The organism is Flavobacterium sp. MMLR14_040 (assembly GCF_033657265.1).
In the GTDB taxonomy this organism is placed as follows: Bacteria; Bacteroidota; Bacteroidia; order Flavobacteriales; family Flavobacteriaceae; genus Flavobacterium.
Genome location: NZ_JAWVWO010000010.1, coordinates 115,343 through 173,013 on the forward strand (window position 1 = coordinate 115,343; position 57,671 = coordinate 173,013).

The window sequence follows — 57,671 nt, forward strand, 5'->3', positions numbered from 1 at the left end:
AATTTATTAAGCAGTTTAACCCGCAATGTTAGGCATGTTCGCGATTTTAATAAATTACCAACTCCGTTTTTATGTATCGGTACAAACATCGAAACCGGCGAAGAGGTTTTATTAAACAAAGGCAATCTGGTTCAGGCAATGATGGCCAGTGCGGCTTTTCCTTCCCTTTTTACTCCGGTAGAAATCGACGGAAAATTATTGGTTGATGGTGGCGTCGTTAATAATTATCCTATAAAAGAAGTTCGTAATCTTGGTGCAGACATTATAATTGGTGTTGATGTTCAGGATGATTTACTGAACAGAAAAAGCCTGAAAAATGCAACCAGAATTTTGGTACAAATCACCAATCTTCAATCGATTGACAAAATGAAAAAGAAAATCAAAGACACCGATGTTTACATAAAACCGGACATTCGTGATTATGGTGTAATTTCATTCGATAAAGGGGAAGAAATAATAAGAAAAGGTGAAGAAGCTGCTTTTGCTGTTTATGAAAAAATTAAAGACCTTACAAACGAAACTACTTTTTATAAAAAACCAAAGCTAAAAATAAGTTCTGATACTATTCAAATTAAAAAAATAAACAGCGATAAACTAGACAATTATACTAAAGAATATATTCGCGGAAAACTTCGTTTTAAACCCGGAAGTACTATTACGTATGATGATTTAAAAGCCGGAATGAACAATCTGGATGCCACACAAAACTTTAGTGCGATTTCTTATTGTTTACAGCCAGATGGAAATGAGGATGATTTAGATTTAGTATTAAGAGAAAATCCAACGCAAACGTATTTGAAATTGGGTTTGCATTATGATGGACTTTATAAAAGTGGAATTTTATTAAATCTTACACATAAAAAAACATTCTTAAAAAATGATGTAACTTCTCTAGATATTATTTTGGGAGATAACTTTAGGTATGATTTTAATTATTATGTTGAAAATGGTTTTAATATAAGTTTTGGATTTCGTTCGAGATTAAATCAATTTAATCGAAATGTGACCAATAGTTTCAGCAGTTTAATTACAGAAAGTCCGGGGAATTTAATTAACGTTGACTTTATGGATGTTACGAATCAGGCTTATTTTCAAACTATTTTTGTGCAAAAATTTTTAATGGGCGGCGGGCTTGAATACAAATATTTGAAAATAAATTCGCCAACACTTTCTAATGAGGAGAACATTATCGAAAAAAGCAGCTATTTTAGTGTTTTCGGATATTTAAAATACGATTCTTTAGATAATAAAAGTTTCCCTCACTCGGGAGTCTATTTTTCTACAGATGTGCAAACCTATTTGGCATCTTCAGATTATACACGAAAATTCAAACCTTTCTCTACAGCAAAGGCAGAAATTGCTTTTGTTGACAGGTTATTCAAAAAAGCTACTTTTAAAATCGAAGCCGACGCCGGATTCAATATTGGCAGTGACAGCGTTCCTTTTTTTGATTATATACTGGGTGGATACGGTTATAACAAGATCAATAATTTTAATTATTTCTACGGATATGATTTTTTAAGCATTGCGGGAAACAGTTATATAAAAACAGCTTTGACGCTTGATTATGAAATATTGAAAAAAAATCACGTTAATATTTCTGCCAATTATGCCAATCTTGGTGACGATATTTTTACGACTGTTGACTGGGTTTCTATGCCAAAATATTCTGGTTACGCTATTGGCTACGGTCTGGAAACAATTATAGGACCAATCGAAATTAAGCATTCATGGTCGCCGGAAATGTCAAAAAGTTTTACCTGGTTTAGTATTGGTTTTATGTTTTAATCCTGACTTTAATTTTTAACCGCAATGATTTACGCTAAGTTCGCAAAGTTATTTTAGATAAAGCTTTGCGAACTTTGTGTTTTATAAAAACCTACTAAAATAACTTTGCGCACCTTGCGGTTAAATTTTTAGTGCTCAAATTTTGCCTTAATGGAGAAAAAAATTGAATTATTTTGCAACTATATCGTTGTAATGTCAAAAATTTTAGATTAATTTGCGTCTATAAATGATATGATTTATAATTTAAATCAATAAAAATTACGACATTTGTTATAATGAAAACAAAATGGACAGGTTTATTAGAATATCTTCAATTCCTCATCAAGAGAAATCCTGAGTGAAACCAACGAATTGAGATGATTAGTCAATGATAGAATTGATCTGATTATCTGTTCACACAATTCACCTTTTTCGAATTATCTAATTTACAAATTATCTAATTGAAAAGCCATGCCATTATATCATAAACTTGGAGATTTCCCTCAAAAGAGACACACACAATTCGAAAAACCTAACGGAGGTTTTTATTATGAACAATTATTTGGAACCGAAGGTTTTCACGGACATTCGTCATTATCATATCATGTTCACAGACCAACTCAGGTTAAGGAAATTTTAAACTCTTATTCGGTTGAACCAAAAATTGCAATCGGAAAAAACATAAAATCATTACTATTTAAAGGTTTTGAATTAAAACCGGAGAACGATTTTCTCGACAGCCGCAAAGCCATGATGGTCAATAAAGACTGTATCATTGGACTGGCCGCTCCAAAAGAATCGCTTCGAAATTATTTCTACAAAAATGCCGATGCAGATGAAATGCTTTTCATCCATAAAGGAAAAGGAAAATTAAGAACCATGCTAGGAAATATTCCTTTTGAATATGGAGATTATCTTATTATTCCGAGAGGCATCATCTACCAAATAGAATTTGAAACAGAAGAAAACCGCCTTTTTTACGTCGAATCTTACTCTCCTTTTTATACTCCAAAACGTTATAAAAACCAATCAGGTCAGCATTTAGAGCATTCGCCATTTTGCGAGCGTGATTTTATTCTGCCAAACGAATTGGAAACACATGACGAAAAAGGTGATTTTTTAATTAAAATCAAAAAAGAAGGCATGATTCACGAAGTGGTTTACGCCACACATCCTTTTGACGTTGTGGGTTGGGACGGTTACAATTTCCCATACGGATTTTCAATTCATAATTTTGAACCTATAACGGGACGTGTTCACCAACCGCCTCCGGTGCACCAAACATTTGAAACGGCCACTTTTGTCGTTTGTTCTTTCTGCCCGAGACTTTACGATTATCACCCGAAAGCAATTCCGGCGCCATACAACCACAGCAATATAGATTCAGACGAAGTTTTATATTATGTTGATGGCGATTTTATGAGCCGTAATAACATCGAGCAAGGTCATATCACTTTACATCCAAAAGGAATTCCGCATGGTCCCGCTCCAGGCGCAATGGAACGCAGCATTGGTCACAAAGAAACCCAGGAATTGGCCGTTATGGTTGATACCTTCAGGCCATTAATGGTTACTGAAGAAGCAATGGGATTGGATGATGGTCAGTATTACAAGTCGTGGACGGAGTAACTTTTTAATGTGGCAATGTGTAAATTAGATAATTAGATAATGTTCTTGAAACCGCATAATAATTAGTCAATTAGAAAACTAGATAATTATAAAAAATGATTTAATTTGTAAATTTAAACTTACGATAAAATAATTATCTGATTATCAAATTTTCTAATTATCACATTAAAAACATGACTTTCAACGAAAAATACAAAGACAATGCTCTTTTAATAAAAACTTTCGATTTTGCCTTAAATATTATTCACTATACGACTGAATTACAAAATCAGAAGAAGTTTGTAATTGCAAATCAATTACTAAAAAGCGGAACATCTATAGGTGCAAATTCGAAATCACAAAATGCAGAAAGTAAAGCTGATTTTATACATAAATTAAAAATAGCAATTAAAGAAGCTGACGAAACAGAATATTGGTTGTTTTTATGTGATGCACACAGAGAATATCCAAATTGCAAACGTTTATTAAATGATCTATCAGAAATTTTAAAAATTTTAAATAAAATAATATCAACATCAAAAATGAAATGAATTAGATAATTTGTCAATGTGTTAATGAGATAATTTTTATCGGAACGCACATTACCTAATTTTCTAATTGACTCATTTTCTAATTAAAAAATTATGAGTAAAGAAGTAAAATCAGTAGAATACGGTTTAGAAAAAATATTTGAAGGAGCGCAGGACTTCCTTCCATTATTAGGAACCGATTATGTAGAATTCTACGTAGGAAACGCAAAACAATCTGCACATTATTATAAAACTGCTTTTGGATATCAGTCATTAGCGTATGCAGGATTAGAAACAGGAGTTAGAGACAGAGCATCTTATGTTTTGAAGCAAGACAAAATTAGAATTGTTTTAACAACGCCATTAGCGCAAGATTCTCCAATTCACGCACATCTTCAAAAACACGGCGACGGTGTAAAAGTTGCTGCTCTTTGGGTTGAAGATGCGAGAAGTGCTTATGAAGAAACCATCAAACGCGGCGCTCGCTCTTTTATGGAACCAACGGTTGAATCAGATGAGTTTGGAGAAGTCGTTCGTTCCGGAATTTATACATATGGAGAAACGGTTCACATTTTTGTAGAAAGAAAAAACTATAACGGAGTTTTCCTGCCAGGTTACAAAGAATGGAAATCTGACTATAACCCGGAACCAACAGGATTAAAATATATTGATCACATGGTTGGAAATGTGGGTTGGAATGAAATGAATACCTGGGTAAAATTCTATGAAGAAGTTATGGGATTTGTAAATTTCCTTTCTTTTGATGATAAACAGATTACTACAGAATATTCTGCATTGATGAGTAAAGTAATGTCGAATGGAAACGGAAGAATTAAATTTCCAATCAACGAACCTGCAGAAGGAAAGAAAAAATCTCAAATTGAAGAATATTTAGATTTTTATGGCGGTCCCGGAATTCAGCATATTGCGATTGCTACAGATGATATTATAAAAACAGTTTCACAGCTAAAAGCACGCGGTGTTGAATTTTTATCTGCGCCTCCTCACACTTATTATGAAGCAATTCCTGAAAGATTAGGTGTGCATATGGGAATGATGAAAGAAGATATTAACGAAATTGAGAAACTGGCCATTATGGTCGATGCCGATGAAGATGGGTATTTATTACAAATATTTACGAAGCCGGTTCAGGACAGACCAACGCTATTTTTTGAAATTATTCAAAGAATGGGGGCAAAAGGATTTGGCGCAGGGAACTTTAAAGCCCTTTTTGAGTCAATCGAAAGAGAACAAGAACTGAGAGGAACTTTGTAAAATCGCATTATTTTTACATTAAATCGAATAATTCTCTGTAAAGTGATGCTTTTTATGCAAATGTTATGTTAAACTTGCCTTTTGCTATTTGTTTTTTGAACTTTCTATCTATCTTTGCACTCGCAAATCAGGAAGGGGTGGTTTCCTTCCGAATTGATATAAATTTCATAATTTATAGTTTTTTGGTTAGTTAATAGCATAAAAACTCAGTCATTTTTGACTGAGTTTTTTTGTTTTGGTACATTTGGAATAGAATTTGCATTTAATTACCTTTATAATGAAATGTAAAAATTGTACTATGAAAAAGTTAGTTCTCATCATATTAGCCCTTACCGTTCTCAGTTTCGACGCCCAAAAAGAAGATGCTTTTGATACTGGTGAATATTTTAAATTCAGAATCCATTATGGAATTGTAAATGCCGGTTATGCCACACTCGAAGTTAAAGATGCAACTGTAAATAACAAAAAAGTTTTTCATGCCATAGGTAAAGGATACACTACCGGAATGTCAAAATTTTTCTTCAAAGTTGAAGATTTATACGAAAGCTATTTCGACAAACAAACAGGTGAACCCTATCGTTATGTTAGAAAAATTGACGAAGGTGGATATACCAAAAATCAGGAAGGTATTTTTAACCAAAGTGAAAATAGAGTTTTAGTAAAAGATTATAAACGAAAAACCGAAAAAACAATTCTTCTTACTGATAATGTGCAGGATATTGTTTCGTCTTTTTATTACTTGCGAAATCATCCCAACATTGATAAATTAAAATCTGGAGAGTCTATTACAATCGACATGTTTTTTGATGAAGAAATCACAAAATTTAAGTTAAAATATGTAGGTCGTCAGGATATTACAACTAAATTTGGAACCGTTTCTACAATGGTCTTTAAACCAATGGTACAAACAGGAAGAGTTTTTAAAGAAAAAGAAAGTTTAACTCTTTGGATATCCGACGATAACAATAAAGTTCCGGTTAGAATAAAAGCAGATCTTGCAGTAGGATCCCTCAAAGCAGATCTCGATGAATATAAAGGATTAAAAAATCCATTTAAAGTAAAAAAATAATGAACACCACAGATAATTCTGAATCACTTTTAAAAGAAATTGACCTTAAATTTCAAGCTATAAATCAGAAAACAGATGTACAACTTGAAGGTTTACTTTGGTCAAAGCCAATTACATATTGGGATTACATTCAGACTGATGCACTTTTAAATTTACAAATTCAGCGCACGACGCTTCCTGACGAAATGGTTTTTATCATGTACCATCAGGTAAACGAATTGATTTTTAAAATGATCTTGTGGGAAATTGATCAAATTGCTGATACAGAAAATATTCAGGTAGATTTTTTTAGTGAAAGATTATCCAGAATCACACGTTATTTTGACATGCTTACGAATTCGTTTAGCATTATGGAAAATGGAATGGAAGTGGATCAATACATGAAATTCAGAAATACTTTGACTCCCGCCAGTGGTTTTCAAAGCGCACAATACAGATTAATTGAATTTGCATCTACGGATGTTATCAATTTGACAGATCGCAGATACAAAGAAAGTTTTGATGAAAATACAGATCCGGAAACCAGTTTCGAACATTTGTATTGGCAGGCAGCAGGAAAAGATTATCAAACCGGAAAAAAATCGTATTTGCTTCAGGAATTCGAAAACAAATATAAAGATCAGTTTTTGCGTCAAATGTCATCATTCAAAACAAAAAACATCTGGCAAAAATTTACTCAATTACCCCAGGCAGATCAGCAAAATGAGGAATTAATTAAGGCAATGCGTCATTATGATCAAACGGTAAACATTACATGGGTAATGCAACATCTTAATACTGCAAGAAAATACATACTGGAAAGCGGAAAAGGCAATGGCGAGGCAACTGGCGGAAGCGATTGGCAAAAATATATGCATCCAAAATTTCAAAGACGCATCTTTTTTCCTAAATTGTGGACCGAAGAAGAATTGTCCAATTGGGGAAATGAAACTACTGTTTAATTTCTCAAAAATTTTAAAAGTTTGAAAAAAGCATTCGTAATTATAATAGTATTATTTTCCATATTTTCATGTAACAAAACTGCTGAAAAAGTAGAAACTAAAATTAGCAAACCAAAATCTAAAAAAATAGAATTTGGTTTTAATTACGGTGACTTTAATGTACTTCAAGATACTATAAAAAAAGGAGATTCTTTTGGATCTATTTTTCAGGGTCAAAATATTGGCGACAAAAAAGTGTATGATATTGTCGAGCAGGTGAAAGATTCTTTTGACGTAAGAACGATTCGATACAATAAGCCTTACACACTTCTTCGATCTAAAAACAAAACCAACAATTTAGAGGTATTTATTTATCAGCCAGATGCTTTAACTTATTATGTAATTGATGTTAGAGATAGTATTGCAAAAGCTTATAAAAAAATAAAACCTGTAACTTTTAAACGTAAAATAATTGGCGGGGTTTTAAAAACCTCTTTATCTGAAACTTTAGGAGACGAAAGCGTTGAAACAGCTCTTGCCAGCAGAATTACCAAAGTATTCTCATGGTCTATTGACTTTTTTAAATTAAAAAAAGGAGATCGTTACGGATTAATTTTTACTGAACGTTTTATAAACGGAAAAGTTTATGATGGCGTTGAAGAACTTGAAGCGGCATTTTTTGAATATAAAGGAAAAATTATTTATGCTTTCCCTTTTGAAAAAGATACACTTTCAGGAAAAGTAGAATATTATGATGATGAAGGAAAGACGCTGAAAAACTTCTTCTTAAAAACTCCAATTAAATTCAGCCGAATCACTTCACGATTTACAATGAATAGATTTCATCCGGTACAACACACCTGGAAAGCACACAAAGGAACTGATTATGCAGCTCCAACAGGAACACCAATTTCTACTACTGCATCCGGAGTTGTTGAAGCGACAGGTTATACCGCCGGAAACGGGAACTTTGTAAAAGTAAAACACAACGGCACCTACTCTACTCAATATCTGCACATGTCCAGAATTTTAGTAAAACGCGGACAAAGAGTTACACAGGGACAAAAAATAGGATTAGTGGGAAGCACAGGATTAGCTTCTGGCCCACACGTTTGTTATCGTTTCTGGAAAAACGGAATTCAGGTTGATGCACTTCGATTAAATCTTCCAACGGGAGAATCTTTAACAGGAAATGACAAAACCCGTTTTTTACATCAAATGGAACCTTTAAAAAGAGAATTGGATAGCATTGGGAATTTGTAATATTCTTTTTTTAATAACTAAGGAAAAGGTTTTACTTTACGACTTAATAGAAATTAACAAAAAACTTTGGTGTTAGATTTGATAAAATCAATAATTAATTAAAAATCAGTAAAACTCAAGATACAAAACTGAATTCATTTAAAACTTCGTATATTTGTAGCATAATTTTTACTTTTATTAAATACAGAAAATGGCGACTACGATTAAAATAACTCCAGTAGTAAAAGGTGACGAATCTAAAAGATTTAATACTGTCATATCCTCAAGTAAAACAAATAAAATTTCTGAAGAAAAAAAAGCTAAAATTTTTTCTCTGGTAAGCAAGGTTATGGCAAAAAAAGCATAACAAATGGATTTATCCGATTTTACTTTTTCATTATTAAACGATGATGATGTTTTAGAGTATTTTGATTGTGAGGATGACGAAATAAATGAATTTTTATTTGAAGATTCTAAAAAATTTCAGAACGAAAAAATCACAAATACTTATTTGTTTAAAGAAACTAATCAAATAGTTGCTTTTTTTTCGATATCAAATGATTGCTTGAATGACTTAGGTTATGAAAACTCCATTTGGAATAGACTTCACAGAAAAATTAAGCTACCAAACGAGAAAAGAATCAGACAATATCCAGCTGTTAAAATAGCACGATTGGGAATTGACAAAAACTATAAGGGCAATGGGCTTTCGCATCAAATTCTGGACTTTATTAAAGGATGGACTTTTATTGAACACAAACCCGCATGTCGATTATTAATATTGGATGCTTATAATAAACCTGTTCAGCTTTCTACTTATCAAAAAAACGATTTCATCTTTCTATTGGATTCTGATAAGAATGAGAGACATAGATTTATGTATTTTGACTTGATTAGATTAGAAAAATAAGCTTAAACAAACCTTGGTCAAAGATTTTATAATTGAAATGTAAAATATATCACCTAGAATACTTCTTCCTAAATTCAGAAGGATTTATCCCTTTATGTTTTCTAAAAACCTTATTGAAATGACTTTCATCTGAAAAATGAAGTTCGTCAGCAATTTCGTTTATCCTCATATCTGTATTTAAAAGTCTCGCTTCAATTAATCTCAATTTATAATTAGAAATATATTCCTGTAATGTTTCTCCGGTTTGTTTTTTAAAGTACTTTCCGAGATAATTCATAGAAATATTAAAATGTGCACTAATTACATTTGCTTTTAATTCCTTCGGATTATAAATGTTTTCCTGAATATAATGTAATATTTCGAGTACCTTTTCTCCGGTAGCTTCTTTAATATTCTTTGGTAATTTTAAAGCAATATTTCTCGCTACAATTGTGATTATTGCATTTACAATTTGCTCTGTTATCTTTTGATGATAAATTTGCTGATTTGTTTGTTCGTTCATAACACTTTCAATAAGCGAAGCAATCAAGGGTTTGTCGACTGTATTTTTTAAAATACATCCCGGACGATGACTTGCGTTTTGCAAAATATATTCCATACGCTGTACTGTTTCCTGCATTCCTTTTTGAGCATTTGTTTTGATGTAATATTCGTTAAATCGCAGAAAGAAGAATTTTGTTGGCGTCAAAATTTCAAACGAATGTACATCCTGAGGTGTAACAAGAAATAAATTTCCTGCACGATATTGAAATTGATTATTATTGATAATCTGAATTCCCGTTCCGCTCACAACATATATCAATTCAAAAAAATTATTCTTCCGCGTTGTTTTCGGGAACTGTTCAAGTTCTTTCACATCGACTTCAAAAGGGAGATATAAGTTTGTGTTTGTCATCATGCTAAAATACAATTTTAGTACCAATAAGTACAATTTTCATTGAAAGCTAACCCGCTAATTTTGTATCTGATAACAAACAAAATTCATAAAAAATGAAAATACTTTTAATTGGAGCAAATGGTGAAATCTGTAAAATACTAAAACCTGAATTTGCTAAAAATCACGAAATTATTTCTGCAGGAAGAACAAGTGGAGATTTTAACGTAAATATTAATGATATAAATTCGATTGAGAAATTATTTGAGCAAATCGGAAAAATTGATGCCTGTATTTGTGCTGCCGGCGATTGCTACACGGGAGAATTACTTTCGCTTGACGAAGAAAAATTAAACATTGGCATTCAGAATAAATTATTGGGTCAAATAAATCTTGTCTTAATCGGACAGAAATATCTAAATGATAATGGCTCTTTTACTTTGACTTCTGGAAAAATGGGAGATAAACCGGTAAAAAACAATGTGGCAAAAGCAATTGTAAATGGTGCAACAAACAGTTTCGTTCTCGCCGCTTCTTTAGAACTTGAAAGAGGAATTCGCATCAATGCTATAAGTCCGGCAAAAGTTACAGACATTCCGATTCATGAATTAACAAATGCTTATTTTAAAAGTGTAGAAAGTACTGTAAGCGGAGAAATTATTAAAGTAAACTATTAATCATTTTATCATGAAAAGACTAAAAACGGTTGCAATAGTATTATTTATCACCAATATTACTTTTGCACAAAAAATCGAAAAAACATTAATTGGCACGTGGAAATTGATTTCTGTCGAAAATACAAATGCTGACGGAAATAAAACATTCCCGTACGAAACAAATCCGGAAGGCTTATTATTTCTCGATGACAAAGGAAACTATGCCATTCAAATTTACAAAAATCAAAGGCTTAAAATAATATCGGGAGATAAAAACAAATGCACTCCTGAAGAAAATGCTGCGATCGTACAAGGAAGCAATTCGCATTTTGGTAAATATGAAATTGATGATTCTACGAAAACTATTACTTTTAAGATAGAAACTGCTTCTTTCCCAAATTGGGAAAAAACAGAACAAAAACGGTCTTACAAGTATAATAATGGCGAATTAGAATATGTAGTCGTTAATACAACCCAAGGCGGAAAATCGGTAACGGCAAAAGTCGTCTGGAAAAAACTTTAAATCAAAACAGCAATTCTTAAGAAAAACGTTTTCGTAACTAATTGTTATATAATTATGAAGCTTTAAGCTATTAAAAGTAATTTCAGTATTTTTGTGTTTCAATAAACAAACTTTCAATAAAAACAAAAATGGCTTTAAACACAACAAACCCAACCGGGACTGAAGCGTGGAAAAATCTGCAAAACCACTATAATGCGATTCAAGCAACTACGATACAAGAATTGTTTCAACAGGATAATGCCCGCGTTGAAAAATTCAATTTACAATGGAATGACTTTTTAGTTGATTATTCTAAAAACAATATCAATCAGGAAACCATTTCACTTTTGTTAGAATTGGCGAATTCAATTGGATTAAAGGATGCGATTGCTCAATATTTTGGCGGAGAAATTATCAATCAAACCGAAAACAGAGCGGTTTTACACACAGCATTGCGTGCTCCGGAGTCGGCAACGATTAAAGTTGATGGCGAAAATGTAATTCCTGAAGTTTACGAAGTAAAAAATAAAATCAAGAAATTTACAAACGAAGTTATTTCGGGAGAAAGAAAAGGTTTTACCGGAAAAGCTTTTACCGACATTGTTAATATTGGTATTGGAGGCTCTGATCTTGGTCCGGTTATGGCTGTTGAAGCTTTACAGTTTTACAAAAACCATTTAAATCTTCATTTTGTTTCGAATGTTGATGGTGATCACGTCAATGAAGTAATCAAAAAACTGAACCCGGAAACAACTCTTTTTCTGATTGTATCGAAAACTTTTACAACTCAAGAAACTTTATCAAATTCTGAAACGATAAAAGAGTGGTTTTTGAAATCGGCTTCGAAAGAAGATATTGCAAAACATTTTGTGGCTGTTTCTACAAACATTCAAAAAGTAACGGAATTCGGAATCAATCCTGACAATGTTTTCCCGATGTGGGACTGGGTTGGAGGAAGATTCTCTTTGTGGAGCGCTGTTGGTTTAAGCATCGCTTTGGCAATTGGTTTTGACAATTATAATGATTTGTTGAAAGGTGCCAATGAAATGGACGAACATTTCAGAACTGCAGAATTTGATCAGAACATTCCCGTAACTTTAGCTTTATTGAGCGTTTGGTATAATAATTTTTTTGGTGCCGAAAGCGAAGCTTTGATTCCGTACACACAATATTTACAAAAATTAGCTCCATACCTGCAACAGGCAACTATGGAAAGTAACGGAAAAAGTGTTGGCCGTGACGGAAAACCTGTAAACTACCAAACGGGAACAATTATTTGGGGAGAACCGGGAACTAATTCTCAACATGCTTTCTTCCAATTGATTCATCAGGGAACAAAATTAATCCCAACTGATTTTATTGGATTCGTAAAACCATTATATGGAAACGAAGATCATCACGACAAGTTAATGTCAAACTTTTTTGCTCAAACCGAAGCTTTGATGAATGGAAAAACAGCAGAGCAAGTTCAGGCAGAATTTGACAAACAAGGACTTGCTGCAGAAAAAGCCTCTTATTTATTGCCTTTTAAAGTGTTTACCGGAAACAAACCAACGAATACGATCTTAATTCAAAAACTAACTCCAAAATCTTTGGGTTCTTTGATTGCACTTTACGAACACAAAATTTTTGTTCAGGGGGTTATTTGGAATATCTTTAGTTTTGACCAATGGGGTGTAGAATTAGGAAAACAATTGGCAAATTCTATTTTAGAAGAAATAAATACAAAAACAGTAAAAAATCACGATAGCTCAACTACTTTTTTACTGAAACATTTTTTAAGCAATAAGTTAACTTAAAAATTACATACCAAATTTGAAACGTCTTAATTTAACAAAATTAAGGCGTTTTTTCGTATAAATCGCCTCATTTAACAAAGAAAAGAGATATTTTTGAAAGTTAAACACTACAATATTGGTTGTATTATTATCATTTTAACAAAAAACACGGCATTAAATTCAAAAAAAACCGATTTTAAGTAATACAAAAAGAAAAAATCATTTTAATGTGCAACAGATTAAACAAATCTATCCTTTCTTAACATTTTGATAACATTATCTGATTTTAATGTTATAATTTTGCCAAAAACAATAAACTAAATAAACAAATGAAGACAATGAAAAATTGGTTACTCACGGGACTATTGTTCATGATAGTTTCAACCGCATTTTCTCAAAACAAAATTACGGGTACTATTACCGATGGTGCTCTTTCTTTACCTGGTGCAAATGCGGCAGTTAAAGGATCTTCAGACGCTGGTTCAAGTGATTTTGATGGTAAATTTACTATTACAACTTCAGTTACATCTGGGCAAGTTGTTGTTTCTTATCTTGGATATGAATCAAAAACTATTTCTTTTACTGTTGCAGCTGGAGGAACAGTTAACTTAGGAACTATTACTTTAAACTCAAATTCAAATGAATTAAGCGAGATTGTTGTTAAAAGTAGTACAGTAGATATCGCAAAAGACAGAAAAACTCCTGTTGCGGTTTCAACTATTAAAGCAGCTGAAATTCAAGAGAAATTAGGTTCTCAGGAATTTCCGGAAATCCTTAAAAACACTCCTTCTGTATATACTACAAAATCAGGTGGTGGATTTGGAGATTCAAGAATAAGCATTCGTGGTTTTGACCAAAAAAATATTGCGGTTATGATTAACGGTATGCCAGTTAATGATATGGAAGGTGGAACTGTATACTGGAGTAACTGGGCTGGTTTATCTGATGTAACTTCTGCAATGCAGGTTCAAAGAGGTTTAGGATCTTCAAAATTAGCAATTGCTTCTGTTGGAGGAACGATCAACATTTTAACAAAAGCTTCTGATTTAAAAGAAGGAGGATCAGTTTCAACTTCATTTGGAAATGATAACTATATTAAATCACAAGTTTCTTATTCTACAGGAAAATTAAGCAGTGGTTTCTCTGCATCTGTTTTATACAGCCATACTCAAGGTGATGGTTACGTAGACGGAACAAAATTTAATGGAGATAATTACTACATTGGTCTTGGTTATGCTACTAAAGATAACAAACATGACTTTCAATTTACTTTTACTGGTGCGCCACAATGGCACAACCAAAGAACAAGTAATATTACTTTAGAAACGTACCAAAAATACGGAACTCCTTCTGATCCAAATATTAAATACAACTCTGACTGGGGTCTTTTAAACGGAAAAGAATTTAACATTAGAAGAAATTACTACCACAAACCGGTAGCTTCTCTTAACTGGGATTACAAAATTAACGAAACGACTAAATTATCAACTATCGCATACGCTTCTTTCGGACGTGGTGGTGGAACAAATGGTACTGGTGGAATTCAAGGAAGCAACTACGCTAACGCTAAATTAAGAACTGCAGACGGATTAGTTGATTATGACAAAATCGTAGCATATAACTCTGGTCAACCAGTAACTCTTGCTGGTGCTACAACACCAATTACACGTACACCAAATGCTGCTGGTCAGTATCAAAATACGTCAAGTTCAGCAGGAACTGGAGCTGGTATTTCTCAAATTTCATCAATCAACTCTCATAACTGGTATGGTGCAATTATCAATTTAGATAAAAAATTAGGTCAACATTTCACTTTAGATGCTGGTATTGATGTTAGAGGATACAAAGGTATTCACTACCAAAACATCAACAACCTTTTAGGAGCTGACAGTTATTTAGATAATTATGATGTTAACAATCCAAATAGAGTTTTAACTGAAACAAATTCAGTTTATCCTTCTTGGAATCCTTTCAAAAGTACAAGCGGAGAGGAAAAAATTAACTTCAATAATGATGGTGATGTAAACTGGTACGGTGCATTTACGCAATTAGAATATTCTAATGATAAATTGACTGCATTTATTCAGGGAGCTATTTCTCAACAAGGTTTCAAAAGAGTAGATTATTTTAAATATTTATCTTCAGATCCGTTATCTAGTACAGATTATGAAAACATTCTGGGAGGAAACGTAAAAGGAGGAGCTAACTACAACATTAACGAACACCATAATGTATTCGTAAATGCAGGTTACTATTCTAAACAGCCTTTCTTTAATGCGGTTTACCCAGGGAATGCATCAATTGTGAATCCACTTTTAACAAATGAAAAAATATTAGGTCTTGAGGCAGGATACGGATTCCGTTCAGGTATTTTCAATGCAAACGTGAACGTTTACCGTACATCATGGAAAGATAGAAACTTAAGAATTACTGATACAAGAACAACAAATACTGGAGGTTATTTTGACTATACCGGAATTACAGAAGTACATACAGGTTTTGAACTTGAAGGTACTGCAAGAGTTATGGACAAGTTAAAAATTAACGCAATGTTCTCTATGGGAGATTGGGAATATGAAGGACAAGCAAACGCTACCACTTATGACAACCAAAATAATGTAATTGAAAGCGCATTATTATATCTTGACAAAGTAAAAGTTGGTGATGCTGCACAATTAACAGCTTCTTTAGGCGCTACTTATGAAGTACTTACAAGATTAAATGTTGATGCAACTTACAACTATAATGAAAAATTATATGCTTTCTTAAATCCAAACAGCTTTACAGCTGCTGATAATAAAGGAGCTTTAGAATTGCCTTCTTATGGATTAGTAGATGCAGGTATTTCATACAAATGGTTAGTTGGAAGAACAAAAGCAAACTCTGTTAACTTTAGACTAAACGTAAACAACTTGTTTGACACAGTTTATATCGCTGAATCAAAAACAAACAATTTTGCTAGTGATAATCTTCCTGTTGCCGCTGGTCAACCAGCCGGATCAAATGGAACTTATGCTTCAAATGGTTTAGTTTACAGAGGAATTGCTACTAATAACGCAGTATTCTTCGGTTTCGGTAGAACTTGGAACTTTAGCTTACGTTACGATTTCTAATATTTAGAATCTAAATAAATATCAAAAACGGCATTGACTTTTAAGTTCAATGCCGTTTTTTTATACCCTTTTTTGTTATATTTGTTTCAATCAAAAAAATAATTTATGTACAATTTTCTACAAAAATTTCACTCTGGCTGGGCATATTTAGCTTTGCTTCTTTTATTAATTGCCGTTGTAAATGCTATCATCGGATTAACTTCAAAAAAAGATTTTACTGCTAAAGATCGTAAAATTGCCTTATTTGCTTTAATCGGAACTCATACTCAATTATTAATCGGTTTGATCCTTTATTTTGTTTCTCCTTTGGGAAAAGCTGCTTTCGGACAAATGTCTAATGCAGAACTTCGATTAACTTCATTAGAACATCCTCTAATCAATATTATAGCCATCATTCTAATTACTATTGGATGGTCTAAACATAAAAAACTAATTAATAGCGAAGCAAAATTTAAAACTTTTGCTATTTTTTACGGTTTAGGATTATTGCTTATTTTAAGTAGAATCCCATGGAATCTGTGGTTTTAAAAACCATCAACTAAAGCCCTAAAATTAGGGCTTTTTTTATCTCGGCATATTATTTGTACAAAGTCCCCAAGTCTGAAAAACAATAACCCATGAGAATTAAAAAAAACATTACCCTCTCTCTATTTGCAGTTACATTTTTAAGTTGTTTTACTACTATAACGAGTCAAAACAAAACAGCGGTAGAACCTCCTAAAATTATTCAGGACACAGTAAAAATTGGAAAATTATCAGTCCCGCCGTTGGAAAATGATTCTCTATTTACCGACAATGGTTTAAAATTAAAACCTTACAAAAAAAATGCACACGCTTCTTATTACGCTGATAAATTTACCGGAAGAAAAACAGCAAACGGAAGCAGATTTGACAATAACAAATACACCGCAGCCCATAAAAAGCTTCCATTTGGTACCCGAATAAAAGTAACCAATGAAGCAAACGGGAAATTTGTAATTGTAAAAATTACCGATCGTGGTCCGTTTGTAAAAACGCGTGAATTAGACCTTTCAAAAAGAGCTTTTATGGAAATAACCAAAAGCAAAGGCGCAGGTGCGATGAAAGTGACAATAGAAAGAATAATAGAATAACAAAAAAGTCCCTTAATTGGGACTTTTTTATTTAAACAAATTTTCGAATACTCATTATGATTCCGGTATGAATTCCTTCGTGGTAATTCACAAAATCTAATGCGTCCTGAACATTTGTGAGTTCAAAACCCATACTTGTCATGTAGGTTGTATAGTTTTGAAAAATTCCCGAATTAACATCTTTTTCAGTTGTATCTAAAGTTGAAAAAAGTAATGCTCTGATTTCATCAAGTTCTGATTGTGAAACATCGCCTTCGGGTTTTGTTCCTTTTTTATATTTATCAATAAATTCATCAGAAACCAGCATTGGCAAACCTGACAATTTATAGACTAAAACTTGCTGTGAGGAAATACAATGTGCCACATTCCAAATTAAATTATTACTATATCCTGCCGGAATTTTATTCAATTGTTCTAATGAATGATTATCCAAAATCTTTAGAAGAATTTCGCGAATGGTTTTCTGTACTTTAAAAACTGAACTCATATTTATATTTTTTTTATAAAATTAGTCATTTTTATATTTCAAATGGATTTTCTTTGTACTCTAATAAATCAGAAATCATGAACAAAATATATTACTTAGCTTCTTGCGATACGTGCCGAAAAATCATTAAAAGTTTACCAAAAGACAATAATCTGGTTTTTCACGATATTAAACAAAATCCGATTACGGAGGCTGAACTGGAAGAAATGTATCAGCTTGCAGGTAGCTATGAAGCTTTATTTAGTAAAAAAGCACAGTTGTACAAGTCAATGGATTTGAAAAACAAAAATCTAACCGAAGCCGATTTTAAAAAATATATTCTGGAACATTATACGTTTATCAGTCGTCCGGTTTTTATTATTGATGAGAAAATTTATATTGGCAATACACAACCTGTGACTTTACAGGTAATGAAGGCTTTAGAGAAATAAAACCCGAAAAGATCTAATGAATACGGGTTTGCGTTAGGGATAGAAGTGGAAATCCTTTTTTTGAGCTTTTTCTGCTCAAAAAAAGATTGGGAGCGGATAGCCTGTCCGCCGCGGCGGAAACGCCCAAAAAACTAAAATTCTGTCTTTAAAAAAGTTAACCACAACCTGAGCCATAACGAATAAGCGAAGCAAATTGCACAAATTTGCACGAATTAAAATTTTTAATTAATCGAAAAAATCAATAAATTCATTTTTGCTAATTCTAAAAGATTTAGACAAGATTAATTAGTAAAAATTAGCGAAATTCGTGGCAAACAAACTGTTTTAACAGATTCGAGATTTAAAACCCAAGACTGCAAAGTTTTATTTATCTTTGCGCCTTTATACTCAATTATATGATACAATCTATGACAGGGTTTGGCAAAGCTTCTTTGCAATTGCCTACAAAAAAAATTACCGTCGAAGTAAAATCCTTAAATAGTAAAGGTTTAGATTTAAACGTAAGAATGCCGTCGCTTTATCGCGAAATGGAACTAGGTTTAAGAACTCAGATTTCTACCAAACTTGAAAGAGGAAAAATTGATTTTGCGATTTACATCGAAAGTACTGCTGAACAAACTTCCACTAAAGTAAATGTTCCTGTTGTAAAAAATTATATCGCTCAGTTAAGAGAAGTATATCCTGCTGCAGATGAAACAGAATTGATGAAAATGGCGATTCGTATGCCGGATACCTTGAAAACAGAACGCGAGGAAATCGACGAAAATGACTGGGAACAAATTCAGGTTATTATCGAAGAAGCGCTTCAAAACATCTTAAATTTTAGAAAAGACGAAGGTGAATCTCTTGAAAAAGAATTTAACCTAAGAATTGGCAATATTCGTCAATACATGAACGATGCTTTGGCTCTTGATCCAGAACGTGTTCAGGCTATTAAAGACCGTTTGCAAACTGCAATTTCTGAATTGAAAGTGAATGTTGATGAAAATCGTTTTGAACAGGAATTGATTTATTATCTTGAGAAACTTGATATTACCGAAGAAAAAGTCCGTTTAACGAACCATTTAGATTATTTCTTAGAAACTATAAAAGGTAAAGAAGCAAATGGTAGAAAATTAGGCTTTATTACCCAGGAAATGGGTCGCGAGATTAATACAATGGGTTCAAAATCAAATCACGCTCAAATGCAGAAATTGGTTGTGATGATGAAGGATGAACTAGAGAAGATTAAAGAACAGGTTTTGAATGTTTTGTAAACGCATTAAGCTTTAAGCTTTAGGCTATAAGCAAAAAAAACATAAAGTAAGAGAGCTTAAAGCGTACCGCCTAAAGCCAAAAGCATAAATAATGAATAAAGGAAAATTAATTGTTTTCTCAGCACCGTCAGGATCAGGAAAAACAACTATAGTAAGACATTTACTTGGGAAAGAAGATTTAAATTTAGAATTTTCGATCTCAGCGGCCTCACGCGACCCACGCGGAGAAGAAGAACACGGAAAGGATTATTATTTTATTTCGTTGGAAGAATTCAAAAAACACATTAAAGCCGAAGATTTCCTGGAATGGGAAGAAGTATACCGTGATAACTTTTACGGTACTTTAAAAACGGAAATCGAAAGAATCTGGGCAATGGGAAAAAATGTGATTTTTGATATTGATGTTGCCGGCGGATTACGTATCAAACATAAATTTCCGGAACAAACTCTGGCCGTTTTTGTAAAACCTCCAAGCGTTGACGAATTAAAACGCCGATTAAAAGAACGTTCTACAGAAACTGACGACAAAATTAACATGCGTATTGCAAAAGCTTCGGTTGAACTGGCTACTGCTCCACAATTTGATACCATTATCAAAAATTATGATTTAGATACGGCTAAAGAAGAAGCTTATCAGTTAGTAAAAGCTTTTGTGAATGCTTAAATTATAACACAAAGATACACGAAGAAAAAAACACAAAGTCACACAAAGAAAATTAAAAAAACTTTGTGAATCTTTGTGAAAGCTCAGCGAATCTCTGCGAAACAATTCAAAAATGAAAATAGGTCTTTATTTCGGAACATATAATCCCATTCATGTTGGTCATATGATTATTGCCAATCACATGGCTGAGTTTGCCGATTTAGATCAGATTTGGATGGTTGTTACGCCTCATAATCCGCTAAAAAAGAAAGCGACTTTACTGGACGATCATCAGCGTTTGCAAATGGTTTTTCTCGCCACTGAAGATTATCCAAAAATTAAACCATCGGATATTGAGTTTAAATTACCTCAGCCTAATTATACCGTAAATACGTTGGTCCATTTGCAGGAGAAATATCCAACTCATGAATTTTCTTTAATTATGGGTGAAGACAATCTAAAAACGCTTCATAAATGGAAAAACTACGAAGTCATTCTGGATCATTATGATATTTATGTTTATCCGCGCATTTCTGAAGAAGTCGAAAATATCGAATTAAAATCACACCCGAAAGTGCATATTATCGATGCGCCAATTGTAGAGATTTCTTCTACTTTTATAAGAAACAGTATTAAAGAAGGAAAAAATATTCAGCCATTATTGCCTCCAAAAGTTTGGGAATATATTGATCATAATAATTTTTATAAGAAATAAAAAAGCCTGAATTACAAATTCAGGCTTTCGTTTTTAATATAAATCAAGTTAAATTATTTCATGAATAGCTCCAGCGGAGCTTAATATTTATAGCTAGCAATAAGCGTTTGGTCCAGAGCTCCATCGGAGCGACATTTTTGGTCACCAAATATATCACCCCGATGGGGTTTCCGTAAAGAAATCTTTAAAAAATGCTCTAAATATGTTGTCCCTTTGGGACTATCCTAAATCATAATTGAATTTCCTTTTATGCTTCAACATTAACAGCACTTTTTACTCGCGCTCTAATATCACTCAAAGACTGGTCAACTAAAAGCTTTCCATCTCTGAAAACTTCTTTCAATTCACCTTGTTTTTCTTCTTCCCAGGAAACATTATCGGCTAAATGATAAACTCCATCAACTAAATCAATTTTCATTAATCCTTTGGCCGATTTTTTAGTTCCGTCATCAGTGATTGGATCTTTAAAGATTGCTCTTCCTTCGCCGTCAACTTCACCGTAAGTTGCTTTCATAGCGAAACCGAAAGTATCTCTGGTATTGTATTGATACGTGAATGAACCAATTCCTAAAACAACGTTGGTAGAAGCAAAACCCTTTTCTTTTAATCTTTCACAAATTTGTGTTGCTCTTGCTACCGTAATACTATCGCCGTAAATAGCGCCAATTTGCGGAATAAGTTCTTTGTATCCTTTTGCATTGGTTGTTCCTCCAAAAACATCCCAAAGAAGCTCAATTACCCCTTTTTTCTCTTGTTCTGTTTTTCCGTTTGGATTTCCGCAGATAATATCAACCGGATCTCCACTATCAGGACGAATGACTACTTTTCCTTCTCTGGCAACAATGTCTTCTTTTAAACGTGGTAAATAATCGGTTAGCACTTTCCATAAATCCCAGGTATCAGAAACGATAGAAACAATTCCTTTTGGATATACTTTTGTAATTAATCTTTTGAAAGTTTCACACTCGCCTTCTGTAGTTCCCATACACATTACAGAATGCTCTGTGGCGGCAACTGAACCTGCGATTAATTCTGTATCTGAATTAGCATTATAATATTCTTCGAAAAAATCGATTGCCGGAATAGTATCAGATCCTGTAAAACTTAATAAATGTCCGGCTGCAGAAGTTACGGCAGCTTCAATTCCACCCATTCCTCTCATTGAGAAATCGTGTCCTTGCCAATTTACAAAATCAGGAACAGAAGAAGTTTCGTCGGCATATTTGTCTAATACTTTTCTATATTCTCTGGCAATTGTAGCCGAGTTACAAGGAAGCCAAATAACCGCAGAAAGCAAGGTTTCGAAATAATTTGTCAACCAGAAAAATTCCGGAATCGTATTATACATCGTAAACATTGGAACTCTTAAAGGAACACTTGCTCCTTCTGGCAAAGCTTTAAAAACCATCGGAATATATCCTAAATCGTGTAAATCTTCGATATGTTTTGTTCCAACTTGATTTTCACCCAAATAATTATTGATTCTGCGTGCATATTTTTTAACAACTTCTTCTTTTGGCTGTTTGAAGAAATAAGTATCAAAATCGTGAATAATATATTTTTTGATGAAATACTGCAATCCGAAAAACACAACTTCATCAAGGGTTTCAATTCTTGATTTTCTTGGTGTCCAGTTAGAATATACTAATGTTGTTTTGTCCGGGTATTGTCTTCTGTGGTCAACTTTGTAACCGTCTGTTAGTAAAAGTGGGTTCATATATTTTAGTTATTTAAATTCTTGTAAAATTTTTTGGGTTTCACAGAGACTCGCAAAGTTTATCACAGAGACTCGCAAAGTTTTAATTTTCTTTGTGCAACTTTGTGTTTTTTCTTTGCGTGTCTTTGTGTAATTATTCTTTGTCCTCAATTATATTTTAAAACTACTTATTTCTTCCTTTTTCATTTATATAAAATGATTGCACTACATCGCTTTGCCAAAATACTTTTGTTTCTATATCAATACAACTTAATTTTCCATAAAAACCTGCTCCAGTATCGATATTCCAGACATTACAGCCTTGCATTGGAATTTCAATATTATAATGAAGTGTTGGCGTATGGCCAATGTAAATTTCATTGTAAAGCAATAATCTTTTAGGATAGGAAAGCGAATCTTTTTGAATTCTCTTATCCATCGTTAAAGCCATTTCCCAAAGTGTTCTGTCCCAAGAAAAATTGCTTGCATAATGTTCTTTTTCCGGACCATGCATTGATGAAAAACCAGCGTGAATAAACAAATTATTATGCTCATCTACAAAATAATCTTTCATATTCGCAAAAAATCAAGATGTTTCTCTTTTTCCAAAGAATCAATGCTCTGATAACTTTCTATAGTTGATTTTCCGCCATGCAGATACCAAATATCATTTACAACATCTTTGTTCAACCATTCATGGCACCAAACATCATGATTTCCGCGTATAAAAATGCATTCTTGTTTTTGAGATAAATCAATCAAAAAACCAACAACTTGTGCTGATTCACTCCAGCCATCAACATAATCTCCAAGAAAAATAAGCCTGTCATTTTCTTTAACGGCAACTTTTTCCAGTAATTGAATTAAAGCTTTTAAACCACCGTGAATATCGCCAAAGACTAATGTTCGTTTCATGTATTCACTGAATTATTTAAATTTATTCAATAGATCCACATCCAATTTAGTCAAAAAGTCTTTCCCGAACTTATCGTTTTCTAACTCTTCATACAAAAACGAAGGCAAGACTTTATCACAATTTTGTTTGTGACTTAAAATTGCCATACATAAAGCTGCTACAGTATCTGTGTCACCGCCATAATCGATACTTGTTTTTAAACAATCCTTCATTGACGTTGCTTCAGATACAATCTTAATAACAGCTTGTGTTGTTGGATATCCGTGCATGTCAATTGGAGAATTAATTTTATAATTCTCATTTTCCTTTAAAGTTTCATTTAGAAACGCAATCAAAGTCGATCCATCACCCAAATTGTATTTAAAATAATGAACTGCCAAAGCAATACGTTTTGCACAACTTATACCTTCAACAGTAAAGTGAGAAGTTTTTGCCTGAATTTCGCAAAACTCCATTAATTGCTCTATATTTTTTAAGTAGCCAATAGAATAGGCTCTCATTGCAGAACCGTTTCCGTTACTTCCGTTATTGATTATTTTAATAAAATCAGATCCATTTGAACTGGCATCCAAGGCATTGTAAACCCGGTCTGAATATCCTCGTCTTTTATCTCTATGAAAAACTTCGACAAACTTATCTGCAACTTTAACCTCGTTCCAATTTTCTTCTTCTAATAACAATTCTGAAATTGCAATTGCCATTTGCGTATCGTCTGTATATCTTTTATAAATCTCAGTACAAAGTCCGTGTTTATGATATTGAGTAAGATTGTTGTTTTGAGAAATAAAATCTAAATCTCGAAATTCAAAACCTGCACCGTATGCGTCGCCTATTGCTGCTTCTAGTATCATAACTATTGTTTTTGGTTGTTAATTTGGGGGATTTCTGTTTATGATTTAAACTCTATATATTTTGCCGGAACTTCATCTGTTAACCAAACATTATTCTCAGATAAATAAAATTTAAATCCGTCCCGATTCATTTCACCGCTTCTAACGGTTAGAATTTGAGCAACTCCTCTTCTACTTCCTACCTTAATCGCCGTTTCACGATCTTTGGAAAGATGCACATGCTGACGGCTCATTTTTTGTAAACCTTCTTTTTTAATGTTTTCCATAAACTTGGCAACCGTTCCGTGATATAAATATTCCGAAGGTTCTGTTTCTGCTAAATCTAATTCAACGGAAATGGAATGTCCTTGACTTGCTCTGATTTTCGATTTATCTTCATTAAAAGCAAAACGTTTTTTATCATTATTTTCTACTACATAATCCAGAAGTTCAGCAGTCATTTGATTTTGACTTCCTTTTTTATTGCATTTTTCAATTAATTCTTCCACATCTGCCCAACCGTTTTCGTCTAGTTTTAATCCGATAGTTTCCGGCGAATGTCTAAGAACTAAACTCAGGAACTTGCTTACGCTTTTTGCAGTTTTTTCATTCATGATTTCCAGAGATTTTCAATTTTTTATTCAGTTCTTCATCCTTAAAAAGGAAAGGTTTTTCAGCAGGAACCATGAGCTTTTCTAATTGTTTATTCTGAACAAATTCATATTGAGCCATAATGTGATAGCCTGATTTCGGCCATGCTACAATTTGCTCATCGTATTTTTTTAATTCTATTTTCATTTTGTATTGTACACAATATCTTCATTGTGTTGTTTTTAATTATCTGAGTTAGATCGTAAAATGCAAATCCCAGAGGGATGAAATATTTATAGAAAGTTTAATTTATTTCAAACGAACCCCATCGGGGTGGCATATTTTGGAATTCAAAATATAAGGCGATATCGCTCCGCTGGAGCTTTTTCATAACACATGTATATTTAGCTATAAATATTATGCTCCGATGGAGCTATCTTATAATAGTCAAATCTATCTAGTCATTTTTAAATTCTAAACAATAATCTAACTCAATTTCTTATATCTTTTTTCTAATAAAATCATTATAGATTTTATAACTCTCGTCATCAAAACAAACAAATATTATTTTTTCCATTTCTGAAATTTTATCGAAATTCTGAACTGATTTTATAGCAATTTCTGCCGCTTTATCTTTTGGAAAATGATAAATTCCTGTGCTAATACCTGGAAAAGCAATTGTTTTAATATTATTCTCAACAGCCAGTTCTAAACTGTTTTGATAACAAGCTGCAAGCAGATTCTTTTTTTCTTCTTTATCACCATTCCAAACTGGGCCAACGGTATGAATTACATATTTTGAAGGCAAATTACCTGCCGTTGTAATGACTGCTTCTCCAACTTTACAACCGCCCTGTTTGTTTCGAATCTGAATGCATTCCTCTAAAATTGCTTTTCCTCCTTTTCTGTGAATAGCACCGTCAACTCCACCTCCGCCAAGCAAAGAAGTATTAGCTGCATTTACAATTGCATCAACTTGAATTTCTGTTATATCGGCTTTGAGAATTTGTATTTCCATAATCTAACTTATTCTAATTCATCTCTAACTTCCATCAAAGCAAAACCCAGCAAATTCAAGCCTTTCCATTTCTTCGGATTCATAACATCTTTATGATCACCCGCCATTCCTATTCCCCAAATGGCGTCGACGGGACTTGCTTCTACTATAACCCTGTCTTTTGTATTTAGCAAAAAAGTTTTTAACTCCGGATTCTGACTGAATTTATGATAATTCCCTTCCTTCACAATGTCAAATCTGGCGGCTAGCCAAAGCGTTTCATTATAATTCTTCACTTCTCGGCCTAACTTTTTGGCTTCGGCAGGAGAATTGGCTTTAATGATTTTTGCTAAAATTTCATTGTCCTTAAACAATTCGGCTTTTTTAGCCATCATCCAGTGTTCGGCAGTTTTGTAGATCACTTTATCGACTTCAAAAGAACTTAACCACCATTGACTAAAGCAGGTTTTCGAAATACTTCCGTCTTTATTGGGCTGATGTCCCCAGAAAAACAAAAACTTATTTTCTGGATCTATATTTTCTATATTATATTTCATTTTTTCTTTTATTGAAACAAAGAAGTTATCTGTTTGAAATCTTTAGAATCGGGTGAAAATGATCCATAAATTTCCTTAAACTCTGTTGTTAAATGTTCAAATTCATAATCCACTTCAATCTGATCCATACAGGTTACAACCAAATTTCTTTTTGCGTTTAAACTATAAGCTGCATCCAACTTCAAACTATAATTTAAAAGATCATAATCTAAATCGCCTGTTCGAAATTCTCTTTGAAAATCATTGTAAACACAGGTTTCTTCTTCGTTATTTTTTAATTTTAATTCTCTTTCATTTGCCATCCAGCCGCTTCCGTGTCGGGTTGAATAACTTCTGGTAACATAATAAACCTCAACATCATCTATTTTTAATTTCTGGCAGATTTCAAAAGCATTTTTTGAAGTTGTATTGGCATACGTCACATTCGGGAAAACACCGTGATCCATGTCGAGTAAAATTCCCTGGCTTCCTTCAAAAATCAGATTTTCATAGTTGCCTAAAAAACTGTAATCGCTGATGTTCCATTTTATTTTATCAATGATTTCTAAGTAATGATTTACTTCTGCATCGATTTCACTTTCATTTAAAAAACCGTAATAATAAGCGATTTTTTGCAGTTTCTCCAAAAGCATTTGCTTTGGCGCAATCAAATCAATCGCATACAATTTGTACTGACCTTCGTTACGTTTCATTGTGGCTCCAACGCCTTTCCCGCAAGTCCCGTGATCCAGATTTCTCACGTTATTTCGGTTTTGCCAAACATCAAACGGAGTTGTTATTTTCGCTAACGGATGAATATGAAGTTCAACATTTCCGCCTTTCTCTTCGAGTTCTTCTTTTTCATTGAATAAAAAAACCGGATGAATCGTGCAATGTTCGCTATAATAAGAAGGCAAACCGCGAAGTGCTCCGCTGGCAAAACTCGAATGAACATGCTTTTTTCCGTCAATCATTACCGTATGTGCCGCTTGCTGCCCGCCCGAAAACCGAATAACTATAGATTCAGGATTTTGCTTCGCCAGAAAATCTGTTGTAATTCCTTTTCCTTCATCACCAAATCCTAAACCTATAACTATTTGAGCTGTTTTCATTTTGTAAAATATTTTTTAAGTTCTTTCAACTTAAACTTAGAAAAAACTTTGCGTCTTCGCGACTTTGCGAGCAAATTTCACGCTAGTATTAAAAAACTTAAAATAATAATCTCGCAAAGACGCAGAGGCGCAAAGTTGTTTAAAGCATTTCTATATTATCTAATCCGTCAAGCGGAATTGTTCCTAAACCTGAGCCAGAATTTTTATGTGTATCGCAAATGATTTTCTTGATTACATTCGGGATTTCCTTGTGATCTTCTATAGATAAACAATTTTGTCCCAACAATTCTTTCCAAGCTACATTTGCTCTTACAGCCTGATCAGAATGTAATACGCTGATATGATACACTTCGTAACGTTTTTGTGCTTCTTTTAATAATTCCAGAGACGTATATGTTTGCTGTCCAGAACCCATAATTTCTTTTATGGCAGATGCCGGAAGCGTTGGCAAATTTGGTTCGTCACCAACAGTAAACAACAATCCTTTTTGACCTCTTTTTTCGAAAGCATCGGTTTTGGTATGAAAAGCCGCAAAATACCACGCCAAAAGATAACTTTCTCCGGCGTTTCCTCCACCTCCGCCTTCAATATAAGTTCTGGTTAACCACATATCCAGTTCTTCATCGCCAGATTCAAATTGTCCAACCTGAAGCGGAAATCTGTCGCATTCGTGATCTCCAATTCCTAAAAACAAAAGTGCCGGATCCGGAACGCCGCCCTGAATAATTCCTCCCATTAATTTCGGAAGTCCATCCTTAATCAATTCATGCGGAATATGCCCCATACTTCCTGTAACATCCAATCCCAAAATAATTGGAACTGTGTTTGGATGAACTTCTGAATCTCTGGCTTCTCTAAACGTGATGCCATTCGGATTCATAGATTCATGTGCCATATGCAATGAATTTTGCGTGAAAATTTCACTTGCTGATTTTTTTCCGTAACCTGCTGCTTCGGCTCTACTCAAACGAGCGCCTAAATCGTATCTTGTACCTCCCATGATTAAAAAGTTTTACCAAATAAATATTCGAATCTCTTTTTTGTCACTTCAAACTGAATATTTAAATTTCTGATTGTTAATGATAATTCCATATCTCTTTGCACAAATGCTTCCGGTTGAAAGTCGGCAAAAGTCAAACTATTCTTGTCAAGCGGACTAATATCGATAAGGCCTTCCTGCTCTCTTTCGAGTCTTTTTATTTTTAATTCGATGTCTTCAACTCGACGTCTGTAAATTAATTCAGAATCTTCACCAATTGTTTTGGCTCTGTCTTCTCTAATCTGATCATTGTTTCTTTTTAAAGATTCAATAAATCTTGGTTTTAAATCGCTCATCAGTTTTGGGTTTATTGTTAATAGTTTATTGTTTTGTTTCAGGTTTCAAGTTTCAGGTTGCCGTAGAGAACGTGAAACTTGAAACTCTTATTTAGACCAATTGATCTAATTTGATTACTTGAACGTTTTCACCTTCAAAATCTTTAAAAGAATTCGTTGTAAATATTTTGTCAAAACAATCTAAAACTTCAAAACCTTTATTGAAGATTCCGTGGCTTACGGCTAAGTATAATTTTCCGGCATTTTTGTTTTTTAATTCTTCGGCTAAGCCAACAAAAGTTCCACCGCCGTCGCAAATGTCATCTACAATTAAACAATCAATTCCGTTTAAGTCGTCTTCATAAACTTTAAAACCAGATAATTTTCCGGTTTTTACATCTCGGCTTTTACTGCATTCTACAACATCAACTCCGCCTAAAAACTCAGACACTTTATAGATTTTCTTCAAAGCGCCTCCGTCTGGAGAAATCAATTTTACGTTTTCTCCTATTACGTTTAGAACTTGTTTAATGAAAGTATAATTTGGAATAACTGTCCTGTTGTTCAATAAAGCCGGAGTCACTTCAGAATGTGCGTCAAAAACAAATACTTTGTTTAACTGCATTGCATTTATAATATCAGCATACACTTTTACAGATAATGGTTCGCCGGGAATCATAACACGATCTTGTCTCGCAGCCGGGAAATACGGAATAAAAAGATCAATGATCTTAACATCCATTCTGCGCAACGCATCAACTGTAACACACAACAATCCTAAATCGTTGAAAGAGTTTAGTCTATGTGTTATTGTTATTTTTCTGTTTGCATCAAAATCAGGACTGATTTTAATGTGTGGTTCTCCACCAGAAAATATAAAACTTTGAAATTTGATTTCTTCCTGATTTTGAAATGGAGCGAATTTTGGGTCTAGGTTAAGTATCATAATTTTATTAGTTTGCGTTAATTATACGCAAATATAGATTTAATTATTTAATAAACAATTTTATTTTGTGTAAAATTTACGCAAATATGCTTTTTATTTTTTAAGCCACAGATTATCAACGATAAACGTTATTTTTTTTTACCATTAAGATATTAAGTTTCATTAAGCAGCATGACTTAATTTTCTTAATATCTTAATGGTGAAAAATTTTACACTTTTATGTTAGTTATCGTCTGCAGATTCTTTAAAATATTCTTTGGCTACTTTTTGGGCGATTAGTTTTCGTTTTTCTTTTAGTGCTTTATCCTCGCTGTCAAAAGCTTTTACCATTTTTTGACCTTTGGTTCCTACCCTTCCGTATTGAACAATTATCGTATTACCTTCGGTACAAATTTCCCAAAACTTATTACTTCCGTTTGAAGTATTCAGGTATCTTTCAAAATTAGCATTTGCGTTAGATCCTGTTTCGGGATTATTTTCTGAGAGATTATTTTCAATTTCAATGGTCGTTTCTTCCATTTCAACATCATCAAAAAACGACTGATTGTGCAACGCCGCCCCAATCATTTTTAAAACTCTTGGTTTGTTTTCAATCCAGTCTTTCGAATAAATCTGGCAAACTGTCCAGCCGTTGGCTTTTAGGATTTCTGGTCTTAAAAGATATTGCTCGAGAATATCGTCATTCGCATAATGAAGATCATCATCAATCATAATTCCCAAAACAAACTCTTCGTCTTCTGCGGCTTTTTTGATTCCCAAATGACATTTAAATTTACTTTGCCCAATATTTTGGGTAGCGAAATAGCCCATTTTCTCGATTTCTGCCTGAATTTGGTTGGCGATTAAACTCGAAGTTTCAATTTTGTTTTTGCTGTTTATCGAATTCAAAACATTATTTGCCGCTTCCAATTGTCCCAAACTAATTAGTTCCGCATATTGAAGGTATTTTCTAAAGTAATTTGCACCTTCGTTGTATTCGTTTTTAATGTCTGTGTATTTTATAGAACTCACGACGCACATACTTTTCTTGGCTCTGGAGAAAATTACATTCAGTCGTTTTTCTCCGCCGCGTTTGTTGATTGGCCCAAAATTCATCAGCATTTTTCCCGTCGGATTATACCCGTAACACGTACTCATAATAATAATGTCGCGTTCGTCTCCCTGTACATTTTCGAGGTTTTTTACAAAAAGTCCAACAAACTGGTTGTTTTCAATACGTTTGTATTCTTCTTCAATCAGGTTTTCAAAAACTTTATCTTCTATACAAATGTTTTCAATTGCCGTTTCGATTTCGTTTTGCTGTTCCATCGAAAAAGCAACAATACCAATACTTTGTTCTTTATTCTGAATTAAAAGTTCACGAACCATATTGGCGATATATTGCGCTTCCAAAATATTAGAACGGGCATTATAAACTCCTTTTTGGATATAATGATAGGATATTGGCTTAGAAAACAAATGATCCAGATTGTTTTTTGCCTCTTTTACATCATTCACAACAATCGCTTCGCCCACTTTGCTGTGATCTTTCAAATCCGGAATAGTCAACAATTTGCTGTCATAAAATGAAGCATTCGAAAACCCAATCAAAGCTTCGTGTTTGCTTCGATAATGCCAGCCCAACATAATCGACGGAAATTTGCGTGCGCCTTGCGTCAGGAAACTATCGGCATCTAAAGAAAAATAATCATCATCTTCATCGGTTGCATCGGTCCATAAATCGTGCTGGTTTCCAGATGAACTTCCAAAGAAATTACTTGGCGGCATTTGCATTTCATCCCCAACAATAATGGTTTGTTTGGCTCGGTAAATGGGCACCAATCCTTCTTCGAGCGTAATCTGACTCGCTTCATCAAAAATGACAACATCAAAATAGTTATCATCCACCGGCAAAGTATCTGAAACGCTCAACGGACTCATTAACCAAACGGGTTTTATTTCTCGGATAATCTGACCGGAATCTGAAGACGCTAATTCACGAATAGATTTAAATCGGATGCTTTTACTGAATTCATTTTCCAGAATTTTTCTTCCTTCGGTAATCGATCTTTTGCTTTCTTTTTGTTCCGATGTCATTCCGGAAACCGACATTTCAGAAGTTAAAATCAACTCTTTCAGGTTGCTGACTTGTTTTGCAATGATGTATTTTCCGTTTAATTCTAATAAATCAGCATACATTCTTTTTACTTTTTCGATAGAAGTATGCAGCAAATCCATGTTGAATTTTTTATGCGTATAATTAATCGCATAATATTTCTCTAATGATCTTTCTGCCAAAGTAATTTTTAAATGATCGAGCGGAATTTTAGTTCCTTTTAATAATTGAATCACCGACGGGTTTACATCTTGTATTTCATCAAAAAAAGAAGCGTACAAATCAAAATAAGCTTTCTTGGTATTGATCGCTGTAATTTCGTTTTCAATGGCCGATAAACTTAAATTCTCGTAATTTTCGATACTGTCGCACAAAGACGAATTTACTTTTAAGAACAAATTCTTAATTTCCGAAACTTCTTTTCTTTCTTCTGCATTCAGGTTTTTGGCAAAATCCAGAATCGTGGCGTCTAATTCTTTTTTAAGCGTTTCAGTATGGTATTTTAATTCGAATAAATCACCCAAATTGTAATTATTTTCGAAATCACTTTTCAAAGAATTGAACTTTTCTTCAAGCTCAAACTGCGCAATATAATTTTCTAAAATAACAGATAAACTTGGTTTTACTGCATGTTTATTAAGATCATAAACGGCGAGAATTTCGTTTTTTGTCTTCTTAAAATCAGAACTTATAAAATTAAAAAAGCTGTTTTCATTTTTTCTGATGATTTCCAAAGCCGTTTTTGCTTCAGTTTCAGATATTGTGCTGGTCCAATACGGATATTGTTTTGCCAGTTTTTCAATATCAGATCGCAGTTTCAATAAAGTCTGAACATCTTTTTCAAGCGATCTAAAAAGCACACTGTTTGGTTCTAATAATTCGGCTACATTATTATCAAAATAAATAAAAGTGCCGATTGCTTTTCGCAGGAATTTATGAATCTCAAAAAACGTATCAATTTTTGGCGGAATAGAAACAAAATCCAGTCGTTCTGAAATGTTTTCTAATAATTCCTGACTGTTTTCCAGATCCTTTTTTAAATCAGAAATATGCTGGTATTTGCGAAAAGCATCCATTTTTAAAAAGCGGAACGGATGCACAGAGAAAAACTCAGATTGGTTTGTTTCCAGATTTATCGCAAATAATTTCTCGAATAATTCTTGGTTTTTATTCCAGTCTTCTAATCCTGCCCTGTCGTCGAGCGTGTTTAAATTATCCAATAACGCTTTATGCGAATTCGAAATCAAAACATCAAAAATCGATTTGATCGTAAGATTGGTTTCAGAATCGATTCTGGCATTCATAAATTCATGAAAAATTGCCACTTTATTAATTTCAGCATCAATTTTTTCAACGAGCTTATTTCGCGCTTTTGCTATTGCTTCAAAATTATTTTTGGATGCTGTAAAATCGTTAAAAGTTTGTTTCAGATCAAAAATAAATTCTTTTTTGTCTGCCTGCGAATCGTGAATTAAACAGCATAAATCGTCTAAGCCCTGATTTTTAAGTCGGTAAAAAACAACGTCTAATGCCGCACGTTTTTCGCAAACGAATAAAACCTTTTTATCATTTGCCACATAATTGGCAATTAAATTAGCAATGGTTTGCGATTTTCCTGTTCCCGGCGGACCTTGTATAATATAACTTTCTCCAGATTCTGAATATTTTACGGCATTGTTTTGCGTAGGATCGCTTGCCACAACATTAAAGGTTTTGGTAAAACTGTTTCCGGATTCCAGCTCGTTTTTAAAATCTTTTTGTGCCAATGAATTAAACAAACTCTTGAAAACATTATTCTCAACATCATTTTCTATCACCTGGTTGTAATCTCGAACCAGAGACATTTTTTTATAATTAAAATTGCCTAAGATTAAATTGCAGGTATCAAATTCCCAACGGAAAGGGTTGACGTCGCCTTCATCAAGCTGGTAAAATTCTCTTTCAATCGTTTTATTTTCATTGAAAAAATGAGGATTCTGTTTGATATCGCTGTTTATCAGATATTCCAGAGATGAAGCTTGTTTGAAAACATAATTTCGAAACAATTCTAAACCATAAGGCTGATAATTTTCGGGTTTATAAGAATAATTCAGGCTTCTTTGATCTTGGATCGCTTCCCGTTTTTTCGAGCGTTTATTAAACTGCGTCAGGATTTGTTTTGCCTGCGAATGAATCAGTTTTATTTTGGGTTTTTCAATATAATCCAAAACAATTCCCGAACTGTTTTTCTCAACTTGAATTCTTAATAATTCATAAATCTCCTCGATTTTAGTTTCCGAAAGCTGAATTGTTTCCGGCAATCGAATATCATATAAATCTTTTAGCATATTTGCCAAAACCGGATTTATTTCGACTTCAGAATCTAAAAATTCGAGCGTATAATCATCTTTTACACCTTTTTTCTTGGTGAGTGTGACCGATGCCAAAAGCAAAGGCGAAACTATTTTCTCTGAACTATTTTCTTTGGTATTGAACCAATTCAGGTTGCATAAAACTAATTTTAACTGACTAAATCCGTATTCGTTAATGTCTTTATTGGCTTCTAAACGAATTTTATCGAGCGTTGGAACTATATAAGTATTGTCTTGAAATTCTAAATATTTGTTGAGCGAAATCGTACTGGTATTGCTGATTTTTTTGGAGATTTCAGCATTCCAGTAAAAAATAGCATTCGGATCGATATTCTCATAATTCAACGCCTGCGGAACGGAGGAAACGGTAAGATTCAGAAATTTTAAATTCGGCTGAAAATATAATAATCGGTTTCGTTTGCTGTTATCAAATAATCGGTTTCGAAGTTTTTCATGAATAAACTGATTTCTGTTTTTAACTTTTGCGTCAATTAAATGCGATAAATCATATTCGGTTTCAGGATTATAATCTCTGTAATTTTGAAGTTTTTCGACTATTTCGTTTAAATCTTTCCAGCGATTTTCGCGATTTAATTCTGTCATTCCCAAAATAATATTGGCAATTGCAGGATTTATTTTGCTGTTCAAAAAGTACATTTTCTTGCGATATTCTACAAAACGTTTTACATCTTCGATATCTGTAAAATCAAATTGCAAAGCGATACTTGCCAGAATCATTCCCAAAACAAAAATGTCTGTCAACGGATCATGATGATCAAATTCAAATTCAAAAGAACTATAATCTTTTACATAAACCGGTTTTTTAGAATTTTCTAAATCATCATCAGAAACACTTTTATCGCCGTATTCTCTTTTTACTCCTTCTCCAATTTCGGTTGTATTAAAATGTTCTCCCGAAATTTCAAACGCTTTACTTTTACTTTTAAAAAATGCCGAAATTGCTTTTGTATTTTGTTTTATTTCGAATGCATTATCGGTAATATGCAAATGCTGGTTTTCGATATAAATCGTCGAAATATCCTGTAGCGATGCCACTTTTCCCTGATTATGAATCGAAGCAACTGTTTTCAACAAAGGCATTATTATGGCAATAATATCATCGTTGGCAAATACTCCTTTCTGAAAATTTTCGGTAATAAATTGATAAAAAGCGGATTCCTTTATGGGTGTAATCATCTTAATAAGTGTTTTCTAAGTCTGATTCTAAAATAGTATTTAAGGTAGAAGTGCAATTTTGGGCAAATGCTTTATAGGTTTTCTCGGTCAGATTCAGTTCTTTTTTCAGAATTGTTTTCATTTCATCTTCTAAACTTAATTGTTCCGAAATATCCAGAATATGCCCAATAAAGGCTTCTTTCAAATCCGGGTCGCACAAAGCAAAATCAAGCATTACGTAAGCATAATATTCTTTTAAGTTTTTCTTGCTGTTTTCTATTTTCAGTTTGAAAGCATCATCAATAAAGGCGTCGGTTTTTTTATCAGAATTGGAAAAATACTGTTTGTAAAGTGCTGTACAATATTCAGATTGCGTCCATTTTGGTTTCAGAATAATCGAGATTAATTCTTTTGTAATATCAAAAACCAGCTTTTTATTAAATAAGTTTAATTGATGCAAATCGGTTTTTCCGGAAATGATTTTTTCTGTTTTGGAATAATAATTGGCATTATCTTTTTCAAAAATTTCCAATGATTTTGCCCGGATAAAATTCTCCGGATGCGTTTCTCCGTCAGAACCTTTTTCTATTCTTTCCAGGATTTCATTGGCTTGTTTCAAATAGCTTTCTGCCGAAACTTTTTCTAAACCAGTATTTAATTTGACTAATGTCTGAATGGTAGTTTCCAAACTTCCGCTGACTTTTAAAGCACCCAAATCGCAATACAATTCGGTGTAAAGCTGATACAATCTGGCAGTTTCATAATAAAACAATTCGCTGTTGCCGTCGCTTGCAATGGTATTGATGATTCTGTTGGTGATTTCAAAATCGCCATTTTCCAGATTAAACAACAAAATATGCGACAATTCATGTCCGAATAAAACCAGTAATTCGTCTTCGTTTAACAATTTTAAAATCGTTCCTGATAAAATAATGTGGGCTTCGTTTTCAAAAAAAACAACTCCGGCATTATTGTCCATACTTTGCGACTGATAAATCGTGATGGGAACCAGAATTCCTAATTTATCTTTTGCTATATTTAAAATTTCATAAACCTTAGGTTCTGTATTGGGATCAATCCGATAAGAATTTTTTAATAAATCGGTTTTAAAGGCTTCTTGTTGTTCTGCTTTTACTTTTTCTTCAGAAAACCAAGACCAGGTTTTGTCTTGCTTTTTAAAATAATCTCTTAAATCAGAATGGAATGGAAATGGTTTAATCATGTTAAGTAGGTTAAGCAAATTTTATTTCAAAATGAAAGCCTCTTTCTATCAAGTCATTATATTTTAATTTATTAAACTTAAATAATTTTGCCGGACGACCACTTTTTATGGGTGAAAATTTGTCTGTTTCTTCTAAAAATCCATAACTAAGTATCTTTTTTCTGAAGTTTCGACGGTCAATTTCTTTTTCTAAAATCGTACAATACAAATTTTCAAGGTCAGAGAACAAAAATTCTTCGGGAAGTAAATCAAAACCAATGGGCTCGTAAGTAAGTTTGGCCTTTAATCTTGAAATCGCTTTTTTGATAATTAAATTATGGTCGAATGCCAAAGAAGGAATTTCGTCTATTTTGTACCATTGTACTTTATCGGCATCTGTATCTGCTTTAATTTCAAGATTTGAAGCATCGACCAAAGCATAATAGGCAACCGAAATAACACGGTTTCGGGAATCCCTGAAAATATCATCGCCAAAGGTATAAAGCTGTTCCATGAACTTTAATTGCACATTGGTTTCTTCATGTAACTCTCTAATCACAGAGTTGCTCAACGATTCATCATTTTTTACCAAACCGCCCGGAAGTGCCCAGTATTTTTCGGCAGAACCAAATTTTTGTTCTATTAAAAGCACGTATAAACTGTTGTTTTTATATCCAAAAACAATGGCATCAACAGCGATTCTAATATTTTGAAGATTTTCCATAACTCAAACACATTAACAACAAATATAACTATTGAAGTTTCCCGTTGTTATACTAAAACGAAAAAGTTTGCCACGAATTTTAATCTGCAGTGTTTTTTATGATTGTAGAGAAGTTTGCCTCGAATTTCACGAATTGGCACGAATTAGTATTTGATCTCACAGTGAACAAAAAATTCGTGCCAATTCGTGAAATTCGTGGCAAAAAAATAATTTGTAGCGAAAAAAAATTACAACCTATTTCCTAAAAACAATTTTAATTCTTTAGAAATAGCTTCAAAAAAAGAATTTAAATTATTGTTTTTGGCCGTCAATAAGTATACAAATTCCTCAGGAACGTGAAAACTATTCCATACTAATTGCAATTTGTTTTCTTTAATATATTTTCTCGCATTGCAATTCCAGGTTATCGCAAGTCCCGAATTTTTAGACAGCATTTCCAACATTTCAGATTCTGATGGAATAATATAATTAGGCACCATTGAAGGTCTTTTTTTACTAAAAGCATGCAGCCAGAATAATTTGATATGCGGAATTCTCGCATCATGACTATACCATTTTTGGTTGTTAAGCCATTTTTCAGTTTCGGTATAATTATCAGCTTTTAATTTCTGACGGAATTCTTCGATATTTAAATTCATTGGCGCCACCATGATTAATTTAATTTTACCTACGATTTCGTAAATAGTATCAAACGTATCATATCTTTTTGTTGTAATGGCAAAATCAAGTTTCTTGGCATCAACAAGTGCAAAAAGTGCATCATCTTCGGCAAACGTAAAATCGATAAAATCAAATTTAGAAATCAAAATACTCCCGCAGCTGTTGAATAAATCTTTTGAAACACCAACAGAAATCAAGCGGACAGAATCTTCTGCTTTTGCCCTGAATCCGTTTTCAACAGTTTCTAATCTGTCGAGCGCATCTATAATCAAATTATTCAGTAACTTAGCGTACTCTGTTGGTTCTACGCCTTTAGATTTTCGGTTAAATAATTTATAACCAACATGCGCTTCTAACATAGCTATTTGCTGACTAACCGCGGGTTGGCTCATAAACAACTCTTTTGAAGCGACAGAAAAATTTCCATTTTTATATACAGACTTAAAAGTTCTGTACCATTCCAAATTTACCATGATATAACTTTATTTATAACAAACATAGTTTATTTTATTTTTACTAATATCACATAAGGTGTAAATTTGATCAAAATTTAAACATTGATAATAAGAAATGAAAAAAATCGCATTAATCGCAATAATCGTATTAACAGCTGGCTTTTCGGCAACAGCTCAAAAAACAAAAAAGATGAAAAAAGTATTATTCGTTGTTACCAGTAACGACAAACTGGGCAATACAGGAGAAAAAACCGGATTTTGGTCAGAAGAATTTGCTGCTCCTTATTATGAATTATTAGATAAAGGTGTAGAAATTACCATCGCATCGCCGCTTGGAGGCCAGCCGCCAATTGATCCTAAAAGTGCCGATCCGTCATCAGCAACGGAAGACACAAAACGTTTTGATGCCGATAAAACATTACAGGAAAAATTAAAAAACACACATAAACTTTCGACTATTAATCAAAAAGATTATGATGCGGTTTTTTATCCTGGAGGTCACGGTCCGCTTTGGGATTTGGTGGAAGATAAAAGCTCAATCGCTTTAATCGAATCTTTTTACACTCATAATAAACCAGTTGCATTTGTTTGTCATGCGCCAGCCGTTTTAAAAAATGTAAAAGTAAAAGGTGATTATTTAGTAAAAGGCAAAAAAGTAACCGGTTTTACCAATACAGAAGAAGAAGCTGTAGGTTTAACCAAAGTAGTTCCGTTTCTATTAGAAGATGCTTTAACTCAAAACGGAGCTAAATTCTCAAAAGGAGAAAACTGGCAGCCGTACGCTGTTGAAGACGGACTTTTAATTACAGGACAAAATCCAGCTTCATCAAAATTAGTTGCAGGAAAATTATTGGAGAAATTAAACTAAGATTCTAAGTTGCTAAGGTTCTAAGTTACTAAGATTTTGGAAATCTTTAAAAAACTTAGACACTTAGTATATCAGAAATTATTAATAAAAGATCTACGTTGCTAAGATTAAAAAACTTAGAACCTTAGCAACTTAGCATCTCAGAAACTCAAAAAAAAAATGCTAAACTTTGAATTATACAATCCGACGAATTTAATTTTCGGAAAAGGACAAATTGAAAAACTTTCTGCTTTAGTGCCTAAAGATGCCAAAATATTATTGGCTTACGGCGGTGGAAGTATTTTTAAAAATGGTGTTCACGAACAAGTAATCAAAAACTTAAAAGGTTTTGATATTGTTGAATTTGGAGGAATTGAGCCAAATCCGCATTTTGAAACGTTGATGAAAGCGGTTGAAATTATCAAAGCAGAAAAAATCGATTTTATTCTGGCTGTTGGTGGTGGATCTGTAATTGATGGTGTGAAATTTATTTCGGCTGCTGTTAATTTTGACGGAAACCCAATTGATATTTTACAAAAACGTTTGCTGATTAAAGAAAATGCAGTGCCTTTTGGAACTATTTTGACTTTGCCTGCAACGGGAAGCGAAATGAATTCCGGATACGTCGTAACGATTAAAGCAACTCAGGAAAAATTAGCTTCTGGCGGAAGCGCTTTGTTTCCTAAATTCTCAATTTGCGATCCAACCGTAATTGAATCTTTGCCAAAAAGACAATTGCAAAATGGTGTTGTAGATGCTTATACCCACGTAATGGAACAATATTTAACGTATCCGCACGAAGGTTTTTTACAAGACAGAATTGCCGAAGGAATTTTGCAAACGTTAATTGAAGTGGGTCCAAAAGTGGTAGAAAACCCAACAGATTATGCTTTGGCTTCTAATTTCATGTGGAGCTGTACTATGGCTTTAAACGGATTGATTCAAAAAGGAGTTCCGTCTGACTGGGCAACACACATGATTGGTCACGAATTAACCGCATTATACGGAATCGACCATGCACGTACTTTGGCGATTATAGGTCCAAGTTTGTACAATGTAATGTTTGACACTAAAAAAGGGAAACTGGCACAATACGGAAGAAGAATTTTCAACCTAACAGGTTCTGATGACGAAGTTGCAAAAGAAGCGATCAACAAAACAGTCGAATTTTTCCACACCATGGGAATGGATACTAAACTGTCTCAATACACAGATGATTATACCAATACAGCAGATTTTATTGTAAAACGTTTTGATGAAAGAGGCTGGAAAGGTCTTGGTGAAAATCAATTGGTAACTTTAGATAAAGTAAAATCGATTGTTGAGCTTAGTTATTAAGTTCTAAACAATAGTATTTAGCTGCAATTTTAAACTTAGCCAACGGTTTCAACCGTTGGAGCACAATAAATTATCACCATACGTATCCCATGGTTGAAACCGCGGGCTATATTTGAAATAGAATAGTTTTCTAAACTTGTGACTAAAAAGCAACAAAAAAGGCGTTCTTAAAATTTTTAGGAACGCCTTTTTAAAATACTAAAACAAAACTAACTAACTCAATTTTTGCTAAATTCATTAAAATTCTAATTTATAAAGAGTTATAACGCAGCTATTGAATTATTATTGTATACAGCATAAAATATTTTTGATAATTATTTAAAACTGTCTGAAAACCATAGTTTACAGACCTTGTTTTTAAATTTCTTAAATCAGATTTTGTATTATTACTACATTATTAAGTACTTTTGCTTTAAATTATTAAAATAATGAGCGAAAAATTAAAGTTTGCAGTAATTGGAGGAGGGAGTTGGGCAACGGCAATTGCTAAGATGTTATGCGTAAATCTTTCAGAAATAGCTTGGTATATGCGTAATGATGCTGCAATAGAGCACATTCACAAGTACAAACACAATCCAAACTATTTAAGTTCAGTCGAATTTGACACTACTAAACTTAAATTAACCAACAATATAAATGAAGCAGTTGAATATGCAGATTATGTAATTTTTGCTATTCCGTCTGCTTTTTTAGATGCTGAATTAAAAAATCTGACTGTTTCTTTAGCAGATAAAATTATCTTCTCTGCTATTAAAGGAATCGTTCCAGAAACAAGTTTAATTGTTGGAGAACATTTCCATATTCAATACGACATTCCTTATTACAACATTGGGGTTATTACAGGTCCTTGTCACGCAGAAGAAGTAGCGTTGGAAAGACTATCGTACTTAACCATTGCGTGTGGAGATCCGGACAAAGCCTGCATTGTAGCAAAATCTTTATCAGGCAATTATATTAAAGCCAAAATCTCAGACGATATCATCGGAACTGAATATGCTGCAATGTTGAAAAACATTTACGCAATCGCAGCCGGAATTGCACACGGTTTAGGATATGGCGATAATTTTCAATCGGTAATGATGAGTAACGGAATTCGTGAAATGAAAAAATTCATCAGAAAAGTGCACAAAATGAAACGTAACATCAATGACTCAGCTTATTTGGGTGATTTATTAGTTACAGGATATTCTGTATTCTCCAGAAACAGAATGTTCGGAAACATGATTGGAAAAGGCTACACCGTAAAAAGTGCGATGATGGAAATGAGTATGGTTGCCGAAGGGTATTACGCCACCAAAAGTGCTTATAAACTAAATCAGGGTTACGGTGCCAAAACGCCAATTATCGACGCCGTTTACAGTATTTTATATGAAGGAAAAGATGCTAAATCTGTATTTAAGAAATTAACGGAGTCTTTGGATTAAAGAGTATAGAATTTAGAGAATAGAATATAGAGAATAAAAAATAGATTTTGTCGATCATAAAAAAGAGCCAAGATCTAATCTAATTATTAGTCTTGGCTCTTTCTTTTATATTTTGTAAAGTCTATTTTCTTTATTCTATATTCTATATTCTTTTATTTAACCATCACCCCTTCAACAAACAAAATCGGCACTTCTTCTGTATTATTTTCGCTGATTAGGTTAGATTTGAAGATGAATTTCTTGTCGTATAACGTATTCCCGATGAAGAAAGTCACCATAAATTCATTGTTTAAAACCAAAAGGCTTTTTTCAACCATTTCGATTTTAACTACCGAAACAGCAGGAACTTCAACAAAGGCGTGACGTAAAACAGATGTTTTTTTCATTTCTCCATCGATAGTTCCAAATGCTTTTGAAACTACCATTACGCTGTCCAGATTAAAATCGCTGTCGTTTACAAGATAAGCGTACCACACTTTCTCCATAAAATCGTCGCTCCATTCCTGCACGGCGGCTAAAAATACATTTTCTACTTCGGGGATTGTTATATCTTTTTTCATCTTTATTTAAAGCTTTAAAACCTTTGTCAAAGTCTAAACTTCAACAAAGGTTTATTGTATTAATGAGAATTATATCTTCAGAATTAATCTGAAATCTACAATCTAATATCTAAAATTAAATATTGGCTTTGAATTGCTCTAAGAAACGCACATCATTTTCGTAAAACATACGAATATCTCCAATTTGGTATAACAACATCGCAATACGCTCTACTCCCATTCCGAAAGCAAAACCGTTGAATTCATCTGGATTGATATCACAATTTTTAAGAACATTCGGATCCACCATTCCGCAGCCACCAATTTCTAACCAACCTGTTCCTTTTGTAATACGATAATCAGTTTCTGTTTTTAGTCCCCAATAAATATCAATTTCTGCACTTGGTTCTGTAAACGGAAAGTACGACGGACGCAAGCGAATTTTTGATTTTCCGAACATTTCTTTTGTAAAATAAAGTAATGTTTGTTTCAAATCTGCAAACGAAACATCTTTATCAATGTACAAACCTTCCACTTGATGGAAAATACAGTGCGAACGCGACGAAATTGCTTCGTTACGAAATACACGTCCCGGAGAAATAGTACGAATTGGCGGTTTGTGATTTTCCATATAGCGCACCTGAACAGATGATGTATGCGTACGCAACAGCACATCAGGATTTGTCTGAATGAAAAATGTATCCTGCATATCACGCGCCGGATGATATTCCGGTAAGTTCAACGCCGTAAAGTTATGCCAGTCGTCTTCGATTTCCGGACCTTCGGAAACGTTGAAGCCAATGTTGGCAAAAATATCTATAATTTGATTTTTTACGATAGAAATAGGATGACGTGAACCAATAATAACCGGCTCTGATGATCTTGACAAATCTCCAAAAACTCCTTTTACTTCTTGTTTACTTTCAAGTTCTTCCTGAATTACCCTTACTTTTTCTTCAGCTACGGATTTTAAAGTATTTATTACTTGTCCGAAATCTTTTTTCTGGTCGTTTGGAATATTTTTAAACTCTGTAAAAAGTTCTTTTAATAACCCTTTACTACCTAAATATTTAATTCGGAACTGCTCTAAAGATTCTTTATTTTTATCATTAAAGGCTTTTGCTTCCTCTATATGCTGTTTTATCTTGTCTATCATTTTCCTTCAATAATTGAGAATACAAATTTACATAATTTGTTTCAAGTTTAAAGTCTAAAATTTAAAGTTTCCCTTCACAGGTTACGATATTCATTTATAACTATTTTATTAAACTTATTTTACTTTCGATTTCCCTAACTCTGCCCAGCCAAAAATCTATTCCCTCTTGATTTTTAACAACCTCTTTTTTAAAATTTGATGAAATAGCATTTAACTTTCCCCCATTTTGTTGATTATCCTTATCGCGTTCCATTTTTGTAGTGGGTTCTATTCTGGATCTCCAAAAATCAATATTTTTAAGATAGTTTACTTTTAAATCTTCAAAATATTCTATTAATTTTTCTTTTGAATTAGGAATATAGCCCGGTCCGTTACAGCCACAAGAATGAAAAGCGATTCCAACAGAATATAGGCTTTTAATATGCTCCCATTTTTTCACATCATCCTTTTTTGGCGATTCAAAATCAAGCCCCATATTTGCCATAAACGATCCGCAATCCGGACACTTTACTTCCAGATCTGATTGTTTCCCTGTTTTTATGTCTTTAAAAAGTCTTCTTTTAAATGTTTTTCGGCAATCAAAACAAGCATAATGAGGCTTATAAGAGGTCATGGCATATCTACACATTTCTTTCTTTTTAAGTTTTCAGTCTCCGTTTACAGTTACATTATTCAGTCTCAGCTTTAAGTCTCAGTTTTCAGTCTGTAACTGTAAACTGAGACTGAAAACTGTAAACTAAAAACTATTCAATAAGTTCTCTTTCTAAAAAATAATTCACAATCGCTTCTTTCATTAAAACCGATTGTTCGCCTGCTTTTAGTGGCGGTAATTCTTCTTTTACTTTATAATGCGGCCATCCGTCTTCATCAAAATATTCGAATTCATAAAATCCGTAAGGCTCTAATAATCGACAAATAGCGATGTGCATTAAGTTTAATTTTTCATCTTTTTTGAATTCTCTATGAATCTTTCCAAATTCCTGAACTCCGATTAGGTAAATAATGGCATCTAAATCTAAATCTTCACCTTGCGAAAATTGATTTGAAAGTATATCGACGAGCTTTTCCCAACGCTCTTTTAATTGTGTATCTCTGGACATTTTATTTATGATTTTAGATATTAGATTTTAGATTGAGATGATTTAGAGATTTTTTAAATCTAAAATCAACAATCTAAAATCTAAAATTGTCGTTGCAAAGATACGGACTTCAAATCCAAAGACCTAAAATTAACAGTTTGCGTTATTGTAGAGAGGAATTTGTCCGCGGATTATACGGATTTAACTGGTTTACACAGGTTTTTTTATTCTTAAAGTATATTTTCAGCAACACCTTTTTTAATCTGTGTCAATCCGTTACATCCGTATAATCTGTAGGCTATTAAAAAAACCTTTGCCCCTCTGCATCTCTGAGCCTATGAACCTTAAAAACTAGATAATTCTTTTATATTTGCGCCTCAATAAAACGACAGAAAATATGAGTGTTTTAGATATGATTTTGGGTGCGCTTTTGGCTTACAGTTTATACAAAGGAATTAAAAACGGACTTTTTGTAGAAATTGCTTCTTTTATTTCTTTATTGCTTGGGATCTATTTAGCGATCAAGTTTTCTTCTTTTATGACAGAAATCATCTCAAAACATGTTTCCTGGAATCCAAATACGATTCAGGTAACGGCTTTTCTGCTCACATTTATTCTGGTTGTAATTGGTGTTTACTTATTGGCGAAAGCCTTAACAGGAATTGCAGATTTTGCGCAATTGGGCTGGCTGAATAAACTAGGCGGCGGATTTTTCAGAATCCTGAAAACGATCCTGATTGTAAGTATTGTAATTGCGCTTTTTGAGAAAATAAACTTCGACAATACTTTTGCCAAACAAGAAACTTTAGACAAATCTATTTTTTATAATCCCATTAAAAAAGTAGCGGGTTTTGTTTATCCTTCTATCGAAAAATGGTATGAGGAATTTAAAGAAAACCATACTAAAAAATCAGCCGAAGAAGAAAAATCGGAATCAGATAAAACGGAAACTGAAAAAGAATAGTTTATTCGTCTTCATTAAGATGTTTCGGAAATAAATTTTTCAGAATAATCAACATCATCCCTATTACATTTACAGACGAAGTTGTCAATAAAGTAATCAATACATTTTCTGAAAGATTGAGGTTTAATAAGTTATTATTAAAATATAAAATAGACACCACAGCAGCTAACCAAAGAAAGATAATGATAGCAAAAATATAGGTTAAGTGTCTTCTAAGTCTGGTGTCTTCTAAAAAACGCCCTACTTTTGCGCTTCCTAATCTGTCTTCAAGAATCTGATTTTGCAGGCGCGCTTTGCTAAGGTCTTCAGGGGTTAATGAAGAACTATTTGCAATTGATATTTGGTTAAGATTTAGGGAGGACATATAAGCTTAAATTGGTTTTAACTTAGTTTTATAATGTTCAAAAATATCATCATCAGAAATAACAGCATTAGAATCTTTACGGTAAACTTTTCGCCACGGCGTACCGTCATTATGCGTTAATGCGCTTAAATAAATGCCGTCAAATCTTCCGTAGACTTCCCATATTTTATCTAAAAATTTCCCGTCTTCGCTTGTTATTTTTTCGTCTTTTAAGGCATTTGGGATTTTCTCTGTTATTTTTTCTTTTTTGTATTGCTTGATACTGTAATACAAAGATGGAAAAACAGGCCCGAAATCCCAGGCAATAGGACTTTCGTCCAGCAATCTTTCTTTTTTATCTGTTAAAGCCAAATACCATCCATAAGCAATATAAGTTAGCTTAATTATTTTCATTGGTGTAAGATCTCCTGTTTTGGAATATTTATCTATGAAATAATTGGCGACTGTTGTTGGATTGTAAGTCATAATCATAATATTTTAATCAAAGTTAATGAAAATAACGTTGCGACAAAATTTTAAGAACTTATTGTAATGTAAATCAGTTGTTTTGATTATTATTTAAAAGCAAACCCGACAAATTTTAAACTTGTCGGGTTTGATATTTGTCTGACTGATCGAGGTTTTGTCAGGCTGAGCGGAGTCGAAGCCCACGTCTGCAAATCAAGCCTTCGACTTCGCTCAGAATGATATTAGTTTTCAAAAGCAGCTACCAGTTTATTTCTAAAATTTCACCTTTTTTCAAAGTGACATTTTGCTTTTTATCTCCGCTGATTAAGTTTGTTTTTCCGCCAATTTTAGAAGAAACAGTAACTTTCTTTAAAATTTTATTTTCCCATTCCATTGCAATTTCAAAACCTCCACGGGCACAGATTCCTTTTACAGATCCGGTTTCCCAGGCATCTGGCAAAGCGGGTAATAATCTAATTTCGTTTTCATCAGATTGAACCAGCATTTCAGCAACGGCTGCGGCTCCGCCAAAATTTCCATCAATTTGAAATGGCGGATGCGCGTCGAATAAATTCGGATATGTTCCTCCGCCTCTTCTTGGTTTTTCGGTTTTCTTTCCGTCGGGATCTACGTATCTCAATAATTCCCTAAACATTTTATAAGCACGGTTTCCATCCCAAAGTCTCGCCCAAAGATTAATTCTCCATCCTTTTGACCAGCCAGTGGTTTCATCGCCTTTTATCTCTAAAGTTTTTCGGGAAGCTTCGGCCAAATCCGGTGTTTTCTCCGGCGTAATATGATCACCCGGAAAAAGTCCGAATAACTGCGATTGATGACGGTGTTTGGGATCTTTATCTTCCCAGTCAAAATACCATTCCTGCAAGTTTCCTTTTTTACCAATTTGGTACGGATATAATTTTGAAAGTGCTGTTTCGAGTTTTGCTCTGAAATCAGCATCCGTATTTAGAACTTTCGAAGCTTTTATCGTTTTGCCAAAACATTCTTTAATCATGGCCAAATCTGCCGTTCCGCCATACATTGTTGCGCCAACAAAACCATCTGGTGCAATGTATTGGTTTTCGGGCGAAGTAGATGGTGATGTAATTAAATTTCCGTTTTTATCGGTTATCATCCATCCCAAAAGAAATTCTGCGGCACCTTTCATCAACGGATATCCTTCTGTTTTCAGGTAATTTTTATCTTGTGTAAAAACATAATGTTCCCAAATGTGTGTACTCAGCCACGCGCCCGCCATAGGCCAGCAAGCCCACATTGGATCTTCTTTTCCAAATTGTCCAACGGGATTTGTCATTGCCCAAATATCCGAATTGTGTGCTGCAGCCCAGCCTTTGTTTACGCCGTAAAAAGTTTTGGCCGTTACTTTTCCGGTTACCGAAAGGTTTTTTATAAAAGACAGAAGTGGCAAATGCATTTCTGAAAGATTGGTGTTTTCGGCAAGCCAATAATTTTCTTCCAGATTAATGTTCATCGTATAATTACTGCTCCACGGCGGGTTTAAATGCGGATTCCAAATTCCTTGTAAATTGGCCGGAACACCCAACGTTCTCGAGCTGCTTATCAATAAATAACGCCCGTAATTGAAATAGAGAATTTCGAGGTTTTTATCTTCTTTTCCATCGGCGTAACGCAATAAACGTTCGTCTGTTGGTAAATCCGGAGCGGTTGTTTTGCCTAAATTTAAATCAACACGATTGTAGAATTTTTGATAATCTGTGGTGTGCGATTCTTTTAATTTATCGAATGATTTTGCAAATGCCTTATTCATATTTTGCACTGCAATTGCTATATCGTCTAAACCTTCACTTGCAGGATTTTTGTCAAAACCATTAAAACTTGTTGCAACAGAAATATAAATAATGGCTTCCGTCGCCTCTTTTAGACTTAAAGATTCTCTTGAATTTGTAATTTTTCCGTCAGTTTTTTTGATTTGGACTAAAGTGGTGAATTTTGTTCCTCTTTCCTGTATGTCCAGATATTTTGGCAAAACAGTATATCCGGCATTTTCATGAATGGGTGCAGAACCCGTCATTACGAGAATATTATTTCGCACTTCGACATTTGATTTTAATAAACTCTTTAAATTAATATCAAAATTTAAAGTCCCTTTGTGATCACTCGTCAATTTGATGATCATAATTTGATCCGGAGCCGAAACAAAATATTCACGCGTATATTTTACGCCGGCCATTTCGTAACTCACTTTTGATATTGCGTTCGAAATATCCAGTTCACGATGGTAATTTACAGCTTTTCCTTTTTCAGAATTATTAATTTCTAATGTTCCCAAAGGCGCAAAAGATTCAGAGTTTTTGCCTTCGATTTTTTTATTTAATTCCTCGGCCAGTTTGTAGTTTTCGTTTTTTAAAGCTTCACGAATTGCCGGAATATTTTTATACGCTTCCGGATTCATATTGGCATTTACGGGTTCACCCGACCAAAGTGTAGCGTCGTTCAAATAAATTTTATCAGCATTTGCGCCGCCAAAAACGGTTGCGCCCATTTTTCCGTTTCCTAAAACCAGGCTTTCTTCAAAGAATTCTGCTGGTTGATTGTACCATAAAACGTGTTTGGATTGCGCCGACATGTTTATGCTGAAAGACGTGAATAGTAAAATGAAGAATATTTTTATGAGGTTTAATTTCATGTATTCTTTTTTTGATTTTGAATTCGGTTAAATATATGCCGTTCCTATGGAACTCTCATTACGTTCTAAAATTTTTAATCAACGGATTAACATCCGTTGCTATAAACATGTCGTTCCTCTGGAACTTTTTTTATTATTTACGTATCCTAACAGGTTTTTCAACCTGTTAGGTATTTGGATTTAACGTGTTGTACAAATTATACCTAACAGGTTTTCAAAACCTGTTAGAAAATCGAAACCAATATGCGCGCGTGAGGGATAGGAGGAATCCGCCGCGGCTGAGCGGATAGCCCGACCGTATTTGCGAAAGGCGCACATAAGCGGTTTGTTAAATAGCGCCTTTTGTAAATACGGTCACGCCCAAATGTCATATCAAAATATTATTTACTAATCTTATAAACTTCATTTGCTGTAATCATTTCCCAATTATCGGTTCTGAAAGGCGATGCCGGGAATTTTTCTTTATTGAAAAGATTGATTTCCGTATCGTCGTCTGCCCAACCGTAATGAACGGCAACGGGATTTTTTACTTCGTCGCTTGAAACTATTATTTTGTTGTCTTTAATTATCGCTTTCGCGGAATGAAAAACTTTGTCGGCTCCGGCGATTTCGAATCCTTTTACGTTTGCTGAATTGTCCGGAGTCGTTAATCCTGAACCGATATTATCGAAAGTCAGGATAATTTGATTGCCTTTTATTTGCTGGGATTTATAGGTTGGTCCGCTATAAATTTGCTTTTTACCGTAAACATTATTCAGCGCAATTGCAGCCAAACGCAAACCAACATCTTGTTTGTTTGTGGGATGAATGTCTTTTGCGTTGCCAATATCTGTGGTTACAACCATTCCGGTATTGGGAACTTTTAAGGTTTCGGATTGTGCTTCGCGAAGTTCTGCCCAGCGGCTTCCGACTTTACTGTTTCCATTGAATTCGTTGAAAGTTGATAATTGTACGAAATAAAAAGGAAAATCGCCTTGTTTCCACTTTGTTCTCCAATCGTTGATCATTAACGGAAATGCTTTTTTGTATTGTTTTGCACGCCAAACATTGGCTTCGCCCTGATACCATAAAACACCCTGAAACGCATATGGAATCAACGGATTTATCATTGCATTGTATAATAACGATGGGTAACTGTTTGGCGAAATAGCAATTTTTACCTGAATGACATTGAATTTCCAAAGTCCTTCGAGTGGAATATTGCTGTCTTTAAACTGAATTTTTAAATCGGCTGGATCGCCATAAATTCCGCCACCACCGGAATAATCTGCAATACGAACTGCGATTACATTTTTTCCTTCTTTTAAAACTCCGGCCGGAATTTTATAAACTCTTAATGCTTCCCAAATTTTATTGGTCCCAACTTCAACTCCGTTTACATAGGTAATATCTTCGTCGTCTACTTTTGAAAGATGTAAAACGGCTTCACTTCTGGCTTGATCGCCAGAAAGCGTTATTGTTTTTCGCATCCAGACTACACCATCAATATTGCCAATTTGCTGGTTTTCCCATAAAGATGGTACTTTTATTTCGGGCCAGTTTTTATCTTCAAAATTGAAGGCTGCAAATTGGTTTTCATTTTCCATAGAAACATCAAAACCCTGAACTTTTTTTAAATTTTCTAAAACTGATTTTTTATACACTTCAAAAACGGCGTCCATATCTACTTGAGGAACATCGGCAATCATGGCTTTGTATTCATCGCTTTTTTGAAACGCTTCGTCGCTTGTCCAGGTTTCTACATTTGTTCCGCCCCAGGATGTATTTATAATCCCGATTGGGATTTTTAATTCGGCGTATAATTTTTTAGCAAAAAAGAAACCTGCCGCTGTAAAATCACGAATGTTTTCTTTGTTGGCAACCAGCCATTTTCCTTGTTTAAGATCTTCTTTTGGACTTCCGCTTAAATCTTGCGCTACTCCAAAATGGCGAATCATTGGATAATCAGCATCGGCCATTTCTTTTTCAGCGTTCATGACTTTGTACATCTGAAATTCCATGTTCGACTGTCCGCTGCAAATCCATACTTCGCCAACCAAAACATCTTTGATAACAATTTTGTTTTTTCCTGTAATGATTAATTCAAAAGGTCCGCCCGCTTTTTCGGCAGACAGTTTAATCATCCATTTTCCATCTTTATCGGCCTGAATGGTTTTGGTTTGTTTGTTAAAACGAACCTCCACTTTTTCATTGGCTTCTGCCCAACCCCAAACCGGAATTTCTTTGTTGCGCTGCAACACCATTCCGTCAGAAAAAAGCAATGGCATACGCACATTTGCGTTTGCCATTATACTGAATATCAAAAAAATAAAGACTGTATATTTTTTCATCATTATATTTTTAAACCATATAAGTGATATAAGTAAATTTAAGTTTTTTGTACAATATAACTTATAATTGCTTATATCACTTATGTAGTGAATTTAATTTTCTTATTGTAATCCTTCTTTCAAAGCGGTTAAAGCCTGAGTGTCAAAAACGGTATTATTGCTTCTGTCGAAGATACCAAAACCTTTGTCGTTTAGACTTCCTTCATCCCAATAAAAAGGTAATAATCCGTTTGCTTTTGCTTGTTGTACCACCGTTTTTAAATAATAGGCTCTTGAAGCCAAATGTAAAGTTAAGGCATCACCGGTTAAAGTCGTTCTGCGAATGGCACCAAATTCTCCTAACAAAACAGGAATTCCTTTATCTACAAATTGGGTTTTCATTAATTTGAAGTTTTTCTCCAGATCAGATTCTTCTCCCCAAGTTGCATTTCTTTCTGTATCTGTTGTAGAATGGTAATTCGCTCCCCAATAATAGAACATTTTTCCCCAGGTTTCGTCTTTGGTTAATCCTCCAAAATTCCATGGTGAATAATAATGTACTTCGACCATCATTTTGTTTGCTACATTATCAGTTGGCAATGTCAACATCAATTTATTGGTTTTTTCAATGTCTGTTGTTGGTCCCTGAATTACTAAAACACGATTGGCATTTTTTCCTCCGGTAGAACGTACGGCATCAATAAAAGTTTGGTGATACGATGTTAAAACGGCCATTTGTGCCGCATCTTCAACTGCTGGTTCATTGGCACTTGCAAAAAGTACATGCTCATCAAAACCACGTAAATGTGTTGCAATTTGTTCCCAAAAAGCTTTTTGTTTGGCATTGTTTTCTATTTTTTTGGCTTCGGTAATATTATTTTCCAGCCAACCGCCGTCCCAGTGAATGTTTACAACAACATACATATCGTTATCTACGCAATATTGCACCACTTCTTTTACTCTGTTTAGCCAGTCTGTTTTGATTTTGGCTGTAGCCGAATTTTCTAAATACTGGTTCCATGAACACGGAATTCGAATAGCATTAAAACCGTTTGCCTTAACGGCGTCGATTAGGGCTTTTGTAACCTTAGGATTTCCCCACGCGGTTTCTCCCCCGGTTGCTTCAAGCGTGTTCCCGATGTTCCAGCCTAATTTTATTTTGGCTGCTAATTGAACGGCTGTACTTGACATTCCGCTTGCATCTGCAGGGATTGGGTTTGTATTGTAATTTGGATACAGACCCGTAACTTCAGTCGAACCAGCAACCTGTGATACAGCAATTTGCATCTCATTTGCCTGATTTGAACTAATAGTTATAACCGCTGTTCTTGTTACTGCGGTTGTATTTTCTAAAGCTGTAATTTTAACTGTAGTTGTTCCAGAAGTACCTCCAACCTGATTAAATTTTATCCAGCTAGCATCTGAGCTTTTAATTAGCCAGGCTGTTGCATCAGTAGTAATTTTTACATCAACTGCATTTTCTTTGTTTGAAAAGTCAATTTTGTTGATGTCAACCGTCAATGCTTTAATTGACGCAGCTGTACTTTCATTATCAGAACTACAAGCCCAAATGCTTAAAAAAGACAAGCACAAAATGGCAACAAACAGGTAACTTTTTATAGTATTTTTCATTTGGTTTGGTTTAATAGTTAGTTATAAGTTTTATTCAGGCAATTTCATTTTTTGTTTATTAAAATAATGCTCTTTAATAAAATCAAAGAGCATTAATGTTTCAGGCTTTATTTAATTGTTACAACAAGTTCGTTTTTGATTTCTCTTGAAGAATTCCCAAGTTTCAAAGTATATTTTCCTGGTTCAACCGTCCATTTTTTGGCTGCTACATCATAGTAAGCCAATTCTTTTACCGGAACTTTAATCGTTACTGTATTTGAACTTCCCGATTTTACCAATGTTTTTTGGAAACCTTTTAATTCCTGTGCAGCACGCGTAATTTTTGAATCTGATTTTGCCGCATATAACTGAACGACTTCTTTTCCATCAACTTTTCCGGTGTTTTTTACATCAACAGAAACTGTAATTGTTTCGCCTTGTGCATAAGAAGTTTTGTCTGTTTTTGCATTTTCAAAACCAAAAGTAGTGTACGACAATCCGTATCCGAAAGGAAATAATGGTGCGATGTTTTTAGTATCAAACCAACGGTATCCTACCAAAATTCCTTCTGCATAATTTACTGTTTTTCCTCCAGGGAAACTGTTTGTAGCGTGCGCTGGAGAATCCATGATGTTTTTAGGCATTGTCCAAGGTAATTTTCCTGACGGATTTACTTTTCCTAAAAGTACATCTGCCAAAGCATTTCCTCCTTCTGAACCATTAAACCAAGACCAAACCAAAGCAGACGTTTTTTTGCTGATTTCTTCGATTTCAAACGGAGCTCCGGCAATCATAACCACAATTGTTCTTGGATTTGCGGCGATTACTTTTTTGATTAATTCTTCTTGTCCAAATGGTAATTTTAAATTTCTTCTGTCAGAAGCTTCTGTTTCATAATCACGGTTTGAACCCGCAAAAATAATGGCAACATCAGATTTTTTAGCCGCTTCCACCGCTTCCTGAACTTTTGCAGGATCTAACTGATCGATGGTTACAGGACCGTTTGACGTAATATTTCCTAGGTTTCCTTTATTTTTTTCATCGTAACGCTCTAAATATCCTTCAGCATAATTGATTTTTACTGAAGATGGCAATCTGTTTTTTAAACCTTCAAGCGGTGTAACTTCTCTTTTTGTTTTTACACCTGCACCAAATCCGCCAAGAGCATTTTTCTTCGTTGCATTGTTCCCAATTACGGCGATAGATTTAACTCCGTCTAATTTTAATGGTAAAGCATTGTTGTCATTCTTCAATAAAACTACCGCTTCTGCAGCAATTTTATAAGCGTCCTGATAATGCGCTTCTGTAGCGATGCTTCCTTTAACACGGTCTTTTCCGCCCATTGCTTTTACCTGAAACAAAGTGCGTAAAATTCTTTTTACGTGTTTGTCCAATTCTGCTTCTGAGATTTCTTTGTTTTTTGCAGCAGCGATTAATTTATCGGCAAGGAAAAATTCTTTGAATGGTTTTGGAGTTCCCATTTCAATATCTAAACCACTTTCTAAAGATTTTACTGTCGAATGAACCGCAGCCCAGTCTGAAACTACAACGCCTTTAAATCCCCATTCGTCACGAAGAATTTTATTCAGCATATAATCGTTTTCACATAAATATTCACCTCTAAATTTATTGTAAGCACCCATTACACTATATGCATGCGCTTCTTTTATCGAAGCTTCAAAAGCCGGTAAATAAATTTCACGAAGTGTACGCTCGTCAATTTGAACATCTACAAAATCACGATTTGTTTCCTGGTTGTTAGCAGCATAATGTTTTACACAAGCCATAACATCATTGTCTTGTAAACCAACAATTAATGGCACGGCAATTTTTTTGTTCAAAAATGGGTCTTCAGACATGTATTCGTAAGTTCTTCCTCCAAGCGGTGTTCTTACGATATTTATGGCTGGTGAAAGCAACATATCTTTATCTCTTGCGCGCATTTCCTGCCCAAGGCTGTTCCCGAAAGTATAGGCCATATCAGCATTCCAGGTTGCAGCAAGTCCGCCACCGGCTGGATAATACGTTGCAAAATCATTTGTTAAACCTGCCGGGGCCCAATTGTCACGCGAAATTTCTTCACGAACACCAAGTGGTCCATCTGCCATTTTTAATTCCGGAATTCCCAAACGTTTTACACCGCCAGAAGTAAACATGCTATTTCCATGTAACATTCCTATTTTTTCTTCTAATGTCATTTGAGAAACCAACTTGTCGATTTCTGCATCAAACTCAGATCCAATTTCTTTTCCTTTGTATTCTTTTTCTGCTGTTTCAGAATCTGTTGTTTTTACATCACTCTTACAAGATGTAAATACTGCAAAAGCCAATGCTGCTGACAGGTATAAAATTTTGTTTTTCATGCTTAATAAATTTTAGTTTTTGATAGTTCGTTTTTTAGAAATTAAAGCTTCACAAAATTCAATAAGAAAACATCATTCTCATTGATTTTTAAATCTTTGCTAAAAGTTCCTTTTGCGTCAATGTTTACTTTTTCACTTCCCCACAAAGTGCCATTGTTTTTTTGTTTGATTGTATTTACCTGATCGCGTGTTAACTGACTTGGTTTTCCCATGGACAGATAATCCGCGTAAGCGTCATTTGATTTATAGCCTACTTTATAGATTTCTAAATTGTATTTTCCTTTTTTGAGTCCTTCTACTTCAATTTTTAAAGTTCCTTTTGGCTGAGACGGTAAATCCTGAACATAATAGGTTTGATTCCAAACTTTATCGCCCGGATGTGTATTCGTAAAATTCCAAACCAATAGTTGAACATCGCCTTTAGCGTTTTTTGTCGCCCATGAAGATGTGTCTTTATTTTGAAGTTCTGTTTCGCCCAATTTATTCAAAAAGGAATACGAGAAATAAGCCGGTTTTTTAATTCCCTGCGTATTCAATAATCCGAAACCACCGTGAAAAGGCGTGAATCTTGGACCCGGTTCTTCAAAAATATCGGTAAAAACCCAATATGACATGGAGTTTGCCGCATTGCCTACTTGTTTTAATTTCTGCAGAATATAAGCCGCCGAATGATAACTGTCGTGAATAGGATCTGCCGGCGTATAAGATGAACTCCATTCTGTATAATGTAATTCTAATTTTGGCTTAGCCGAATTTGAAATTTGCTGACGGGAATTTATTACGTCGCCGCTTATGCTTGATTCCTCTTTATTTAAAACCGTTCCCGAAGTTCCGAATTCGTCCAGATATCCTTGTTTTACTCCGTAAGTATGCGTTGAAATAAAATCTAGCGGAACATTATTTTTAGCACAAAAATCAATTGTTTCCGGAACCCAGCCTGCGCCTGCCGTTGCCGGCCCGCCCACTTTGTATGCAGGATTTACGCTTTTGATGCCGCGCGCTGCGTATTCGTAAAGTTTGAAATATTCTGCCTGAGTACCTGTCCAGAAACCCGGAGTTAGATTGGGTTCGTTCCAAACTTCAAAATACCATGTTTTTACTTCTTCGTCTCCGTAACGTTCTTTAAAATGCTGGGTTAGGTTTCGAATTAAATCTTCCCATTTTTTATAATCTTTTGGAGGTGTTACATTTCCTTTCCACCAAAAAATAGTTTCTTTTCCACTTGCCAATGCATTAGGCATAAAACCCAATTCTACAAAAGGCTTCATTTTGATACTAATTAAAAAATCAAACAAAACATCAATATATTGATAATTGTATTCTGGATTTCCTTTTGAATCTTCTCTGTAAACGGCCATATCATCAGACAATAAACCGTGCATTCTGATGTATTTAAAATCGCATTCTTTTTTGGTCATTGCCAATTGCTGCTGCCAGTCGGCACGTAAACCTTCGTTTGCTCTTCCGGCGCCAATGCATTCCTTGAACATGGTGTTTAATGGACCTGCGGTTTTGTTGTAATCGATTTTTATGATTCTGTTTTCAACAGCATTTTGTCCAAACAATGGCACATTGATTAGAGAAAGTAAAATAAAAAATATGGTTAGTTTTTTGTTCATTGTAAATTATTTCACTGTTAGTTTTTTGTTCAGAAGAATTTTATCCGAAGCACTTCCCACCTGAATTTCGATTGTATTGTTTTCTAATTCAAATTGTTGTTTTGCTGTGTTCCAATATTCTAAATCTTTTGCTTTTAAAACCAAAGAAACATTTTTAGTTTCTCCTGCTTTAAAGAAAACACGCTGAAATGCTTTTAATTCTTTTTCAGGACGCTCTACTTTTGATTGCAATTGTTTTACATACAACTGAATAACCTCATCTCCGTCTTTAGATCCTGTATTGGTAACAGAAACCGTAACTTTTACTTCTCCGTTTTTAGAAATACTTTCTGAATTTGTTTCAACAGAATTGTATTTGAAAGTCGTGTAACTTAAACCATGACCAAAAGCATATAAAGGTTTCCCTTTGAAATACATATAAGTTCTGCCGTTTCGAATATTGTAATCTAATAATTCAG

Annotated in this window: 50 protein-coding genes and 1 pseudogene (2 of these 51 running past the window's edge); 22 read left to right on the top strand and 29 right to left on the bottom strand. The window is 33.8% G+C overall.

The window, feature by feature from the left end:
- The 8 genes from SD960_RS14680 to SD960_RS14715 form a co-directional block, all read left to right on the top strand.
- A protein-coding gene (locus tag SD960_RS14680) for a patatin-like phospholipase family protein (protein ID WP_318804296.1) crosses the window boundary here: on the top strand, nt 1-1,788 show its 3' portion. It extends 489 nt beyond the left edge of the window; only the last 1,788 of its 2,277 coding nucleotides appear in the window; its start codon lies beyond the left edge, outside the window; the stop codon is at nt 1,786-1,788.
- A gap of 450 nt (nt 1,789-2,238) precedes the next feature.
- Nucleotides 2,239-3,396 carry a homogentisate 1,2-dioxygenase gene (locus tag SD960_RS14685; protein WP_264525603.1) on the top strand — a complete coding sequence of 386 codons (1,158 nt, stop codon included), beginning with the start codon at nt 2,239-2,241 and terminating at the stop codon, nt 3,394-3,396.
- A 173-nt stretch (nt 3,397-3,569) separates the two neighbouring features.
- Entirely contained in the window at nt 3,570-3,926 is a 357-nt protein-coding gene (locus SD960_RS14690; protein WP_318804299.1) for a four helix bundle protein, read from the top strand.
- Between the two features lie 93 nt (nt 3,927-4,019).
- Entirely contained in the window at nt 4,020-5,180 is a 1,161-nt protein-coding gene (gene hppD, locus SD960_RS14695) for a 4-hydroxyphenylpyruvate dioxygenase (protein WP_318804300.1), read from the top strand.
- Between the two features lie 298 nt (nt 5,181-5,478).
- Nucleotides 5,479-6,249 carry a DUF3108 domain-containing protein gene (locus tag SD960_RS14700; RefSeq protein WP_318804301.1) on the top strand — a complete coding sequence of 257 codons (771 nt, stop codon included), beginning with the start codon at nt 5,479-5,481 and terminating at the stop codon, nt 6,247-6,249.
- Nucleotides 6,249-7,190 (top strand): tryptophan 2,3-dioxygenase family protein, encoded by a 942-nt coding sequence (locus SD960_RS14705; protein ID WP_042565493.1) that lies wholly within the window; start codon nt 6,249-6,251, stop codon nt 7,188-7,190. Before SD960_RS14700 ends, SD960_RS14705 begins: the two co-directional genes overlap by 1 nt.
- Before the next feature lie 21 nt (nt 7,191-7,211).
- Nucleotides 7,212-8,432, top strand: coding sequence for a M23 family metallopeptidase (locus tag SD960_RS14710; RefSeq protein ID WP_318804302.1), 1,221 nt, complete (start codon nt 7,212-7,214; stop codon nt 8,430-8,432).
- A 349-nt stretch (nt 8,433-8,781) separates the two neighbouring features.
- Nucleotides 8,782-9,321, top strand: coding sequence for a hypothetical protein (locus SD960_RS14715; RefSeq protein WP_318804304.1), 540 nt, complete (start codon nt 8,782-8,784; stop codon nt 9,319-9,321).
- Between the two features lie 49 nt (nt 9,322-9,370).
- Here SD960_RS14715 and SD960_RS14720 read toward each other — a convergent pair whose 3' ends face one another.
- On the bottom strand, nt 9,371-10,219 hold the full coding sequence (locus tag SD960_RS14720; RefSeq protein ID WP_318804306.1) for an AraC family transcriptional regulator: 849 nt from the start codon (nt 10,217-10,219) through the stop codon (nt 9,371-9,373).
- A 92-nt stretch (nt 10,220-10,311) separates the two neighbouring features.
- Here SD960_RS14720 and SD960_RS14725 point away from each other — a divergent pair, with 92 nt between their 5' ends.
- The 6 genes from SD960_RS14725 to SD960_RS14750 all read left to right on the top strand — a co-directional run bounded on the left by SD960_RS14725 (nt 10,312) and on the right by SD960_RS14750 (nt 17,356).
- Complete coding sequence (locus tag SD960_RS14725) at nt 10,312-10,872, top strand: short chain dehydrogenase (RefSeq protein WP_318804307.1); 561 nt, start codon at nt 10,312-10,314, stop codon at nt 10,870-10,872.
- Between the two features lie 10 nt (nt 10,873-10,882).
- Nucleotides 10,883-11,374: a lipocalin-like domain-containing protein gene (locus SD960_RS14730; protein ID WP_318804308.1), complete on the top strand. Its 492-nt coding sequence runs from the start codon at nt 10,883-10,885 to the stop codon at nt 11,372-11,374.
- 128 nt (nt 11,375-11,502) lie between these two features.
- Nucleotides 11,503-13,152: a glucose-6-phosphate isomerase gene (pgi, locus tag SD960_RS14735; RefSeq protein ID WP_318804309.1), complete on the top strand. Its 1,650-nt coding sequence runs from the start codon at nt 11,503-11,505 to the stop codon at nt 13,150-13,152.
- Nucleotides 13,153-13,460: 308 nt separating this feature from the next.
- Nucleotides 13,461-16,244 carry a TonB-dependent receptor gene (locus SD960_RS14740; protein ID WP_318804311.1) on the top strand — a complete coding sequence of 928 codons (2,784 nt, stop codon included), beginning with the start codon at nt 13,461-13,463 and terminating at the stop codon, nt 16,242-16,244.
- Nucleotides 16,245-16,349: 105 nt separating this feature from the next.
- Nucleotides 16,350-16,772: a hypothetical protein gene (locus SD960_RS14745; protein ID WP_318804313.1), complete on the top strand. Its 423-nt coding sequence runs from the start codon at nt 16,350-16,352 to the stop codon at nt 16,770-16,772.
- Between the two features lie 89 nt (nt 16,773-16,861).
- Nucleotides 16,862-17,356 (top strand): septal ring lytic transglycosylase RlpA family protein, encoded by a 495-nt coding sequence (locus tag SD960_RS14750; protein ID WP_318804315.1) that lies wholly within the window; start codon nt 16,862-16,864, stop codon nt 17,354-17,356.
- Nucleotides 17,357-17,387: 31 nt separating this feature from the next.
- On the opposite strand, the gene SD960_RS14755 is transcribed toward SD960_RS14750, so the two are convergent.
- On the bottom strand, nt 17,388-17,843 hold the full coding sequence (locus SD960_RS14755; protein WP_318804317.1) for a DinB family protein: 456 nt from the start codon (nt 17,841-17,843) through the stop codon (nt 17,388-17,390).
- 77 nt (nt 17,844-17,920) lie between these two features.
- Here SD960_RS14755 and SD960_RS14760 point away from each other — a divergent pair, with 77 nt between their 5' ends.
- From SD960_RS14760 to nadD, 4 genes are all read left to right on the top strand, one after another.
- Nucleotides 17,921-18,274, top strand: coding sequence for an arsenate reductase family protein (locus tag SD960_RS14760; RefSeq protein WP_302093901.1), 354 nt, complete (start codon nt 17,921-17,923; stop codon nt 18,272-18,274).
- 395 nt (nt 18,275-18,669) lie between these two features.
- Nucleotides 18,670-19,530 carry a YicC/YloC family endoribonuclease gene (locus SD960_RS14765; RefSeq protein WP_318804321.1) on the top strand — a complete coding sequence of 287 codons (861 nt, stop codon included), beginning with the start codon at nt 18,670-18,672 and terminating at the stop codon, nt 19,528-19,530.
- A gap of 91 nt (nt 19,531-19,621) precedes the next feature.
- Nucleotides 19,622-20,194: a guanylate kinase gene (gmk, locus tag SD960_RS14770; RefSeq protein WP_318804323.1), complete on the top strand. Its 573-nt coding sequence runs from the start codon at nt 19,622-19,624 to the stop codon at nt 20,192-20,194.
- Nucleotides 20,195-20,306: 112 nt separating this feature from the next.
- Nucleotides 20,307-20,888: a nicotinate (nicotinamide) nucleotide adenylyltransferase gene (nadD, locus tag SD960_RS14775; RefSeq protein WP_318804325.1), complete on the top strand. Its 582-nt coding sequence runs from the start codon at nt 20,307-20,309 to the stop codon at nt 20,886-20,888.
- A 247-nt stretch (nt 20,889-21,135) separates the two neighbouring features.
- Here nadD and SD960_RS14780 read toward each other — a convergent pair whose 3' ends face one another.
- From SD960_RS14780 to SD960_RS14850, 15 genes and pseudogenes are all read right to left on the bottom strand, one after another.
- On the bottom strand, nt 21,136-22,605 hold the full coding sequence (locus tag SD960_RS14780; protein ID WP_318804327.1) for a nicotinate phosphoribosyltransferase: 1,470 nt from the start codon (nt 22,603-22,605) through the stop codon (nt 21,136-21,138).
- Nucleotides 22,606-22,768: 163 nt separating this feature from the next.
- Nucleotides 22,769-23,499: pseudogene (locus tag SD960_RS14785) on the bottom strand (metallophosphoesterase family protein).
- 12 nt (nt 23,500-23,511) lie between these two features.
- The gene (locus tag SD960_RS14790; RefSeq protein ID WP_318804329.1) at nt 23,512-24,351 is read right to left on the bottom strand and encodes an ADP-ribosylglycohydrolase family protein; all 840 of its coding nucleotides are present in this window, start codon (nt 24,349-24,351) and stop codon (nt 23,512-23,514) included.
- A 38-nt stretch (nt 24,352-24,389) separates the two neighbouring features.
- Entirely contained in the window at nt 24,390-24,944 is a 555-nt protein-coding gene (locus SD960_RS14795) for an RNA 2'-phosphotransferase (protein ID WP_318804331.1), read from the bottom strand.
- A complete protein-coding gene (locus tag SD960_RS14800) occupies nt 24,937-25,128 on the bottom strand; it encodes a hypothetical protein (RefSeq protein ID WP_318804332.1) in 192 nt (63 codons plus the stop codon). The genes SD960_RS14795 and SD960_RS14800 overlap by 8 nt, the downstream gene beginning before the upstream one ends.
- 292 nt (nt 25,129-25,420) lie before the next feature.
- Nucleotides 25,421-25,939 carry an O-acetyl-ADP-ribose deacetylase gene (locus SD960_RS14805; RefSeq protein ID WP_318804333.1) on the bottom strand — a complete coding sequence of 173 codons (519 nt, stop codon included), beginning with the start codon at nt 25,937-25,939 and terminating at the stop codon, nt 25,421-25,423.
- 8 nt (nt 25,940-25,947) lie between these two features.
- Complete coding sequence (locus SD960_RS14810; RefSeq protein ID WP_318804335.1) at nt 25,948-26,475, bottom strand: NADAR family protein; 528 nt, start codon at nt 26,473-26,475, stop codon at nt 25,948-25,950.
- Nucleotides 26,476-26,483: 8 nt separating this feature from the next.
- The gene (locus SD960_RS14815) at nt 26,484-27,566 is read right to left on the bottom strand and encodes an adenylosuccinate synthetase (RefSeq protein WP_318804337.1); all 1,083 of its coding nucleotides are present in this window, start codon (nt 27,564-27,566) and stop codon (nt 26,484-26,486) included.
- Between the two features lie 139 nt (nt 27,567-27,705).
- On the bottom strand, nt 27,706-28,566 hold the full coding sequence (locus tag SD960_RS14820) for a hypothetical protein (protein WP_318804339.1): 861 nt from the start codon (nt 28,564-28,566) through the stop codon (nt 27,706-27,708).
- 2 nt (nt 28,567-28,568) lie between these two features.
- On the bottom strand, nt 28,569-28,901 hold the full coding sequence (locus SD960_RS14825) for a hypothetical protein (RefSeq protein ID WP_318804341.1): 333 nt from the start codon (nt 28,899-28,901) through the stop codon (nt 28,569-28,571).
- A 91-nt stretch (nt 28,902-28,992) separates the two neighbouring features.
- Complete coding sequence (prs, locus tag SD960_RS14830; RefSeq protein ID WP_318804343.1) at nt 28,993-29,826, bottom strand: ribose-phosphate diphosphokinase; 834 nt, start codon at nt 29,824-29,826, stop codon at nt 28,993-28,995.
- Between the two features lie 222 nt (nt 29,827-30,048).
- The gene (locus SD960_RS14835; protein ID WP_318804344.1) at nt 30,049-35,469 is read right to left on the bottom strand and encodes an AAA domain-containing protein; all 5,421 of its coding nucleotides are present in this window, start codon (nt 35,467-35,469) and stop codon (nt 30,049-30,051) included.
- A 1-nt stretch (nt 35,470) separates the two neighbouring features.
- Nucleotides 35,471-36,670 (bottom strand): M48 family metalloprotease, encoded by a 1,200-nt coding sequence (locus SD960_RS14840; protein ID WP_318804346.1) that lies wholly within the window; start codon nt 36,668-36,670, stop codon nt 35,471-35,473.
- 10 nt (nt 36,671-36,680) lie between these two features.
- On the bottom strand, nt 36,681-37,373 hold the full coding sequence (locus SD960_RS14845; protein ID WP_318804348.1) for an NUDIX hydrolase: 693 nt from the start codon (nt 37,371-37,373) through the stop codon (nt 36,681-36,683).
- A gap of 227 nt (nt 37,374-37,600) precedes the next feature.
- A complete protein-coding gene (locus tag SD960_RS14850) occupies nt 37,601-38,506 on the bottom strand; it encodes a LysR family transcriptional regulator (RefSeq protein ID WP_042562930.1) in 906 nt (301 codons plus the stop codon).
- A 97-nt stretch (nt 38,507-38,603) separates the two neighbouring features.
- On the opposite strand from SD960_RS14850, the gene SD960_RS14855 reads away from it, so the two are divergent.
- The 3 genes from SD960_RS14855 (at nt 38,604) to SD960_RS14865 (ending at nt 42,097) form a co-directional block, all read left to right on the top strand.
- The gene (locus tag SD960_RS14855; protein ID WP_318804350.1) at nt 38,604-39,356 is read left to right on the top strand and encodes a type 1 glutamine amidotransferase domain-containing protein; all 753 of its coding nucleotides are present in this window, start codon (nt 38,604-38,606) and stop codon (nt 39,354-39,356) included.
- A 159-nt stretch (nt 39,357-39,515) separates the two neighbouring features.
- A complete protein-coding gene (locus tag SD960_RS14860; RefSeq protein WP_318804352.1) occupies nt 39,516-40,673 on the top strand; it encodes an iron-containing alcohol dehydrogenase in 1,158 nt (385 codons plus the stop codon).
- 428 nt (nt 40,674-41,101) lie between these two features.
- Nucleotides 41,102-42,097 carry an NAD(P)H-dependent glycerol-3-phosphate dehydrogenase gene (locus SD960_RS14865; RefSeq protein WP_318804354.1) on the top strand — a complete coding sequence of 332 codons (996 nt, stop codon included), beginning with the start codon at nt 41,102-41,104 and terminating at the stop codon, nt 42,095-42,097.
- Between the two features lie 152 nt (nt 42,098-42,249).
- On the opposite strand, the gene SD960_RS14870 is transcribed toward SD960_RS14865, so the two are convergent.
- From SD960_RS14870 to SD960_RS14885, 4 genes are all read right to left on the bottom strand, one after another.
- The gene (locus tag SD960_RS14870) at nt 42,250-42,657 is read right to left on the bottom strand and encodes a hypothetical protein (RefSeq protein WP_115847796.1); all 408 of its coding nucleotides are present in this window, start codon (nt 42,655-42,657) and stop codon (nt 42,250-42,252) included.
- Nucleotides 42,658-42,772: 115 nt separating this feature from the next.
- Nucleotides 42,773-43,792 (bottom strand): phenylalanine--tRNA ligase subunit alpha, encoded by a 1,020-nt coding sequence (locus SD960_RS14875; RefSeq protein ID WP_042562935.1) that lies wholly within the window; start codon nt 43,790-43,792, stop codon nt 42,773-42,775.
- Nucleotides 43,793-43,892: 100 nt separating this feature from the next.
- Nucleotides 43,893-44,420 carry a hypothetical protein gene (locus SD960_RS14880; protein ID WP_318804358.1) on the bottom strand — a complete coding sequence of 176 codons (528 nt, stop codon included), beginning with the start codon at nt 44,418-44,420 and terminating at the stop codon, nt 43,893-43,895.
- Between the two features lie 115 nt (nt 44,421-44,535).
- Entirely contained in the window at nt 44,536-44,892 is a 357-nt protein-coding gene (locus tag SD960_RS14885) for a hypothetical protein (protein ID WP_115847794.1), read from the bottom strand.
- Between the two features lie 376 nt (nt 44,893-45,268).
- Here SD960_RS14885 and SD960_RS14890 point away from each other — a divergent pair, with 376 nt between their 5' ends.
- On the top strand, nt 45,269-45,835 hold the full coding sequence (locus SD960_RS14890) for a CvpA family protein (protein WP_318804359.1): 567 nt from the start codon (nt 45,269-45,271) through the stop codon (nt 45,833-45,835).
- Nucleotide 45,836: 1 nt separating this feature from the next.
- On the opposite strand, the gene SD960_RS14895 is transcribed toward SD960_RS14890, so the two are convergent.
- The 8 genes from SD960_RS14895 to SD960_RS14930 all read right to left on the bottom strand — a co-directional run.
- The gene (locus SD960_RS14895) at nt 45,837-46,199 is read right to left on the bottom strand and encodes a hypothetical protein (protein WP_318804360.1); all 363 of its coding nucleotides are present in this window, start codon (nt 46,197-46,199) and stop codon (nt 45,837-45,839) included.
- A gap of 6 nt (nt 46,200-46,205) precedes the next feature.
- Entirely contained in the window at nt 46,206-46,664 is a 459-nt protein-coding gene (locus SD960_RS14900) for a Panacea domain-containing protein (protein ID WP_318804362.1), read from the bottom strand.
- Between the two features lie 241 nt (nt 46,665-46,905).
- Complete coding sequence (locus SD960_RS14905) at nt 46,906-49,311, bottom strand: glycoside hydrolase family 95 protein (protein WP_318804363.1); 2,406 nt, start codon at nt 49,309-49,311, stop codon at nt 46,906-46,908.
- Between the two features lie 380 nt (nt 49,312-49,691).
- A complete protein-coding gene (locus tag SD960_RS14910) occupies nt 49,692-51,599 on the bottom strand; it encodes a sialate O-acetylesterase (protein ID WP_318804364.1) in 1,908 nt (635 codons plus the stop codon).
- A gap of 144 nt (nt 51,600-51,743) precedes the next feature.
- The gene (locus SD960_RS14915) at nt 51,744-53,252 is read right to left on the bottom strand and encodes a cellulase family glycosylhydrolase (protein ID WP_318804366.1); all 1,509 of its coding nucleotides are present in this window, start codon (nt 53,250-53,252) and stop codon (nt 51,744-51,746) included.
- A gap of 107 nt (nt 53,253-53,359) precedes the next feature.
- The gene (locus SD960_RS14920) at nt 53,360-55,594 is read right to left on the bottom strand and encodes a glycoside hydrolase family 3 C-terminal domain-containing protein (protein WP_318804367.1); all 2,235 of its coding nucleotides are present in this window, start codon (nt 55,592-55,594) and stop codon (nt 53,360-53,362) included.
- Between the two features lie 41 nt (nt 55,595-55,635).
- Nucleotides 55,636-57,213, bottom strand: coding sequence for a GH39 family glycosyl hydrolase (locus SD960_RS14925; RefSeq protein ID WP_318804368.1), 1,578 nt, complete (start codon nt 57,211-57,213; stop codon nt 55,636-55,638).
- Nucleotides 57,214-57,219: 6 nt separating this feature from the next.
- On the bottom strand, nt 57,220-57,671 hold the 3' portion of the coding sequence (locus tag SD960_RS14930; protein ID WP_318804370.1) for a glycoside hydrolase family 3 C-terminal domain-containing protein. It continues 1,705 nt past the right edge of the window; only the last 452 of its 2,157 coding nucleotides appear in the window; its start codon lies off the right edge, out of view — the gene reads right to left on this strand; its stop codon occupies nt 57,220-57,222.

Coding starts and splice junctions, on each gene's coding strand:
- SD960_RS14920 (WP_318804367.1), bottom strand. CDS start 55,594: ATGAAAAACAAAATTTTATACCTGTCAGCAGCATTGGCTTTTGCAGTA.
- SD960_RS14870 (WP_115847796.1), bottom strand. CDS start 42,657: ATGAAAAAAGATATAACAATCCCCGAAGTAGAAAATGTATTTTTAGCC.
- SD960_RS14905 (WP_318804363.1), bottom strand. CDS start 49,311: ATGAAATTAAACCTCATAAAAATATTCTTCATTTTACTATTCACGTCT.
- SD960_RS14720 (WP_318804306.1), bottom strand. CDS start 10,219: ATGATGACAAACACAAACTTATATCTCCCTTTTGAAGTCGATGTGAAA.
- SD960_RS14820 (WP_318804339.1), bottom strand. CDS start 28,566: ATGGGAGGTACAAGATACGATTTAGGCGCTCGTTTGAGTAGAGCCGAA.
- SD960_RS14910 (WP_318804364.1), bottom strand. CDS start 51,599: ATGGCAAACGCAAATGTGCGTATGCCATTGCTTTTTTCTGACGGAATG.
- SD960_RS14850 (WP_042562930.1), bottom strand. CDS start 38,506: ATGGTAAATTTGGAATGGTACAGAACTTTTAAGTCTGTATATAAAAAT.
- gmk (WP_318804323.1), top strand. CDS start 19,622: ATGAATAAAGGAAAATTAATTGTTTTCTCAGCACCGTCAGGATCAGGA.
- hppD (WP_318804300.1), top strand. CDS start 4,020: ATGAGTAAAGAAGTAAAATCAGTAGAATACGGTTTAGAAAAAATATTT.
- SD960_RS14880 (WP_318804358.1), bottom strand. CDS start 44,420: ATGTGTAGATATGCCATGACCTCTTATAAGCCTCATTATGCTTGTTTT.
- nadD (WP_318804325.1), top strand. CDS start 20,307: ATGAAAATAGGTCTTTATTTCGGAACATATAATCCCATTCATGTTGGT.
- SD960_RS14690 (WP_318804299.1), top strand. CDS start 3,570: ATGACTTTCAACGAAAAATACAAAGACAATGCTCTTTTAATAAAAACT.
- SD960_RS14815 (WP_318804337.1), bottom strand. CDS start 27,566: ATGAAAACAGCTCAAATAGTTATAGGTTTAGGATTTGGTGATGAAGGA.
- SD960_RS14750 (WP_318804315.1), top strand. CDS start 16,862: ATGAGAATTAAAAAAAACATTACCCTCTCTCTATTTGCAGTTACATTT.
- SD960_RS14795 (WP_318804331.1), bottom strand. CDS start 24,944: ATGAATGAAAAAACTGCAAAAAGCGTAAGCAAGTTCCTGAGTTTAGTT.
- SD960_RS14740 (WP_318804311.1), top strand. CDS start 13,461: ATGAAGACAATGAAAAATTGGTTACTCACGGGACTATTGTTCATGATA.
- SD960_RS14925 (WP_318804368.1), bottom strand. CDS start 57,213: ATGAACAAAAAACTAACCATATTTTTTATTTTACTTTCTCTAATCAAT.
- SD960_RS14685 (WP_264525603.1), top strand. CDS start 2,239: ATGCCATTATATCATAAACTTGGAGATTTCCCTCAAAAGAGACACACA.
- SD960_RS14875 (WP_042562935.1), bottom strand. CDS start 43,792: ATGATAGACAAGATAAAACAGCATATAGAGGAAGCAAAAGCCTTTAAT.
- SD960_RS14885 (WP_115847794.1), bottom strand. CDS start 44,892: ATGTCCAGAGATACACAATTAAAAGAGCGTTGGGAAAAGCTCGTCGAT.
- SD960_RS14840 (WP_318804346.1), bottom strand. CDS start 36,670: ATGATTAAACCATTTCCATTCCATTCTGATTTAAGAGATTATTTTAAA.
- SD960_RS14730 (WP_318804308.1), top strand. CDS start 10,883: ATGAAAAGACTAAAAACGGTTGCAATAGTATTATTTATCACCAATATT.
- SD960_RS14705 (WP_042565493.1), top strand. CDS start 6,249: ATGAACACCACAGATAATTCTGAATCACTTTTAAAAGAAATTGACCTT.
- SD960_RS14745 (WP_318804313.1), top strand. CDS start 16,350: ATGTACAATTTTCTACAAAAATTTCACTCTGGCTGGGCATATTTAGCT.
- SD960_RS14790 (WP_318804329.1), bottom strand. CDS start 24,351: ATGATACTAGAAGCAGCAATAGGCGACGCATACGGTGCAGGTTTTGAA.
- SD960_RS14700 (WP_318804301.1), top strand. CDS start 5,479: ATGAAAAAGTTAGTTCTCATCATATTAGCCCTTACCGTTCTCAGTTTC.
- SD960_RS14860 (WP_318804352.1), top strand. CDS start 39,516: ATGCTAAACTTTGAATTATACAATCCGACGAATTTAATTTTCGGAAAA.
- SD960_RS14765 (WP_318804321.1), top strand. CDS start 18,670: ATGATACAATCTATGACAGGGTTTGGCAAAGCTTCTTTGCAATTGCCT.
- SD960_RS14855 (WP_318804350.1), top strand. CDS start 38,604: ATGAAAAAAATCGCATTAATCGCAATAATCGTATTAACAGCTGGCTTT.
- pgi (WP_318804309.1), top strand. CDS start 11,503: ATGGCTTTAAACACAACAAACCCAACCGGGACTGAAGCGTGGAAAAAT.
- SD960_RS14805 (WP_318804333.1), bottom strand. CDS start 25,939: ATGGAAATACAAATTCTCAAAGCCGATATAACAGAAATTCAAGTTGAT.
- SD960_RS14800 (WP_318804332.1), bottom strand. CDS start 25,128: ATGAAAATAGAATTAAAAAAATACGATGAGCAAATTGTAGCATGGCCG.
- SD960_RS14780 (WP_318804327.1), bottom strand. CDS start 22,605: ATGAACCCACTTTTACTAACAGACGGTTACAAAGTTGACCACAGAAGA.
- SD960_RS14835 (WP_318804344.1), bottom strand. CDS start 35,469: ATGATTACACCCATAAAGGAATCCGCTTTTTATCAATTTATTACCGAA.
- prs (WP_318804343.1), bottom strand. CDS start 29,826: ATGATACTTAACCTAGACCCAAAATTCGCTCCATTTCAAAATCAGGAA.
- SD960_RS14890 (WP_318804359.1), top strand. CDS start 45,269: ATGAGTGTTTTAGATATGATTTTGGGTGCGCTTTTGGCTTACAGTTTA.
- SD960_RS14865 (WP_318804354.1), top strand. CDS start 41,102: ATGAGCGAAAAATTAAAGTTTGCAGTAATTGGAGGAGGGAGTTGGGCA.
- SD960_RS14825 (WP_318804341.1), bottom strand. CDS start 28,901: ATGAGCGATTTAAAACCAAGATTTATTGAATCTTTAAAAAGAAACAAT.
- SD960_RS14900 (WP_318804362.1), bottom strand. CDS start 46,664: ATGACTTACAATCCAACAACAGTCGCCAATTATTTCATAGATAAATAT.
- SD960_RS14760 (WP_302093901.1), top strand. CDS start 17,921: ATGAACAAAATATATTACTTAGCTTCTTGCGATACGTGCCGAAAAATC.
- SD960_RS14895 (WP_318804360.1), bottom strand. CDS start 46,199: ATGTCCTCCCTAAATCTTAACCAAATATCAATTGCAAATAGTTCTTCA.
- SD960_RS14725 (WP_318804307.1), top strand. CDS start 10,312: ATGAAAATACTTTTAATTGGAGCAAATGGTGAAATCTGTAAAATACTA.
- SD960_RS14845 (WP_318804348.1), bottom strand. CDS start 37,373: ATGGAAAATCTTCAAAATATTAGAATCGCTGTTGATGCCATTGTTTTT.
- SD960_RS14915 (WP_318804366.1), bottom strand. CDS start 53,252: ATGAAAAATACTATAAAAAGTTACCTGTTTGTTGCCATTTTGTGCTTG.
- SD960_RS14755 (WP_318804317.1), bottom strand. CDS start 17,843: ATGAGTTCAGTTTTTAAAGTACAGAAAACCATTCGCGAAATTCTTCTA.
- SD960_RS14810 (WP_318804335.1), bottom strand. CDS start 26,475: ATGAAATATAATATAGAAAATATAGATCCAGAAAATAAGTTTTTGTTT.
- SD960_RS14715 (WP_318804304.1), top strand. CDS start 8,782: ATGGATTTATCCGATTTTACTTTTTCATTATTAAACGATGATGATGTT.